The organism is uncultured Cyclobacterium sp. (assembly GCF_963977555.1).
Taxonomy (GTDB): domain Bacteria; phylum Bacteroidota; class Bacteroidia; order Cytophagales; family Cyclobacteriaceae; genus Cyclobacterium.
Map to the genome: position 1 here is coordinate 1 of NZ_CAXBPD010000017.1, position 57671 is coordinate 57671.

A 57671-nucleotide genomic window follows, 5' to 3' on the forward strand; every position below is an offset into this window, starting at 1 on the left:
ACCATAGGGTAACGGGTACGTAATGCCTAATCCCTCAGCTCCACTCAGGAACCGGCAAGGGTTTTCCCGAATCCAACTCAGGAATCGGTTTCAATATTCCCGGCCGTTGAGCGGAGTCGAAACCATAGGGTAACGGGTACGTAATGCCTAATCCCTCAGCTCCACTCAGGAACCGGCAAGGGTTTTCCCGAATCCAACTCAGGAATCGGTTTCAATATTCCCGGCCGTTGAGCGGAGTCGAAACCATAGGGTAACGGGTACGTAATGCCTAATCCCTCAGCTCCACTCAGGAACCGGAAGTAGCATACATATGGTTACGTGTCCATAAAACCGACCGGGATGAGAGATTTAGGGATGGGATTCCCCTTTACCTACTTGACTGGCAGTATTTAATTTATTCCAGAGATTAAATTCTGCATTATCAGTACAAGACATTGATTCCATTACATTTTCAAAATTGAAGCCTTCATACTTTGATACAATTTCGTATACTTCGTCATATCCTTGAGCTCCTTGAGGAATTAAGCATCCATCATTTTCGCTAATTAACGCTAACCATACATCAGGAAGCCAAGGGCCTGAATCTGTATTTATAAGTTTAATCTCCTTTATGTTATTCCATTCTACTTGTTCTGTTTTCCTTTTAGGATGTTCAATTTTAACTGAATCCTCAGTAATTGAAACCTTGAAATCGTCTTCAGGTTGCTTTTTATTAAATAGTCGAGAGAAGAATTCCATATCTAAAGTGATTTTAGTTCTTGTTGAAGATTCAATTTAGCTTGTGCCTCATATTGATAATAGAATTCATCAGTCTTAAATATCTTTTCCATCGACAGGAAATGATTGACTACTTTCTTTCGACCTTTCTTGTAAACGAAATTAGGGTAGATAAAATATTCTTTTCTGATGTTTGAGCAATAGATTTTGTAATTGGTTGGTGTTCTACCTAAAATTGATAAGTCTGCATCTGTAAAGTAGTTTGTGTCTGAATCAGAATTTTCATTATGGCCTTTAGTTGCAATAATTTGTTCATGGCATAGTTTGACATAACTTTCCTTTACACCTATTTCATTCATTCTTTTTGATGCCAATTCAGCACTTTTTTCTTCGTTATCTTTTTTGGTCGATTTATAAATTATATCGTGATAGTAAAGTGCAAATAGAACAACTTCCCAATTATTGATTTTGTCTTTTACATTCTTTAATTCACTAAGTAGGTCTTCTAAGTGATTTAGATTGTGATAGTGCCGATTCTTTTTAGAGTAGTTCGTATTGACTTCACTCCATAGTCTTTCTGCTGAGCTTGAATCAACTCCGTAATTTTCAAGTAATTCTAGGTAGTTCGATCTTATCAATTTTAATATTTTTTATTATGCATAACTTTCAGTATAAGAGCAGTAGCGGATTAAAACGTCACTTCCTTTCGGTTATCAATATACTTAAATAAACACAAAGCGGTTCGAGTTTGTACCCGAACCGCTATTGCTTTTATACATTGTGTGTGCCTTTAAAGGTGAATATAGGTTAAAAAGTTGTCGGTTTCAACAGGTGAAAAGCCTGTGCCGAGTTTTATCGGTAAATAAATCGCCGTATACGAGACTCTCGGTCGACCGGGATGGTGTGAGAAGCGCACTCCCGAAGGATCGGTACAGGCTGTTGGCTTTTGGCTTACGACCGTCTACTCGACCAACTATCATTTTTCTTAATGACGATAGGTATAAATCCTTATAAAATAAGTTGTACCATATAAACCATAACATCCATCATGTGTTTGCCTACCGTTTCTTCAAGTGAATTAGCGGAATAGTAGGCATGGTGTATATCATGTTGCCTTTCATTAATGGGGTCAGAAAGTCATGGTTTCAATTTTCAATGGAGCTGCTATTTCTTTATCGGTTATTTTCGAAACAGATTCTTTATTTTTATTATTCATCTAAATATTGTTTACATAATAAATAAACTTAGTTTTTGTTTTTTCCTGTCAAATTAAGGATTTGGGACAAGAATTCGTTTAGGGAGAGCCTATTTTCGTTGGAATGAGCCTACTGGTGTTTGTATTCCTCCTTGGTAGAGGGGCAGCGACGCCCTGTAAAAACTATGGGTAGAAAGTAAGGATCAAGTAGCATTGTTTAACTATCCCAAAAAGTTAAAAACAACCTGAAATTATCTTTAAAACTTTGAAAAGTTGGCGTCCATTTTTTAAATACTGTCGATTAAGGATTTTATAGGGGCTTCATAACTTAATTGTTGTTCTATTGCATTTTATAGGTTGATCTATTACTTCGCTACAAAAGCACTTTCATTGATTTCCTTTTCGGGGATGGTTCTTACTTCTTTGATGGAAACCTTTCCATCATATCCCCAGCACAAGGCGGTTGTGTTGACAGTTCCATAGTAGTCTTCCACTCTTATAAATTCCGAGGAAATTGTTTTTTCCATTTCTATTGGTATACCTGTATCCGGGAGGGAGGCTAGTGGAGCTTTCTCTGTGGATTGCAATAATTTTGATAATTCGTTTACGGTTGGGTTTTTCTCTTCTATTGCCTTTTTTAGGGCTTCCTTCGCTGAAATAACTTTTGGCCAGGGGGTGTTTAGAAAAGCATTGGAAAGCCCGTGGATACCCGCAGGCACTTGTTGGATGCCACCTCCATAGTTTGAAAATACCAACAATTCATCCTTTTCGGCTACTAAGAGATTGAAGCCATTGTAATCTCCTTGGGATTTTTCAATTTCAACCAAATACTCCTGAGGTGAATGATTGCCATTTAAAAATCCGGTAACCAGCTCACCCCTGGTTTTGCTCAGTGGCCTATCATTTTTAGGGTCTCGGAAATTGGTGAGTGCTGCGAATTTTCCGCTGGGATGAAAACCCATCCAAGTGCCTCCTCCCTTTAAATCCTTTCCGGCATAAATTCCATTTTCCCATTGATGCAGCCCTTTGGTGGGTCGATCAAAATATTCATCTCGGTTGGCAACCATGATAAGTTTGTATTCGTGATGCTGGTTCCAGCTGAATGTTAATAAGCACATGTTCCAAAATTAGTCAGCTCCCCTCGGAAAGGGAAAAGCAATTAAATTTATTTTCACAATTATTTAATTACGATATAAATCGTATATAATTTGTAATTACGAAATCTGTCGTATATATTTGATACGAAATAAATCGTATAACAATAATATGGACAAACCCACAGCAGCAGAATTAGAAATATTGACCATTCTTTGGCAAAAAAAGGAAGCAAGTGTTCGACAGGTGCACGAAGAATTGTCTTTGACCAAAGAAACCGGCTATACGACAACATTAAAAACCATGCAAAACATGCATGCCAAGAAGTTGCTGGCTAGAGATGAGGAGAAAAGAAGTCATATTTATAGCGCTTTGATCTCCCAGGAAGATACCCAGCAGTCTCTAGTCAAAAATTTTATTGGAAAAGCATTTGGAGGATCAGCAAAGAAACTGGTCATGCAAGCCCTAGGTCAGAGTGAGCCCTCTAAGGAGGAGATCAAAGAGATTCGTGCGTTTTTAGATAAAATAGAAAATGATTCACAATGAATACCGAATGGATTGTATCGCGCTTGGCTGAAGCTTTGGGTTGGACCCTGGCTCATTCAGTTTGGCAGCTGCTCGTTGTAGCAGGAGGGATGTGGTTGCTATTTAGGTTTAAAGCCTTCAATAACCCGCAAAAAAAATACCTGCTCGGTTTGTTTGGTTTGACTTTGATGTGCTGTTTTTTTGTTGGGACATTCTTAATAGAGTTGCAGTCGGGTTATAGTGTAGGGCAAGAAGGTCTGAATGTCAGCAGTCAATTACAGGTGAATGCTCAACCTGTAGCACCTGAAGTGCTGTGGTCGGCTTATTTTAGCGAAAAAATAGAATATGCGCTGCCTTACCTGGTTTATTTTTGGGTGATTGGCGTAGTATTTTATTTTTTAAGGCATATGGGGAATTTTGTTGCTTTGAAGCAATTAAAGGCTCGTTCCAATAATAATGTCCCCCAAAATATCCTTCAGTCGGTCCAAAAAATAAAAGCCCGGTTTGCCCTAAGTTTCCCAGTTGATTTCAGGCTTAGTTCGGAAATCAGTGTGCCCATAACTTATGGACTGTTCAAGCCCATTGTATTGCTTCCTCTAAGTTTGCTCACGCAATTGTCTCCTGTACAGTTAGAAGCCATAATTGCCCATGAGTTGGCGCATATCCGCAGGTATGATTTTGCTGTCAACCTGATGCAATCGGTTTTAGAAATCTTGTTTTTTTACCATCCGGCCTTCTGGTGGGTCAATGGACTGGTAAAAGAAGCAAGGGAGCATATTGCAGATGATATCGCTATCCAGGCGGGGGTGAAAGCAATCGATTTGGCCAATGCCTTGGCTATAGTTGCCAATGATGCGGTCGATGAATCCCCTGAGTTGGCCATGGCAGCACATTCCTCAAATTTCCCATTACTCAATAGAATAAAAAGGATACTGGGCAGCGAGCCTGCCCGCTTTTCCAATTCACCTTTAATCACTAAAACAATGATACTTACCTTAATATTTAGCGCCATTCTATTTATGGGCAATGCCAATGAAGGAAAAACATCTCATGATCGTTGGATTTCTACAACCTTGGAATCAAAATTTGACAGGGATATTTACTTGTTGATGGATACCTTGCCTCAGTCCGTTACCGTGGAAGATACTGTGATTGTGATCAATAAGAATGTACCTATAGATGTTGATCATATAGTTAATGAAGAGGTAGAAGTGGTCATTCATTCAAATAATGGTGTGACCAAGAGCATTCGCTCCGTGGTTACAGATAGTTTGCCCTTGCCACAACAACCACCGGTATTGAACCTAAGTCCCGCCCCGATGGCTAATTTTAGTCTTCCGGTGTTTAATGATAGCTTGATTCATTATACCCAAAATATCATGAGAGACTTTGGAGACAGCATTCAGTTTTTTGCCAGGAATTTGGTGACCCTTCAAGGGGATACCTCGGTTTTATCCCAGGAACAAAAGAAAAACTTAGCGCAAAAAATGGAGCAGCTGCAATTGAAAATGGCTAAATCTCAAAAGGAATTGGAGTTTAAGATGAAAGCATGGGAAAAAGAGTTTGAGCCTCAAATGAAGGAATTTGAGAAAAAAATGGAAGCCTGGCAGAAGGAAAATGAGCCAAAATTAAAGGAATTTGAAAAGAAAATGGAGTCCTGGGCCAAAGCGCAAGCAGAAAAATTTGAAGCTTTGGAGAAAGAATTTGAGTTGAAGTCCAAAGAGTATATAGAAAAGGAACCCTAAATTGGTCGTAGGTTAACATGCATTTCCCAATCTTAAGCGCTATTCTTAGGGTTGGGAATTATTTTTTTGCGGCATTATTCAGAATAAAGGCAGGATAGCTGCAGCAGTTTTCTGTGGTCATTCGCGGATGGATTGGTATATTTCTAGCGATTTCAAGAAGGCTACTTGCTGTAGGGAAGCCTGAAATTTCCAAAGCAAAGGAATAAAAGCTTGAAGCTTCAATTTTGATTTCTGTATATTCTATTTGAATTTTTTGTGGGGGATTTGTTTGCTCGGAAACCACATTAAATGCCATGTCTAAATTTACCAGCCTTCGCTGCTTTAAAATGGGCAAACCGGTTAATTTACTTTCAGCTTCAGGTAATTTTTCCAGAGACCATTTGCCCCAGGCTTCAAATTTTCCGGGCAAAGGTTGGGATTCAAGGAGGGCGAGTGTCCATTCACTCCTTCGTTTAATTTCGTAATTATCATCCCTGATCTTCAGTCCCAGGTCTGGTCTATCTGCAATAGGGAAATAAATATCTGTTCGGGTTTCCGGTTCATTTTTGAATGAAAGTTCCGTTACAAAATTCATTAGTTCTTTAATAGGAGAATTGAAGAACCATCGGATTTCGATGGAAGTATAAAGGGGTTTTTCTTGAACAAGCGCTGGTATATCCATGGGATAATTTGATTGCTTTTAGTGTTTTAGGATTTTCTTACAAGTAAATTTTAAGGCTAATAAAGAATTTGATTGAAATTCAGTCGTTTCACTTGAGAGGCAATTCATTTTGTTTTTCTGATTTTGATAGAGAAAGCCTTTGAAGGGTTTGTGCTTAATAACAACTGGATCTCTTCATCTATAAAGCCTTGTGCTTTCAAAGCAGGGATAAGGTTGCTGAATATATTGGTGTAGCCCTTTATGCTCTGCTGGTCTTTTTGGGGATCGTACCATCCTGCATCATGGGAAATCAAAAGGCGGTCCAAAAAACCATTCTCTTTGGCAAAAACTATTTTTTCTACATGTTTCTCTAAGTCCCATCCCAAGCCATCAAGACTAATCCAACATCCCGTTGTGGCTGCTTTCAGGTAGGCTTCGGAATTGGTCTCTGACTGTGCATGCACCCATATAAAGGCCTCAGGAGATACTTTCAATGTCTTAAGTATCGCCAATTGAGGCCATATACCTTTGGCTGCTCCAGTATGGGAGGCTATCGTTAATCCTGTTTCTAAGTGAGTCAAGGCCGCAGCACGCACAAGCTTTCTATGCATAGGGCTTAAAGGGTCAGCATTGTCAACGCCTATTTAAATGAATCCGGGTCGGATGGAGCTGCCGGCTATACCGTCTGTAAATTCCTTTACCCACATGTTTGACAATTCTTTTGCCGTCATTCTTTTGGCATAGTCAGGGATAAATTCATTGTCCCTTGCCCCGTACAAACCGGTATTGGTAAGGATCTTCAAACCGGTTTTTTTGGCAATCTTCTCCAGTAACAATACATCTCTACCTAGATAGTTGGGGGTTGCGTCCACAAAGTAGCTGACATTGTATGGTTTCAACTCTTCCAGGTAAGGTAAAATTTCATCCATCACTAGCGTGTGATTCCAGTGACTTGAATCAATACTTTCTGCTCCTATAAAGTCCACAAGTATATGTTCGTGGGAAAGCCAAATTTTATCAAGGTCTACCTTATGCTTTCCTGTCAGGTCCTGAATAAAAGGTTTTTTTGAGGGCAAGGAACAACCGCTACTTAATGAAAACAATAAAATTATAAAATACATTTTAAGAAAGCTGGTCATGGGTTAGCTTTTTAGTTGAATTGAATCCTAACAAATTTATTGATTTTTATTTTAGAATATTTAGGTGTTTATTTAATATGATGGCTACCTGAAATTTTCAGAAAAATTTTACTAAGTGTTTGTATTTGAGAGCGTAATAAAACCATTTTATGATCCATCTTCATGAACAATGAATGCTTGCTTGCAAATTTTTCAAAAAACATGGGTATTAATAACTGAGAATTATGGGAAGTGTGGTAATTTTAATTGATAATTAAAAATAATGTAAATAAATGTCTAATTTGTTGCCGTAATTTTAATTTATTAATCTTTTTATTACCTTTGAAATATCAAACAAAGACAAAAGGTCTTTGGGTAATGAAAGGAATATTTATTACCGATATATACTGTAGGATGATGAAACTGGCAGACATGCCCTCCTGTCTCGGGGGTGGGGATCACAGGACAAAGAAAATAGCGAGCTCGTATTTTTCCTAACTGCTCCGTGGAGGTTCGACTCCTTCTCCTACAGCAGGTTATTTTGGGTTTATTGTTAATTGACTAAAGCTATGAGATTTTATTTCATAGCTTTTTTTGTTTTACAGTCCTCTAGGTGATTTTGTCAGTATTGTTGCAGAAAAAAAGTGCAACAATACCGCCAAAATCAGGATGTGCTTTTTCTTATTCACCGAGGGATGACTCCCTCGGCTACAAAAATACCACTCCTACGGAGTTGGGGTTTTTTAGGTAAATTGAATCAAAGGGTTTAAATTTTTTCCGGAAAGATTTTGGTGGCGTTATTAGCGAAAATCCAACAATGCCGCCAAAATCCGGCTTTACTTTTTTTTATTCATCGAGGGATGACTTCCTCGGATACAGATATGCCACTACTACGGGGTTTGGAGTGGTGTAAGTCGGTGCTTCCTCAATTGTATTTATATAAATGTTTGGTTATAAGCATTTTAATAAGGAATCATTCTGGAATTAGGGTTTTAATCCCTAGGGGGATTTGCTGAATACTGTAGTAATAAAGACTTTCGTTTTAGTCCTTTGCCAATTTTTTAATCCAAGGGTTTATAAAGGTGTTCTAATTATGGGAAATATAATAAAAAACGATAAATGTTAAAACAAATATAAAAAAGTATAATTTATATTGCCGTAATTTTAATTTATTAATCTTTTTATTACCTTTGAAATATCAAACAAAGACAAAAGGTCTTTGGGTAATGAAAGGAATATTTATTACCGATATATACTGTAGGATGATGAAACTGGCAGACATGCCCTCCTGTCTCGGGGGTGGGGATCACAGGACAAAGAAAATAGCGAGCTCGTATTTTTCCTAACTGCTCCGTGGAGGTTCGACTCCTTCTCCTACAGCAGGTTATTTTGGGTTTATTGTTAATTGACTAAAGCTATGAGATTTTATTTCATAGCTTTTTTTGTTTTACAGTCCTCTAGGTGATTTTGTCAGTATTGTTGCAGAAAAAAAGTGCAACAATACCGCCAAAATCAGGATGTGCTTTTTCTTATTCACCGAGGGATGACTCCCTCGGCTACAAAAATACCACTCCTATGGAGTTGGGTTTTTTTAGGCAAATTGAATCAAAGGGCTTAAATTTTTTGCGGAAAGATTTTGGTGGCGTTGTTACCGAAAAAAAGCAACAATGCCGTCAAAATCAGGATGTGCTTTTATTTATTCACCGAGGGATGACTTCCTCGGCTACAGATATGCCACTACTACGGGGTTTGGAGTGGTGGAAGTGGGTGGTTCCTCAATTGTATTCCTATAAATGTTTGGTTATAAACATTTTAATAAGACATCTTTCTGGAATTAGGGCTTTAATTCCTAGGGGGATTTGCTGAATACTGTAGTAATAAAGACTTTCGTTTTAGTCCTTTGCCAATTTTTTAATCCAAGGGTTTATAAAGGTGTTCTAATTATGGGAAATATAATAAAAAACGATAAATGTTAAAACAAATATAAAAAAGTATAATTTATATTGCCGTAATTTTAATTTATTAATCTTTTTATTACCTTTGAAATATCAAACAAAGACAAAAGGTCTTTGGGTAATGAAAGGAATATTTATTACCGATATATACTGTAGGATGATGAAACTGGCAGACATGCCCTCCTGTCTCGGGGGTGGGGATCACAGGACAAAGAAAATAGCGAGCTCGTATTTTTCCTAACTGCTCCGTGGAGGTTCGACTCCTTCTCCTACAGCAGGTTATTTTGGGTTTATTGTTAATTGACTAAAGCTATGAGATTTTATTTCATAGCTTTTTTTGTTTTACAGTCCTCTAGGTGATTTTGTCAGTATTGTTGCAGAAAAAAAGTGCAACAATACCGCCAAAATCAGGATGTGCTTTTTCTTATTCACCGAGGGATGACTCCCTCGGCTACAAAAATACCACTCCTATGGAGTTGGGTTTTTTTAGGCAAATTGAATCAAAGGACTTAAATTTTTTGCGGAAAGATTTTGGTGACGTTGTTACCGAAAAAAAGCAACAATGCCGCCAAAATCCGAATATTTGTTTTTCGGTAACCGCGGGCTGTAAGCCCACGGCTACAAAAGTATCACTCCTCCGGAGTTTAGGTTTTGTAGTTGAATTTAAATTTAAATCCAAGGATGTGATTTTTCTTTGATACCAGGGGCCCACTCCCTCGGCTATCATATTGTCATCCCTTTGGTCTTTAGGGTTGTAGCGAAATTATTATTAAGGCTTTTCATTTTGTTTTCGGCATGATTTGTGGAACTCGCTAAGGATGAAAATCTAGGATATGTTTGAATTTAGCGATATACCGAAATTCTTTCTGGCTTTTTTTCTGGTGTTGCCTATCATTTCCATTTTACATGAAGGAGGGCATGTATTTTTTGCATGGTTAATGGGAGGTAAAAACATTAGGTTGAGTGTGGGTTCAGGAAGACCCATTTTCAATTGGGGGATGGTAGAAATACGCAAATACTATTTCTGGTATGGGTTGTGTACCTTCGAGAATTTAAAGAAAAACAAAAAATGGAGCAGTATCCTGATTTTTGGGGGAGGTAGTATTTTTAATATGCTGGGGATAATTGCCATATTTTATCTAATAGAGCAAGAATTCATAGCGGAAAACATGTTCACCTATCAATTTACCTATTTCTCATTTTATTACATCTTCTTTGCCCTTCTTCCTATGGCTTATCCCGATGGTAATTACAGTGATGGAAAGGTAATTTACGATCTTTTACGGGATAGATCCACTGTGATTAATGAGAAAACCTTCACAGTTAGGTGGGATGTACGAGAAAATCACTGGCAAGTTTTAAATCATGTTGATGATCTTGTTCAAACATTCGTCAATGAAAATGAAGCTTACGATAAAGCACGAGAATTAGCTAGGCTTTCCAAGCCAAGTAGAATAGTATATTTGAAAGAAGGGGAAGAAAAGGAAATCCACAATTTCCCCAAAATCCCCTTATGAACTATTTGGTCACCCATAAGGGTACGCCGTAATTTGCATTAAATAGTTCTTCTGTTACCGTTCCAATTGCAAAAGGGGAGAAGGTGTTTCCTCCTTTATCAGCTACTACCAGCATGTCTGCCTTTGATTTTTTGATATTGTCTATGATTTTTTGTGCTACACCAGATTCCCTTCCGTGAAAAATAAGTGGTTCAATGGCTTCAGGGTAATTGATTTTCTTTATAAACTTTTCGATTTTATCTTTTATGTGTTTTTCTACTTTTGGAGCCATAAATTCAGGTGAAACATACGGGGAGAATTGTACAGGTACACTGTAAATATGAACTAATTTGAGCGAAGTTTTTCCGTTTTGTCGCAGTGCATCTGTTACTTGAAAAACTTTCTGTGAATCAGCAGAAAAATCTGTTCCAGCCCAAATGGTTTCGATTTGAGGTCTTGCAATTCTTGGTACAGCTAATACATCGCATCTTAGCAGTTTTAATAATTTACCGCTTACCAATCCAGTTCCTTTTTCATGCTTCTTATTCCCTACAATGGCCAGTTGAATGACATATTTATCAACTACATATTTGATCAAAGACTCACTGTAGGGATCTTCAGAAATAAGTACTTCCCAAGCTATGTCTGCTTTAAAATTTTCCTGAACTTTTTCATTGAGTTCATCTCCTATTAATTCATCAAGATTTACCTCTTTAAGCTGTTCCTCAAAAAGTTCTGAAATGGCATATTTTTTAATATTGTGCACAAAATATACTTTCTCAGCCTTTAGCTTTTCAGCAAGAAAAGAGGCGTATTTGATTAGTATCTCATCTAAATCTGAAAGATCCAGGGCCACGAGTAAATTCTTATATTCTTTTTTCATAACCGATTCTTTATTGATTAGGATTTGTTTTTTCTGAACTGCGTTTCTTAATAATATCTGCTACCCTTTCCTCATAGCTTTCCCATTCTTTTTGGGTTTTCCGCTCTTCAGCTTGTTGGTATTCGCTTTTTAGTGCGGTATAAAGGGAGTAGCACATAAACAAGAGAATAAAAGCAAATGGCAGTCCTGTAGCGATAGACGCTGTTTGTAAGGCTTGTAATCCACCTCCAATGAGAAGAACTGCTGCTACAGCACCTTCAGTAACGGCCCAGAAAATTCTTTGTCCTACAGGAGCATCGATTTTACCTCCTGAGGTAAGGCTGTCTACTACTAAAGAGCCTGAATCTGAAGAGGTAATGAAAAATCCAGCAATTAGGATAACACCTATAATGTTCAGCACTATCGCAAAGGGGTAATCTTCCAGAAATACAAAAAGAGCCGTAGCGACGTTTTCATCAACTGCATTTAAGATGGTATTGTCTCCCAAAAGCGCTTGATGGATGGATGTACTTCCAAAAGCTGTGATCCAGAAGAAGGTAATCAAGGAAGGTACAAATAGTACGCCCAAAATGAATTCTTTAATGCTGCGCCCTTTGCTAATTCGTGCTATAAACATTCCTACAAATGGAGACCAGGCGATCCACCAACCCCAATAAAATACCGTCCATGCATTTTGCCAGTCATTGCCTGTATAGCTTTCTGTCCAGGTAGAGATTTGCAGGAAGCTGTAAAAGTAGTTACCCGTATTTTGTACAAATGACTTAAAGATAAAAATTGTAGGTCCTAATAGGACTACCAGGACTAGCAATAACACCGCTATTCTCATGTTCCATTCGCTTAAAAACTTTACGCCTTTATCCACACCCAAGACCACTGAAATTGTTGCTACAAGTGTGATCCCTACAATAAGAGAGACCTGTGTTACAATCCCGCTGCTAATTCCAAAAACATGAGCAAGGCCTGCCGCAATTTGTTGTACCCCTAGGCCCAGGGAAGTTGCAAGCCCAAAGAGGGTGGCAAGGACCGCAAAGATGTCAATAAGATCTCCCCATTTTCCATAAATTTTGTTCCCCATAATTGGGTAAAAAACCGATCGAATAGTCAATGGAAGTCCGTGAGAATAGGTGAAATAAGCAAGGGATAATCCCACTAGCGCATATACACCCCAAGCATGAAAACCCCAATGCAGAAATGTGAAATTCATGGCCTCCTGTGCGGCCATAGCGGTACCCCCTTCGGTAAGAGGTGGAGACATAAAATGGTTAATAGGCTCTGCTATACTCCAAAACAATAAGCCTATACCCATTCCCGCACTGAAGAGCATGGCAAACCAGGAAATCGTTTTGAATTCAGGCCTCGCATCTTTTCCGCCTATCCTGATATTGCCGTATTTGCTAAAGGCGATATAGATTACGAAAATTAAAAATACATTTACACATAATATAAAGAACCAGCCTACAGTATTGGAAATAAAGTTTTGGATCTCATTGAAATAGAACTCTGCCTGCTCTCTGAAAATGAGCGTAAGTGATATGCTTATAATAATGAAAATGGAAGAGGTAAAGAATACCGGTCCATTAACATCCAACCCCATGATTGATTTTTTTTCATCGCTTCTTAGTATCTTCTTAGCCATATAGTAGTTTTTATTTCCTAATTATATTTATCTAATTCTAAAAGTAATAGCCAATATTTACGTTGAATCTCGCCTCCCAATCTGCGCCGGGTGTCCCGCGACTAAAATCATCAATATAATTTCCTCCCAGCCAGGAATGATTTAGCCCGGCAGCATAATCAAGATAAGTATAAATATTTCCAGCTGTAATTAAAACTCCGGTCACATTCATAATGGAATCATCAAAATCCTCCCTTTTCTTTTGCATATACCCGAAATCATTGTAAAACCTTAAAGAAGTTATCGGATCCCATTCGACGGGAATGTTTCGGGCAACAGTGAAAGTGTACATATTGAAATCGGACGCCACACTATAGGCGGCGCCATAGGCAGCCATTGAAATTTCGTCCCGTGAAACACCTGGAGCATTTGCAGGATTGTTAGAAATATTCATTGCCTCAGCTTTAAAGTTCCAATTTTTATACGTGATTTCATAATGTAGGGCAAGACCATAATGATTTCCTATTTCTTCAGTGTCTAAATTATAAAGACTTCCATACTGTGCCGAGACGCCGGCCCTATGCTTTAGGTTTTTACCGTACTTATAAATGAATTTCCCATTGAATTGATTAAACTCTTTGTTTCTTCCCGCTACATCATAGGAGTACCTATTATGGGTGATCTCGGTGTTATTTCCAAAACGGGTTTCCTCGGCATTTTTAAAAAATGCCACTTGGTATTCCACATTTTCGCCCGTATGAATAAATTTTATCCCCATGTCATGGTCGTCTTCCAGTCCTACATAATAGGACAAGTTGAAAAACCAATTGTTTGAGTTGTATTGCTGAATTCCAAAGGGTACCTGCGTTAATCCCAATTGAATTTCATTGGTTTCGCTAAAATGGTACCCGAACCATCCCTGTTTAAGCATTCCGCCTCCAAAAGCATTTGAATACAACCTATATTCTGCATTTAAGTCAATTCCTTTGTAGGCTGCCTTTGCATTAATCCTGAACAGATCATATCCGAAATCTCCTCCTCTTTTTTTCTGTGAAGGTTTCCAAGAGGAAAGGTTGTAATTAAATCGTAAGGCTCCACCTATTTCTAATTCAGGAACTTCTTGTGCAATGGCGCCATTTATTAAGGCTACTTCCATAATCAGGAAGGGTAAAAGAAAAAAATAATTACATTTTATACGCATATTGTCAATTCGATTCTTGCAAAATGGATCAGCTCTATTGGAAAGTTTTTTCCTTTATATTGGTAGGATAGCGCAATGTTCCCACTTTCCTTTTTATGAATAATCAAAATTGGCTTTCACATTAAACCCATTATTTTTTTGGGAAATATGAAAGCATGTAATGAAGATCTTGGTAATGGACGGCTTTAAGCGGTTGGTGATGAACCAGCTAATTGTCTTAAAAAGTTTCTCCCTTACTTTATGGTTTATGATAATAGATTTTCGTTTAGGTTAATTTCCTAACTATTTGCTATTTATATTATTTTAGGCAACAATTTCCTTGCCATTAACCGAAATGGCAAACAAAATAGCAGAAATAGTCTTTTTTTATGCTTGGTTTTAGGGTTTACCAGTCTCAGAACAGATAGGTATTGTGACTTTTCTGCTGTAGTGTTCATGAGTGTTCCTGCTGCTCTTTATGTGCGATAAACCCTCTAATTCGTGCTGATCCGCCGCAGCGGACAAAATCAGCACTTCGTCCATTTTTCAATTTTACCCTAGTGATGCGAGGGTGAAATCTCCATACATCCTGACTTTCTTGCGTTTCAACCTTTCCCCTAAACACAGGGTAGGCTTCAGCATCTTTTTGCATAATCCGGGTTAATAGTTATTGGTAGGAGTATGGAAACAGCGCTGCTCATTAAAGGTGAAAAAGAAAAAACCCCAAATACAGAAAGTAAATGGGGTTTTTTGTGGCCTCGGCAAGAATCGAACTTGCATCTAAAGTTTAGGAAACTTCTATTCTATCCATTGAACTACGAGGCCAATTGCCGTATGGTTCAGAATAACAGCTCTTTAAGCTATTTAGGACTTGTTTTGGGGATCTTTTTCCTCCAAAAGAATCGCAATTTAAACTATAATTTTGCTATTACGCAAATAAAATATAGTCTTATTGTTCTTTTAGATATTATTAGCTTATCTTTGCAGTCCAAAAAATAACGATGGACGGGTTCCATCAATTAACTAAAAGTCAATATAATATGGCAGTAAAAATCAGATTAGCACGTAGAGGTCGTAAAAAAATGGCCATCTATGATGTAGTAATTGCTGATGCTAGGGCTCCACGTGATGGACGCTTTATCGAGAAGATCGGGTCTTACAACCCAAATACTGACCCCGCATCCATTAACATCAACAACGACCGAGCGTTGAAATGGTTGATGAATGGTGCACAACCAACCGATACTGTGAAAGCGATGCTTTCCTATCGTGGAGTCATGTTGAAGAAACACCTTCAAATTGGTGTGGTAAAAGGTGCTATCACTCAAGAGCAAGCGGATGAAAAATTCCAGACTTGGTTGGATGGCAAAGAGAAAACTATTTCTGAAAAAGTAGAGAAAATACAATCTGCTAAGGATAGTGTTAAAAAGACAGCATTGGAAGCAGAAACTGCTAAAAACCAAGCTCGTCTTGACGCAATCAAGGAAAGAGAAGATGCTGCAAAAGCTGCTGCTGACGCTGAAGCTAAGGCTGCTGAAGCTGCTGCTGCACCGAAAGCACCTGAGTCTGAAGCTGTAGAAGAAGCACCTGAGGCAACTGAAGCTCCTGTAGCTGAGGCTCCAGCTGAAGGAGAAGCTCCTGCTGCTGATGATAAAGCTCCTGAAGACAAAGCTTAAAACGGATCAATAACCATGAACAAAGACAATTGTTACCAATTGGGCCATATTGCCAAAGTTCATGGGTTACATGGAGAGGTTATGCTGGTTCTTGATGTTGATTATCCTGAGGACTACGAAGGTTTAGCACATGTTTTTGTGGAAAATGGCAACCGTTTGGTTCCATTTATATTGGAGCACATGGTGTCCCAACCCAATAATAGGTTTCTAGCCAAGTTTGAGGAATTTGATCATATTGACCAGGTAAAACCAATGGTTGGTTCAGCTTTATACTTGCCATCAACAGCGCTTCCGAAGCTTAAAGACGATCAGTATTACTTTCACGATTTAGTGGGTTTTATGGTAGTCGATGAGGTGTTAGGAGAATTGGGTCAGGTTGCGGTTATCTATGATATGGAAACCCAAGACTTGATCGGTATGGAATACAGGGATAGAGAAGTACTCATTCCCATCAAAGATGGGATCATACAAAAAGTGGATAAGACAGATAAAAAAGTTTTCTGTCGCTTGCCTGAAGGCTTGATTGACATTTACCTGGAGGATTAATTTTGATGCACATTGATATCATAACTGTTTTGCCCGGTCTCCTTGAAGGTCCCTTTTCTCATTCAATTTTGAAGAGGGCCGAAGAAAAAGGGTTGGCCAAGGTGGAAATTCATGATCTAAGAGATTATGGTATCGGTAAGCAAAAAACTGTAGATGGTTATGCTTTTGGAGGTGGTGCTGGAATGGTCATGATGATCGAGCCCATAGCCAATTGTATCGATTTCTTAAAAAAATTGAGGGAATACGATGAAGTCATATACATGACACCTGATGGTAAAACGTTCGATCAGTCAACAGCCAATGCCTTGTCGTTGAAACAAAATCTTATCATTCTCTGTGGCCATTACAAGGGCGTAGATGAAAGGGTGAGACAGAAGTTTATTACAAGGGAAATTAGTATTGGCGATTTTGTGCTTTCTGGAGGTGAACTTCCTGCGGCACTTGTTACCGATGCGATCATTAGGCTGCTTCCAGGAGTTTTGAATGATGAGACTTCTGCATTGACAGATTCTTTTCAGGATGGTCTTTTGGCTCCTCCTGTATTTACCAGACCTGCAGATTATGCTGGGCTGAAAGTACCAGAGGTTTTGCTATCAGGACATGCTGCTAAGATAGCGTCATGGAGGTTTGAACAATCGGTACGTCGTACTCATGAAAGAAGGCCAGATTTAATGAATGGCGATTTTATTAAAGAGAAGGACGATAATATTTAGAACAAAACGATAATTAAGGGTGCTTTTTAAGTATCCATAAAAGCGATAAGCAAAATAGTAAAGCAATGAGCGAACTACTTATTAAATTCGTAGAACAGGAATACAAAGATGCGCGATCTAAGTTCCCGTCTTTTAAGGCTGGTGATACCATCAACGTTCACGTAAAAATTACTGAAGGTGCGAAAGAAAGAATTCAGCAGTTTCAGGGAACCGTGATCCAAAGGAAAAATAAGAATACCAATGGCGAAACTTTTACCGTAAGGAAAATTTCAAATGGTATTGGTGTAGAAAGAATTTTCCCAATCATCTCCCCAAGCATAGAGAAAATCGAAGTTTTGAGAGAAGGTAAAGTAAGAAGAGCAAGATTGTTCTACTTAAGAGGAAGACATGGTAAATCTGCTAAGATTAAAGAAAAAATCAGGGTAAAAAAATAATAGCCTTGCATTTAAATATAGCATTAAGGGAGCCAATGGCTCCCTTTTTTTTGTCCTGAATGTTAATTTCCGTTTATTTTATGTATTTACTTTTTTACAGGATTTAGTAATTATAAAACGAGATGCCCCTTATATAAAGTTTTAGAAAAGCAGGATAGTGCAGGACAGTGATTCGGTTTATTTTGGGTTAATTTCAATAATGTTGATTTTATTCAATTATTCAAACTAACCAAAATAATCATGAGAAAATGTTACGATTCGGTACAAATTAAGCTCCGAATGTTGATAACTGTATTGCTGATAATGGTAGCCATGGTCGGGTACGCCCGTCAAGCCAGCCAAATTTCAGGAAAAGTTGTTAGTGTGGAGGATAACGAACCTCTTCCAGGGGTGTCTATCCTTGTTAAAGGCACTAGTCGTGGAACAGTTACCAATATGGATGGGGAGTTTTCAGTTCAGGCGTCCACCGGTGATATCCTTACTGTAAGCTTTATTGGCTTTACCACCCAGGAAGTAAATGTCAATGGAGGACAAACCAATTATGAAATCCTTTTGGAATCCTCTATGGGTGATTTAGGAGAGGTAGTAGTCGTTGGGTATGGCTCTCAGCGAAAAGCCGACATTACTTCAGCGGTTTCCGTTATCAATATGGACAATATGGGTGAAATCCCTACCACCAATGTTTCCCGTTTGCTTCAGGGCCAAGCCGCCGGTGTGCAGGTAAGGCAAAAATCAGGAAGACCTGGTGAAGAAATGGAAGTGACCATCCGAGGAATTGGTTCATTGGGTGCAGGTAGTCAGCCCTTATATGTGGTAGATGGGTTCCCTATAGGTACCTCCTTGGGACAAACACTTAATCCTTCGGATATAGAAAGCATGACTGTTTTGAAGGATGCGGCTTCTACGGCAATTTATGGAGCTAGAGGTTCCAACGGTGTAATTCTTATCACCACCAAATCTGCAAAAGAAGGTACTGTAAACCTTGATTTTGTGGTCAATCAGGGCATACAGAATGTACCTGATGGCAGAAGGACTAAGATGATGAATGGGACAGAATTTGCACAGTTTAAAAATGACAGTTTTGTAGACAGGATCAGGTATTATGAAAATAGAGAGCCTGCCATTGAGGAGATTCCTCTAGAATTTCGCTATCCTGAGCAAAACACCATTTCAACGGATTGGTTTGATGAAATACTTAATCAGAACGCCCAATTCCAAAATTATAATGTTACCCTTTCTTCAGGCAAAGGTGGCATTCGATCTCTGGTATCGGTGGGATATGTCAACGAAGAAGGAGCAGTTATCGAAACAGGCTTTGAAAGATTCAATGTTAGGGCAAATATTGGCGGCAAAGTTAATGATTTTATCACCATGGGCTGGAACATAGCAGCTTCCCGCTCTAATGAAGATTATGCCTCTACTAACGGAAGAAGTGCATTGATAGGGAAGGCTTTGTGGGCTGACCCCCGCTACCCCGTTTACAATGAGGATGGTAGTTTCAATGATTATATTGGAGGAACAAATGGAGTATTCGGTACTGGTAATGTAGTGCAAGAATTGCACGAAATGGAGCGTACGTTGTCAGAAAACAATGTATTGACTAACGGTTTTCTGGAGTTTACCTTTTTGAAAAATTTTAAATTCAGGACCTCAGTAAATGCTACACTAGCCAATACAGAACAAAAAGAATTCAGGCCATCTACTTTGGCTGGTACAGGATTCAACCAAGCTCCCCCTAGAGAAGCCACCTTGTTACAGCGGAGAGATGAGACACTGAATATTGCTGCAGATCAATTATTGTCCTACAGTAAAATTTTAGGAGACCACAGAGTTGATGCTTTGCTTGGATTTTCGGCTCAGGAAGAGACCTTTAAACGTTTGCAAGGCAATGGAAATGAATTTCCAAATGACCAAGTAAGGTATTTGAGTGCTGCCATCAGACAAACCTCCACTTCTGAAGAAGCAGATTGGAGTTTGATGGCTTACTTCGCCAGGGCCAATTATTCTTTTAATGACAGGTACCTCTTTTCTGCCTCCTTCAGAAGAGAAGGAAGCTCACGTTTTGGAGCCAACAACAAATGGGGTAATTTCCCTGCTTTTTCAGCTGGATGGAGAATTTCTGAAGAATCCTTTATGCCTGAAACGCGCTGGATTACGGACATGAAATTAAGGGCTAGTTTTGGTGTGACCGGAAACAATGCCATTGGTAACTATTCCAGTTTGTCTAATATGGGTATTTCAAATTACGTTTTAGGAAATGCTATAGCGAACGGACAAATCCTTTCCAATTTTGCCAACGCTAATTTGGGTTGGGAACAATCTCAACAGACGGATATAGGTCTGGATTGGGCCATGTTTGATAATAGACTTGTTTTAACGGCTGAGTACTATAACCGATTGACCAATAATATGTTGCTTTCGGTAGAGATGCCTGTCATTTCAGGATTTACCCAATCGCTGGACAATGTAGGGAAAGTACGAAACCGAGGACTTGAACTGGCATTGGATTACAGGACCAAGTTCAATCAGGTGAATATCCGATCAAACGTAAACCTAACCATCAATAGAAACGAAGTATTGGAGATAAGAGGAGAAAATGATGAAATCTGGGCAGGAGGATTTTACAGTACCTATAGTGTATCTCAAGTAGGCAGGCCTTTGGCAATGTTTCATGGCTTCAAAATGGTAGGGATATTTGATACGGATGCTGAGATCGAGGCCTGGCCAGATCAAGATGGAGCGGTTCCCGGAACCTATAAGTATTTTGATGCCAATGGTGATGGCGTTATCTCCTATGACCAACAGGACATGATCGAAATCGGTAACCCACATCCAGATTTGGTTTTGGGATATACCTTAGGTGGTGATTTCAAGAATTTTGATTTTAACTTAATGTTTACTGGTGCTTTTAACTACGATGTGTTCCGACAAATTGAAGGTTCTACCATGAATATGGACGGTGTATTTAATATCCTTCAATCTGGGGTCAATCGTTGGAGATCTCCAGAGAATCCTGGGGATGGCAGAGGAGCTACTTCCAATACCTGGAAATGGCAACGTGAATCAAACTCAAGGTATGTGTATGATGCCACACATGTTTGGTTAAGAAATATTACGCTAGGATATACCATTCCAAAGAACCCTATAGTTCCCAACGCAAGGGTGTTTTTCAGTGCTGAGAATCCATTCCTATTCACCTCTTACGTAGGTACCAACCCAGATGCTAAAACCAGAGGCGGAATCAATATAGGCGTGGATGATGAGTCCTATCCAATGCCCAGGACCTTTACATTAGGTGCAACTTTAAGATTCTAATCTATAAATTGAATATAGTTATGAAAAAATATTTGAATATAACGATCCTTTGCATAGGCGTTTTGCTATTTGGCACCGCCTGCGATGAAGAATTTTTAAATAAAACTGATCCTACTGTTTTGGTGTCAGATAATTTCTATCAGACAGAAAAACAAGTAATCCAGGCTGTAAATGGAGTCTATGGACAGTTAAGGCCCTGGCACTTGAATCAATGGCAGTACACAGAATTTATTTCTGACAATACTACGCTTCATTTTAATCAAGGAGACAGGGGAGCAGGACCAAGTCTTGAAGCCCTGGAGTTTTGGCAGTACAATCCGTCTACTTCTAACATCACCAATTTGTACAACAGTACTTACGGTATAATGGTGAATGTCAACACAACCCTAAGTAAGCTACCGGATTCCAATGCTACTGATGCCATTAAGATGAGATCAGAAGGTGAGCTTAAAATGATCAGGGCTTACCTATATTTTCAATTGGTGCAGCATTTTGGGGATTTAATTATCATCACTGAGCCAGTGAATTCTCCAGCTGAAGCATTTGAGTACAACAGGTCACCTGTAGAAACGGTTTACGAGCAAATTCTATCCGATTTGAACTTTTCAGTGGGCGCTTTACCTGCAAGTTATGGATCAGATGATATTGGGAGGGTGACAAAAGGTGCCGCTTTAAGCTTGCTAGGCAAGGTTCACTTGACAAGGAAAAATTACTCGGCTGCGATAGAAGCCTTGAATCAAGTGACTTCTTTGGGTTATGATTTGCTTGATGATTATGCGGATGTTTTTGATCCACAAAACAAGAATCACCAGGAATCTATATGGGATATTCAGTATCAGGGAGACAATCAGTATGGAGTGAATAGTAATTTCATCTATACCTTTGCTCCAAGAGAATCTGTAGGTGCCGTTATTGATTTCCCTGGCCAAGACGGTGGAGGTTGGAACACACCCACCAATGAGATCATTGCATTATACGAAGAGGGGGATTTAAGAAAAGAAGTTTCTTTAAGGGAAGGTTATACCAGTCTACAAGGAGAATATGTTGGAGTTCCTTATATAAACAAATTCAATCATCCGCATACTATCAGAGGAGTAACCAACGACAATTGGCCAGTGATAAGGTATGCAGATGTGCTATTAATGCTTGCTGAGGCGATCAATGAAGTTGATGGTCCTACGGGAACCGCAGTTGCGTACCTGAATGAGATCAGAGATAGAGCAGGTTTGGATCCTGTAAATGGCTTGGGGAAAGATGCCTTTAGAGAAGTTCTATTAAATGAAAGAAGAATTGAACTGGCATTTGAGAACCATCGCTGGTTTGATTTGAAACGAACCAAAACGGCAAGCGAATTGGTGAGTATGTTAAATGCATATGGACTAAGAGAACGTGCCGACCCTACGACTTCCAGGGAAGGTATTCCATTTTCCAATAATGACTTTGTTTTCGAAGCATTTGAAATACTATTTCCTATTCCACAGGATCAAATGAGGATAAATGCTTCATTGATACAAAATCCTGGATATTAATTTTTCCTATAAAGCCCTCCAAAATGCGACAGTCTTCTGGAGGGCTTTCTTTTAATTTAATACTGTCAGAATAAAATTCATCCTTTTGATTTTTTTCGGCATTGTGCTAATGAAGTATTCTTTATTTTTTTATTATTCAAAATTTAATACTGTTTATTTCTCCTAATTTATCAAAATCACTCTTTACCCACCTGATTTGTAGGAGAAAACGTTGGGGATTCTTTCAGCACAGTACAGGACAGTTATGGCGAAAATAAAGCCTTTATTGGGATTAAGTTCACCAGAATTGAGGTGAAAGAGTCAATTTCCCAAATCAATTTAACCTATTAATTATGAAAAAAAATTGTTACCAATATTTGGATAGCAAGCAGCTGTTTACCCTTTTGGCTGCGATGTTATTGAGTTTCGCTTCCTATGCGCAAAGCACCGTTTCTGGTGTTGTTCGCTCTGAAGGCGATAACGAAACAATACCGGGAGTGTCGGTATTGGTAAAAGGAACGACACGAGGAACTGTTACAGACCTTGATGGTAAATTTCAGGTAGAAGCTGCCGCAGGAGAAGTCCTTTCGATTAGCTATATCGGTTATTCCACTAAGGAAATTACTGTTCAAGGTGGTCAAACGCAATATGACGTTAATCTTGCCTCTTCTATGAGTGACCTTTCTGAGGTAGTCGTAGTAGGATATGGTAGCCAGTTGAAAAAAGAAATCACTGGCTCTGTTCAAACAATTTCAGGCGAGGATTTGGCAGATATGCCAGTTTCACAGATGGCCCAAAAATTACAAGGTCAATTGGCAGGTGTGCAAATCAATCAAACCACAGGTAGACCAGGTCAGGGAATGAACGTCCGTATCAGAGGTCAGTTATCTGTTTCAGCAGGAAGCTCCCCACTATATGTAGTGGATGGATTTCCTATCACTGGTGATATTGGTACTTTAAACCCTGACGAAATTCAGGACATCACCATATTGAAAGATGCTGCTTCTACCTCACTTTATGGTTCAAGGGCTGCTAACGGAGTTGTGCTAATCACTACCAAAAGAGGTAAAGCCGGACAATCAAGCGTTTCTCTAAACGTTTACACTGGTCTTCAAAACGTTCCCCATTACAACCGTTTGGAGATGATGGATGCCGTTGAGTTTGCCCAGTTTAAGAAAGAATACTTTGAGGATGCTGGCAGAGATGTGCCGGAGATGTTCCAAGATCCTTCTCAATACGTTGGTCAAACACAAGATTGGTATGATGCATTATTAGAAACGGCACCAATTACCAATTATAACCTTACCATTAATTCCAATACAGAGAAAATGAGTACCTCTGTAGTGGCAGGTTATTTTGACCAAGAAGGTGTAGTATTGAATACAGACTACGAGCGTTTTTCCTTGAGAATCAATTCTGACTATACAGCTTCGGATAAGGTAAAGATTGGATTCAATCTTGCTCCACAATACATTCGGGACAATACCCCAAGAACAGATGGGTCCAGAGGTACAGGGATTTTGTTTAATGCCCTACATGCTTGGCCAAATATGCCAATATATAATGATGAGGGTGAATTGACATCGTTTAACAGGTTTCCTAGTGAGACAGGGAATATTTTCGCTTATCCTAATTATGTTCGATCAGCGCTGGAAATCACGAATGAAACCAAGGAAACCAATTTGCTTTCTAATGCCTATGTTCAGTATGAGCCAATTGAAGGTTTAGTCGTAAAATCTAGCATTAATGCAGAGATAAGGAACAGTAAATATTTTAATTTCACTCCCTCAACAGTTACCGCCGGAATAAACATAGCACTCCCTGCAGTAGCATCATCCATCAGGGATCATTATAATGACTTTAGCTGGTTGAATGAAAATACTGCTACCTATACGAAGTCTATTAATGACCATAATTTCCAGTTATTGGGTGGTTTTACGAACCAAAAATTCAGAAGAGAGAGAACCAGGGTTGCAGCTGATACCTACGCTGATGATAGGCTACCTACTATTCAGGGAGCGATTAATATCAACAGAGGTGGAACAATTTCAGATGTGCAAGAATGGTCACTGACTTCCTTCCTTTCGAGATTGACTTATAATTTCCAAGGCAAGTACTTAATGACAGCAGCCATCAGAGCTGATGGATCATCCAGGTTTGGAGCTGAAAATCGCTGGGGTGTATTCCCATCGTTCTCTGCCGGTTGGGTATTGTCCGATGAAGGATTCTTGAATACCAGTGACAAGCTTTCTTTCGCCAAGATTAGAGGTAGTTATGGTGTTACAGGTAACAACAACATAGGTAATTATACCCAATATGCTTTGGTTAACAATACTGTGAATCATGTGTTTGACAACACAGTAGTTCCAGGGGCTGCAATTACTTCCTTGTCCAATCCTTTTCTTGGGTGGGAAACGACTAAGCAGTTTGATATAGGACTGGATTTAGGCTTATTGGATGACCGAATTACCTTTATCTATGATTTTTATTCTAAAAATACTACCAATCTTTTGTACAATGTACAGATTCCTCAGGAAGCAGGTTTTGGTAGCTTCACGGATAATATAGGAGAGATCAAATTCTGGGGTCATGAGTTTTCTATTGCCTCTAGAAATACTGAAGGAAGATTGTTATGGACAACTAGCGCCAATATCTCCTTCAATAGAAATAGAGTAGAAGCTTTGGCTGATGGGATTGACAGGGTTTATGGTTCCTATCATATCACTCAGGTAGGTCAGCCTTTTGGACAATTTTACGGTCTTAACAAACTGGGCAACTACATGAATCAAGAAGACTTGGATAACTCCCCGAAAGTTCCTGGAAGGTCCACTGTAGGGTCTATTAAATTGGAAGATGTCAATGGTGATGGAATCATCACACAAGGTGGAGACAATGATGACCGTACCATTATTGGTAACCCATTTCCTGATTTCACCTATGGTATCACCAATAACTTTAAATATGGAAAATGGGATTTGAATATCATTGCTTCCGGATCACAAGGCAATCAGCTTTACATGAGGCATTTGTACAGTACGGCTAATTTGGATGGTGTGTTTAATATGGTAGCAAAAGCTACTGATCGATTCCGATCTCCTGCGGATCCGGGTGAAGGAATTTTCGGAACCACAGTAGGTGGTGGAAATGTGACTGGTATTGAAAGAGATTGGGCAAATAGTAATTTTGTTTATGATGCCTCCTTCTTCTCTATTAAAAACATTACCCTAGGATATAATATCGGAAAAATTGCCAATGTTGTAAAATCAGCCAGATTGTATGCCTCAGTTCAGAATGTTTACATCTTCACTCCTTATTGGGGAGGTCCTAATCCAGAGGTTAGCCAAGACAATGGTAGCGGAGATGGCGGAAACCTAAGCCCAGGGGTAGATCTTACTGGTTATCCAATTCCACGTACTTTTACTGTGGGCGCTAACATTACATTCTAATCAGGCTTTTTATCTTAATTTGATTAAAAATGAAAAAAATAAATATATTCATTGTGCTTTTGGGTATGGTGTTGTCAAGCTGCGAAGAATTCTTGACCCTCACTCCCGAGACGGCACTAAGTTCTGCTACTTTCTACAAGACAGAAGCGGATTTTGAACAAGCTGTTAATGCGACTTATGCGCCACTGCGATCTATAGCTGATGATCGTTCTTGGTTATTGAGCGAAATGCGCTCGGACAATACCATCTATGCTAGAAATATCAACTTTGGAGCTACAGAGCAGCAGGAAGATATCTCTGACCATGCCTTGCCTGAAGCCCTGGGGATTACTTCAAATACCCATGTACTTAACCAGTACCGTCAGGACTATCTTATCATTGCCAGAGCCAATCAAATTCTTTCGGTAATCGATGAGGTTGAATTTGACGAGACGAGTAAAGCCAACCTGAAAGGGCAAGCTCTTTTCTTGAGAGGTTACGCCTATTATGAATTGGCAAGGTATTTTGGTGGAGTACCCCTTCACCTGACTCCTGTAACTACTCGTGAAGAAGCTGCGCTTCCGATCACTCCGGAAGAAGGAATTTACAACCAGCTGATAAGTGATATTCAAACTTCAATATCATTGCTTCCTGTTCGCTCCAATCAGGGTGTTGGAAGGGCTTCAAAAGGAGCTGCTCAGATGTTATTAGCGGATGTTTACATTACACAGAAAAAATGGGCTGAAGCGGAAACACTACTTAAAGCAATTGTAAACAGTGGAGAGTATGAGCTAATTGCTAACTATGAAGATGTATTTTCTGAAAGTGTAGGCAATAAAAACAATATGGAATCTTTATTTGAGGTTCAGTATTTGGAAGGTCCAGAAGGTTTGAATGGTAACTTTCTATACAGTTTTATGCCGAGACCGATTACCCCTGATGAATTGCAACCCATTACAGGGACCTCAAATACCCAGGGACTTGATGGTGAAGGCAATAATATTCCTACTCCTGATATTATCGCTGCTTATGAAGATGGTGACAAAAGGTTGGATGCTTCAATTGCGTATGTAGAGATCTCAGGGAGTGACCGTGACTATAAAGTTTATCCGTACATTAAGAAATATGCTAAACACCATGAGTTAAATGGTAACCATGGCATCAACTGGCCAATTTATCGCTATGCTGAAGTTTTACTTTTCTTGGCAGAGGCATTGAACGAACAAGGAAAAACTTCAGAAGCTGCTGCCCTACTCAATGAAATCAGAGATAGAGCAGGTTTGGATGCTACTGCGGCTTCTAGTCAAGCAGAAATGCGTGAGGCTATCTTTAAGGAAAGAAGAGTGGAATTGGCATTCGAAAACAAAAGATGGTTTGACATCACTAGGGCTGACAGGGTTCAGGAAATTATTGGTGCTTTTGGGCAAAGGGCCTTGGCAAATCCAATTGATTATTACTATCCTGCTGGAGCGACATTTAGGTCAAACGCTTTCACTAATATCACTAAATATTATGCCTTGCCGGCATCCGAAGCAGAGATTACACCTCACTTCTAATTAGATATGAGCATGTTATAACCTTTTGAAGGGTTTAATCCGAATTATACAATAGAATTCATAGTGAGTGCTTTCATCACGTAATAGAATGTCCGTTGCAGATTTCGGGTTTAAGGTACAACGGAAAGTTTCACTGCTTTCCGTTGTTTTTTGGGTTTTTATGACCAAAGGTTTTATTTCAACACTATTGGTTATCATAAGCTGCGAATTTGGGTTAAATTTAAAATTGGTTTCAAGCATGTAGTAACCTATTGAGAGTAGAAAGTTGAATTAACAATAAACTTATGTATAAAAATAAAATTATGAAGAACTGGCTAATGGCTGGATTGCTCCTGCTTGTGATGGGATCATGTGGCCAAAGCGGTGGTGAGCAAAAGGAGGTTAATCCTAAGGTCGCCAAATTAAAATTACCCACGGGCTTCGAAGCGGAACACCTCTACAGCCCCGGCGAAAATGACCAGGGATCCTGGGTTGGAATGACCTTCGATGATAAAAATAGGCTTCTGACAGTGGATCAATATGGCGCCATATATCGTCTGGAAGTGCCAGCTATAGGGTCAGATTCTCTGGCTCCTTCGGTAGAAAAACTAAAAATTGGAGCCAATGGAGACAACAAAATAGGAATGGGCTATGCTCAGGGACTTTTGTATGCCTTTAATAGCTTATACGTGATGGTGAACCATCGTGCCAATGAGGATTTTGACAAAAGTACAGGAATGTACAGATTGCAAGACACCAATGGTGATGATCAGTTTGATAAAATCACTACAATAAAAGAATTTACAGGTAGTCCTGGAGAACATGGTCCACACAGTATGGTCGTTTCTCCTGATGGTAAATCTATTTATATCGTTGTGGGTAACCACATAGACGTACCTGAAATGGATAGTTACAGGATTCCACGCGTCTGGGAAAATGATAATTTGATTCCAGAAATCAAAGATCCAAGGGGTCATGCCAACAGTAGAGGAGCGCCAGGGGGATGGGTGGCTAAAATTGATCCTGAAGGAAAAGAATGGGAGCTAATCAGTGTGGGTTATAGAAACCCATTTGATGTAGCCTTCAATGAAGTTGGAGATTTGTTTACCTATGATTCTGATATGGAATGGGACTTTGGCATGCCATGGTACCGACCTACGCGTATCAATCATGTAACAAGTGGTAGTGAATATGGTTGGAGAACAGGTAATATGAAATGGTCACCTGATTATACAGACAACCTTCCTGCAGTACTGAATATTGGTCAGGGTTCTCCTACGAATGTTTTTTATGGTAGCAATGCCAAATTTCCTGAAGAATATCGCAATGCCTTGTATGCTTTCGATTGGAGTTTTGGGATCATGTACAAAATTAACCTTACACCAAATGGAGGGTCTTATTCCGCTACTGGGGAGGAATTTATCTCAGGTTCGCCGCTACCATTAACTGATGGTGTGATCGGACCAGATGGTGCTTTGTATTTTATGACTGGTGGACGACGCCTTGAATCTGATGTATATAGGGTTCATTATACAGGAGATTTGAATGGAGATAGCAAAGGTGGACTAACGGAAGCTGCTCTTCCTGAAGAACACAAAATCAGAAGAAGTCTTGAAGAATATCATACTGGCGCAAAATCCGGTGCGATTGATTTTGCTTGGCCACACCTAAGCCATAGCGATAGATTTGTGCAATACGCAGCAAGGATAGCTGTAGAACATCAACCACTTTCAGAGTGGCAAAGTAAAGCATTGAATGAAACCAACCCAAGAGCCTTGACACAAGCCATTATTGCCTTGGCAAGACATGGAAATGCCTCTCAAAGAAATGAAATGGTTCAATCTTTAATGAGATTGGATTTTGAAACTTTAAGTGAAGAGGATCAAATGAACTTGTCCAGAGCCTTTGAAGTAGTCATCGCTAGACATGGTAATCCTACAGGTTCTGTTAGGGATCAATTAGTAGGTTATTTGGATGCTCAGTTTCCTGCTGGAACCAATGAAATCAATAGGGTAATGGGCAAAGTATTGGTGAAATTGGAAGCACCTACTGCCGTGCCTAAATTGTTGGGTATGTTGGAAGGTGCGAAAGACGATCCTAACTTCCAGAAAACACTTACTGCTTCCTCTGACTTGATCATGAGGAACCCTCAGTATGGACTTGATATCGCCAACATGCTTGCCAATGTCCCTCCTGCTCAGCAAACTTACCTGGCAACAGTGCTTGGTGGAGCCAAAGCAGGATGGGATGAAACTTCCTACGAAGAATATTTCACCTGGACCAATAATGCTTTCCAGTATAAAGGGGGTAGAAGTTATGTAGGCTTTATTGACAGGGCTAGAAAAATGGCCCTCAGTACCGTTCCAAAAGCTAAGTTTGACCATTATGACGAGCTTTCAGGTGGGAAAAGATTATCAGGTTCTGGAAATGAAATCGTAGAAACGACAGTTCAGCCTGAAGGCCCTGGTAAAAGATGGACAGTAGAAGAAGCTGCTCCTTTGGTAGCCGACCTTAAAGGTAGAGACTTGGAGAAAGGCAAGGCGATGTTTGGAGCGACCCTTTGTATTTCTTGCCACGCCATGGGTGGAGAAGGTGGATCTGTTGGTCCAGACCTTACGCAACTTGGTACCAGGTTCAGCCCTAAAGATATTCTTGAAGCTACAATCAATCCAAATGATGTAATCTCTGATCAATATGCAGCTATGGTATTTGTAATGGGAGACAAATCGTCAGTTGTAGGAAGACTTTTAAGAGAAGATGAGACTACTTATTATATTTCACAAAATCCTTTTTCTCCGGACATGATTGTGGAGATTCCAAAGGACAAAGTGACAAGTACAAAGGAGTCTGAAGTATCGGTGATGCTTCCAGGTTTGGTTAATCGACTCAATGAAGAAGAGTTGAAAGATTTGATGGCCTACCTTGTATCAGGCGGCAACCCAGATCACGAAGTTTATAAATAATAAGAACGAATAAATAATGATTTTCAGGCCAGACAAATTTTGTTTGGCCTGAAAACTTTCACCCTAAATCAGCACCAAATGAAAAATATATTTAAAATAACTTCACTGGTTGCCATTTCTTCGCTGACTTTTTCCTGTGGTTCAGGTCAGCAAAAGGATGAGGCGGCTACAGGTCATGAAGAAGTTGCCGCTGCAGTGGATTCAAATGATGGTTTTGAAAAGATTTTTGATGGAGAAACACTCAATGGCTGGGATGGAGATGCGACTTACTGGAGAGTAGAGAACGGTACTATAGTAGGTGAGATCACCGAAGCTACCAAATTGGAAAGAAACCATTTTATAATTTATCAGGGAGGCCAGCCTGCTGATTTCGAATTTAAAGCGGAGTTCAAAATTACTGAGGCAGGTAACTCAGGTGTTAACTATCGAAGCGATGCAGTGGAAGGGCTAGATCATGCCTTGAAAGGATATCAAGCAGATATTGATGGGAAAAACAATTACACTGGCCAAAATTACGAAGAAAGAAAAAGAACTACGCTTGCCTATATAGGTCAAGAAACCAAAATCAATCCGCAGGAAAAAGAAGGGGACCTAAGAGCCAATGTAGAAAAGAATGCCTGGCTGGGACTTGAAGTAGTAAAAGAATTAGGAGATCGTGACGAGATGAAAAAAGTCGTGAAATCAAATGATTGGAACGAAATACGTATTGTAGCAAAAGGAAATCGTTTGCAACATTATATCAACGGAACCTTGATGAGTGATGTGACAGATGAAGATCCGGCTAACAGCACTTCTAAAGGTTACTTGGGAATGCAGGTACATGTAGGGCCACCAATGCAGGTAGCTTACCGCAATATCTATTTGAAAAATCTTTAATTTGCTTCCGTTTCTGATAGGACTATTTTGTCCTTGGTCTACGCTGAAAAAAACAGGTCAGTATGACATTCAGGAACAACTATCTTAAAGGAATTAAGCTTGCAAAACTATGAATGCAAAAAATCAGCGCTGGAGAGGGAAAGTAGGTAATGTGCGACAAATTGGAGGTATTGAAACATCAATATTGGACAATGGGACTGGAAAAGGGGTCAGGATCGCCAATATCGATACGGGTGCAGGTTTTCGCTACCAATTGGTTTTGGACAGGGCCATGGACATTTCCTCCGCCCAATTTGCTGGGCATGGATTGTCTTGGATCAGCCATGTAGGCATTACTCCTCCAGCACCATTTACTACTGATGGAATAGATTGGCTGAGTACTTTTGGTGGTGGATTACTTACTACTTGTGGACTTTCGCATGTAGGTGGACCAGAAAATGATGCCCAAGGAAAACGCGGGTTACATGGCCGAATTTCCAATAGTCCTGCAGAAATCATTGCCATAAAGCAACCGGATATTCAAACCGGCGACCTAGAAATGCACATTACCGGATTAATCAGAGAGTGTAGTGTTTTCGGACCTAACCTCTTATTGAAAAGGACCATTTCTGGAATTTTAGGGCAACCCTATCTCAAAATATCAGATGAAGTCACCAATATTTCCAATGTTGAAGCACCTCATATGCTTTTGTACCATGTGAATTTTGGATGGCCACTGGTCGATGAAGGAACGCAAATATTATGGAATGGAACATGGGAAGAGCGCCATGGCGATTCCAATAATAGAATTTTTAATAAAGACAATGATTTTAAATCCTGTCCAGCACCCATGCAAGAGCACAGTGGTTTTGGAGAGGATGTGGCTTTTATCAAACCAAGGCCTGAGTCCGATGACAGGTGTAGGGCCGGATTATACAATCCCTCCTTGGGGTTTGCATTTAGGATGACTTTTGATAAGAAGCAATTGCCTTGGCTGATTAACTGGCAACATTGGGGTGAGAATGAATATGTAACAGCACTGGAACCAGGCACCAACCCTCCAAATGGCCAGGCTCAAGCCAGAGAAGATGGTACCCTTATACTACTGAAGCCTGGAGAAAAAAGACAATACGATTTGGTATTTGATATCTTGACTAACAAGAAGAAAATACAGTCATTTGTAGATATTAACAAGTAATAAATTAACAATAAATCAAAATAGAACCTATGAGTTTGGCAAAAAAAGCATTAGAAGAAGGACAGGGGATTTTGCGTCTGGCCCCTACTTGGGTGCCTAGATCTTTTTGTGTACCCGGAAGAAGAATAAAACTTCATCCTGATGATTATTATGTTTTGGGTGGTGAAAGAGGAGGTATCGATGAAAGGTGGTTTTCATCTACCTGCCCTGCCGAAAACGGTCCACTTACTGGTGAGCACGAAGGCTTGAGTAAAGTGGTCTTGGGAGAAGATGGAAAAGAGGAGCAAATTTTACTGAAAGATGTTATTGATGAGTTGAAAGGCGAAATCATTGGCGATAGAATTTGGGATGAATACCAAAGCTGGCCAATGTATTCCAAGTTTTTTGACAATATGGGGCCATTGCCTCACCACATTCATCACAATGATGAGCATGCTGCCAAAATTGGCATGAAAGGCAAGCCAGAAGCTTATTATTTCCCACCTCAATTGAATAACCATGGTGGTGATTTCCCATATACCTTTTTTGGTATAGCACCGGGTACTTCCAAAGAACAAATCAAGGAGTGTCTTAAGAACTTCAACAAAGGAGACAATAAAATAACTAGTTTCTCTCAGGCTTTTAAACTTGATCCTGGAACTGGTTGGGATGTTCCTCCAGGAATGCTTCACGCACCAGGAAGTATGTGTACTTATGAGCCTCAGAAAGCATCTGATGTTTTTGCCATGTACCAGTCTTTGGTTAATGAAGCCATCATTCCTGAAGAGTTACTCTGGAAGGGAACTCCTAAAGAAAGGATTGGTGATTATGACCAATTGATGGAAGTGATCGATTGGGATTTAAATGTGGATCCAAATATTTTGGAAACCCGATTTATGGCTCCTGTTCCTGTTTTTGATGCAGCTGAAATGGAAGCTGCTGGATACGTAGAGAACTGGATATGTTACCGTTCAGAAGCATTTAGTGCCAAAGAATTGACTGTTCTTCCTGGACAAACTGTCGTCATTAAAGACAGTGCAGCTTATGGCATGATCATGATGCAAGGTCATGGTACCATGGGTGCCTGGGACATAGAAACGCCATCTTTGATTCGTTACGGTCAATTGACCCATGATGAATACTTTGTCACTGAAAAGGCAGCAAAAGAAGGCGTGAAAATCACCAATCAGTCAAAAACTGATCCTATAGTGATGCTGAAACATTTCGGCCCTAAAAATCCTGATTTGAAGATGTAAAAGTAAAAAGATAACTATTGGAAACCACCTTAGAATGGGATTCCAATAGTTATTTATTAAATTGAGGTGAAAATATAAAAGGTTAAACTTTAAGTTTAATTTTCATCTTGAGGTTTTAATTTTTTATTGTGATTTAAATTAATTATTCATTGCTAACCATATAAAATTATGTCCCAAAATAATTTTCCAAAGTTACATAATGCAACATGGCCTGGAATAGTAGGGAAAGGTCCTGATTCTGAGCCAATCATTTCTTTTGATGAGATGTTACAAAACACCGCAAATGCCGAAGTAAATGGTGTGAAGTTTGACGGTGTAGATATAGGACTTTTTGATCCTCATGTCGACCTGGACATGAATGACGATGGTGTTAAAAAATTAGCGGACAAGGTTTCATCCCTTGGATTAGAAATAGGAAGTGTGGTAGCACCTATCTGGGGTGGCCCCATTCTGGGAACCAAAGAAGACAGGGTGGTTTACCTGGACATGCTTGAAAAATCCTGTAAGCTTGCCAAAAAATTAAGAGAGATAGGGGTAAGACCAAATGGAATCGTCAGAATAGACACCGCAAGTAGTCCGGAAGTATGGGCAAAAGATCCAAAAGGTAGCCAAAAAATAATAGTGGAAACGCTAAAGGAAGCCGCTAAAATTGCTGAAGGTTATGGGGAAAAACTTGCTGCAGAAGGAGAGATTTGCTGGGGTGGCATGCAAAGTTGGAAGACCATGCTTGAAACACTTGAATCGGTGAATAGTCCTTATCTTGGTTTTCAGGCAGACATGGCCCACACCTTATTGTATACATTGGGATACAATTACCCAGAACATAGAATGCTTCCTGAAGGATACGATTGGAAAGACAAATCTGTCTGGAAGGCAGCCCTAAAGGAAATGACTGACGCATTGAGACCATGGACGATTGATTTCCATGTTGCTCAAAATGACGCTACAGTATTTGGAGCAGGGTCCCACGACAAAACAGGTAGACATTGCCTGGCTGATGATCCTAATGGAAAATTGGATATCGCTGAAGATGCCGGTTATTGGTTACGTGATGAAAAAGGCGAATTAACCAAAGCTTTCAAACACATGTGTTGGGATGGTTGTATGTTTCCAAATGCAGTGATGAAGAAAGAAGATACCTGGAACAATATTCTTGCAGCAATGATCGCTGTTAGAGAAAAACATGGATGGAAAGAGTAGTGCAAAGCCACTCGATTCATTAGCAATTGATTAGCACCCAAAATATTTAAACATGTCAGAAAAAAAGCAAATAAGAATAGGATTGATTGGTACTGGCCTAATGGGTAGGATCCATACCAACGGATATAAAAGATTGGGAGATTTTTTCCCTGAATATGAGTACCGTCCGGTTTTACAAGCAGCTTGTTCCAGAAGGGAAGACAAGATCAAGGAGTTTGCCGAGCAATGGGGTTATGCTTCTTATGAAACAGATTGGAAAAAAATGATTGAAAGGGATGATATTGATGCCATTGATATCTGTACCCCGAACAATACCCATGCTGAAATAGCCATAGCTGCTGCAAAAGCTGGGAAAATGATTCTTTGTGAAAAACCACTTTCCAGAACCATTGAAGAAGCGGAAGAAATGGTGAAAGTTATCGAGGAGACTGGCGTAAAAAATACTGTATGGTACAATTACAGAAGAGTGCCTGCGGTAACCTTGGCAAAACAAATAATCGACTCTGGGAAATTAGGTCAAATCTTCCATTATAGAGCCAACTTTCTTCAGGATTGGACAATAAGTCCTGATTTGCCTCAAGGTGGAGATGCCCTTTGGAGATTGGATGCTGCCGCAGCTGGGTCAGGAGTGACAGGTGATCTTTTGGCACACTGTATCGACACAGCTATGTGGCTAAATGGAGGCATCAAAGATGTTTCTGGTATGACTGAGACCTTTATCAAGGAAAGGGTGCACCAGGGAAGCGGTGAAAAACAGAAAGTAGAAATTGATGATGCCTGTGCATTTCACTGCCATTTTTCCAATGGTTCATTAGGTCTTTTTGAAGCTACCCGATATGCTAGAGGACATAAAGCCCTTTATACATTTGAAATCAATGGTGAACATGCCTCTATTCGATGGGATCTTCATGACTTGAACCGATTGGAATACTTTGATCACAATGACGAACCTGAAGTAAGAGGTTGGCGTTCCATTCACGTTACAGAAGGCGATCAACCTTATATGGATCGTTGGTGGATACCTGGAACAAGCATCGGGTATGAACATTCATTTATTCATCAGGTAGCTGACTTCTTCAAGAGCCTTGAAGGAGATGAGCCTTGTCGCCCAACATTTAGAGATGCCTATGAAACCCAGAAAGTCTGTGAGGCTGTTCTAGATTCTGCAAGAACAAGAAGCTGGAAAGATACAGGCGTGGATTGGAAAGGATAATCCGGAAAAAATTTATATAAGGCATTAAAAAAAGCCAAGTCATTCAGTATTGAAATGGCTTGGCTTTTTTTGCTGCGATGGATAATTAGTACTCCCTTTTAAAACCAAGGTTCTTAGAGATAGCCAAAATGGCCTCTGGAACCAATATTCCTTTTTGCTATTGAAAATGTGTCCTACTAAGTGAGCATATCCAACAAAATTGATTTCTCGGAAAGATAAAGATCCTGTTTTACTTTATGATTGTTCTCATGTTCAAAAAACAGGAATGATATAAATGTTATATTTGTAAATAACAAAAAGCCGAAAAGTATGAAAAGCATTTCATCCACCATAGTATTTCTAAAAACAAAGTTAGAGACGACTGCTGCTTCAGAGAGCATGGATTGGTTGGAACTTCAGGTAGGCAAGATTAAAGCGGATAAAGGTTCAATGAAGCTTTTTTTATCCTTTAGTCAAGCATCCAGACATTTTACCAAAAATCCCTTAAAACTCACCAATCAAGACCTCTTAGAGGCGGGAGAAATTAGAACAGGTTTTTCTCCGCAAAATTGGACCTGCTTGCAAACGGCAAGGGTGTTGTTGGTGCTGGAAGCATTGTCTGAAGACAATGAAAAATGGCTAGGCGATATTGAAAAGCTTTTTGAATCAGCGGACATTCACGAACAAGAAGCTTTGTACGCAGCCTTGCCTATTTTTCCTTTTCAAGAAAAATTTGTCAAGCGGGCAGCCGAAGGGCTTCGAAGCAATATGACTTCAGTTTTTGATGCAATAGCCTTAAATAATCCCTACCCGGCTGATTATTTAGTGGAACAAGCTTGGAATCAGATGGTGTTGAAGGCCATTTTTATGCAACGTCCCCTCTATCCGATTATTGGAATTGACCAACGGCTCAATAGTAACTTGGCCAAAACTTTGGTTGATTATGTTCATGAACGTTGGTCCGCCAACAGGAATGTGATTCCTGAATTGTGGCGATTTGTTACGCCATTTGTAGAGGATGAAATAGTGGGCCTCTTGAAGAAAGTATTGGAAAAAGGGGATGATCTGGAAAAATCTGCGGTAGGATTGACTTGCTATCAGAGTGAAAATCCAGCTGCCAAAGCGCTTTTGGAAAACCATCCGGAAATACGAAATCAAATAGAGAAAGGGGAGATAAATTGGGAGCAAATAGGCAAAGAGGATGAAGCAAAAAACTAATTCATTGCAATAGTTTGCCGTTTTCACTTGAAATTCTCCGTTCATTTGTAATCGTTATGATTTGCATTTAATTTAACATAGGTTAGCATATAAATTTGAAGCGTTATGATGTACATAGATCCACATATACATGTTACTTCCAGGACTACTGATGATTATGAAGCCATGCAGAAAGCTGGTATCGTAGCGGTCATTGAGCCTGCATTTTGGTTAGGGCAAGCAAGGACTAAAATTGGAAGTTTTCAGGATTATTTTAGTAGCCTTGTTGGATGGGAACGTTTTCGTGCCAAGCAATTTGGGATAGTGCACTATTGCACTATGGGACTCAACTCACGAGAAGCCAATAATGTAGCTTTGGCTGAGGAAGTAATGGAACTTCTTCCGCTATATGTAAGCAAAGAAGGCGTTGTGGCCATCGGTGAGATTGGTTATGATGATCAAACTGAAGCTGAAGACAGGTTTTATCGGTTGCAACTTGAACTGGCAAAAGAAGTAGACTTGCCAGTAATGATTCATACCCCACATAGGGACAAAAAGAAAGGCACCATCCGAAGTATGGATGTGAGTGAAGAGCACGGTTTAGCTCCTGGGATGGTCATTGTAGACCATAACAATGAGGAGACTGTGAAAGACGTGCTTGACAGAGGTTATTGGGCAGCCTTCACAATTTATCCCCATACCAAAATGGGTAGCGAGCGAATGGTAGACATCGTCCGTCAATATGGTCCAGAACGAATCATTGTAGACAGTGCAGCTGACTGGGGCATAAGTGATCCCCTGGCCGTACCCAAAACCGCGAACCTGATGCGTGAAAAAGGAATTCCTGAAGAGCATATCATGATGACTTGTTATGGAAATGCCCTTAAAGCCTATGGGCAAAGCGGACAGATGGATGAGAAGGATTGGCTAGAAAAAGAGCCTATCGATCAAACCAAAAAAATGGGGGGAAACACTGTATTGAGAGGTGGACAAAACCCTCGTATAGAAAATGATTCCTCCAACATTATAGAGAATTAAATAAACAGATGTCATCTATTATTGCGCACATTAGGCTAACCAGACCTGCCAATATTGTCACCGCGATAGCGGACATTTTAGCGGGTGCGGCCATATCAGGAGCAGTTTATTTCCTATTAGAAGAAATGGATGTCACAATGTTGAAATCCATCGGTTGGCTGGTGCTTGCTACCATTGGGTTATATGGTGGAGGGGTGGCCTTTAATGATGTTTTTGATGCTGAGTTGGATAGGGTTGAAAGGCCTGAAAGGCCCATACCCAGTGGGCTTGCATCTGTCAAGAGTGCGGGACTTATGGCCTTCTTATTGCTTTTAATAGGCGTGTTAGCAGCTTGGCAAGTGAGTGGTTTTTCTGCCGTTATTGCTATATCCGTTGCCTTCCTAGCAGTTTTATACGACGCTTGGGGGAAACACCAAAATATTTTTGGCCCTATAAATATGGGACTTTGCCGAGCTGGAAACTTGCTGCTAGGGATGAGTTTGATAGAAGGGGCCGTAGAGACCTATTGGTACATTGGGCTTATACCTTTGCTCTATGTTTCAGCCATTACGATGGTGAGTCGTGGAGAAGTCCATGGAAAGAATACTACAGCGTTAAAAGCAGGTTTGGTGATCTATGGAGTTATTGTAGTATCCATTTTTCTATTGGCTTATATGAACATTGAAAATTGGTGGGAAAGCCTGCCATTTTTGGCCTTACTAAGCTATTTTATTTTTCCGCCATTGGTCAAAGCGCTGAAATTCAAGGAGCCTTCATTAATCGGAAGGTCTGTTAAGGCAGCAGTTTTAGCCTTAATTATTGTAAATGCGACAATGGCAGCCGCTTTCGCGGGCTGGATAGTAGGTTTGGTTATTTTACTATTATTACCATTATCTTTGCAACTGGCCAAGGGTTTTGCGGTTACTTAGTGAACCAAAAAACGGTTAGAATCCTTATAGAATATGTAGTAAATGGTTCCTCGGGACAATCATGAATAAAATGAATAAAGTGGCACATAAATCAATTGAACAAGTTTTCAGTGTTCCTTTCAGTTATCAGGTGTTTTTTACAAAAGGATTGTTTTCATTGAATAACAATCTTTTTGCAGACTTGGTAAGTGGACATAAAATCCCCAAGGTTTATTTTGTTTTGGATGAGGGAGTGGTAAACACCCACCCTGATCTGATTACAGAAATAAAAAGCTATTCTGATAAAAATAGGGAAGTTTTTACCCTATGTGCAGCCCCATTGGTAATTCCAGGTGGAGAGCAGGTAAAAAACAACCAACAGTACTTTCAGGATATACTTAAAGCTACGAATGAGTATGGAATTGACAGACACTCTTACATTGTTGGCCTTGGTGGTGGTGCTTTGTTGGATATGGTTGGTTTTGCAGCCACCGTTGCACATAGAGGAATCAGACATATTAGAATCCCAACTACTGTCCTTTCCCAGAATGATTCAGGTATAGGGGTTAAAAATGGCATCAATGCCTATGGTAAAAAGAATTACCTGGGTACATTTTCGCCGCCTTATTCGGTTATCAATGACAGTGATTTCTTACAAACACTGGCGCCCAGGGATTGGAGATCAGGGATTTCTGAAGCCTTAAAAGTGGCACTCATCAAAGATGCTTCTTTCTTCGTTTGGATAGAAGGACAGGTAGCTGACCTTTTGGACAGGGAAAATTCTGCAATGGATGATTTGATTTATCGTTGCGCATTAATGCACATGGATCATATTGCTTCAGGAGATGCCTTTGAAAGTGGATCTTCCAGGCCATTGGACTTTGGCCATTGGGCGGCACATAAGCTAGAGCACCTTACTGACTATAGGGTTCGACATGGGGAGGCTGTGGCCATAGGAATAGCATTGGATACGACCTATTCTTATTTATCGGGTATGCTTTCTGAAAATGAATTGAACCGCGTATTGAAAGTAATTATTCATTTGGGGTTTGATTTATACCTTCCAGAACTTTCTGGAGAGGTCTTGCTTAAAGGACTTGAAGAGTTTAGAGAACATTTAGGTGGAGAGCTGACCATCACGCTTTTAGATAAGATTGGACATGGTGTTGAAGTACATGAGATGGACTTATCTCTAATCATAGAAGCAGTAGAAAAACTAAAAAATTTACAACTTGAACACCAAAAGGCCTGATTAGGCCTTTTGGATAAATAGCCCATCCAGCATATGCGAGTAGCCGATTTTCATTTAACATATTGTACCAATATTCATCCGGGAGAAAGTTGGGAAGCTACCTTTGCTAACCTTAAAGAATACATCCCGAAAATAAAAGGAGAATTGTATGTCGACAAGGCTTTCGCCATAGGCTTGAGAGTTTCGGATGAGGCAAGTAGAGAATTAATCAAACCGGATAAATTAGCTGAACTAAAATCCTGGCTAGAGGCAAATAACTGTTATATTTTTACTTTCAATGGATTTCCTTTTGGCGGTTTCCACAGGCAGGTCGTAAAGGATGAAGTTCATTTTCCTGATTGGAGTACCCCAGCCAGGAAGGAATACACCCTTAGGTTATTTGCCATTTTGGCGGCTATAATGCCTACTGACATGGATGGTGGTATCTCCACCTCTCCACTAAGCTATAAATATTGGCACAAGACATCAACAGACATGAAGGAGTTGATGGAGCTATCTTGTTCGCATATTATGGAGGTAGTAGAATACCTGTATCAGCTAAAACTGGATCAGAATTTAGACCTTCACCTGGACATAGAACCAGAGCCCGATGGTGTAATTGAAGACTCTAAAGGAATGATAGGTTTTTACAATGATTGGCTGATTCCTATGGGCAGACCTATCTTGGTTGAAAAATTTGGTGTTTCAGCGGAGGTTGCCGAATCTTTAATCAAAGAGCATGTTAGGGTTTGTTATGACGTTTGCCATTTTGCGGTGGGTTATGAGGACCATGAAGAAGTGCTGGATGTTTTTAAAAAAGAAGGCATTAAGATTGGGAAGTTTCAACTGAGTGCTGCTTTAAAAGCCAATATTCCGGTGGAAGTAAACCAAAGAAAACCTGTGGAAAAAGCATTGTTACCATTTGTTGAGTCTACGTACCTTCATCAGGTGATTGGTAAGTTCGGAGACAATACTTTGCATGCTTACCCAGATCTTCCAGATGCGCTTTTGGATTTGGCTTCTACCGAAGAAGTTGAATGGCGTGTTCATTTTCATGTACCTTTGTTTTTGGCTACCTATGGACATTTGCAATCTACACAAGAAGATATCTTGACAGTATTAAAATTGAATGGAGCGCGAAAATTGACAAGTCACCTAGAAGTAGAAACCTATACATGGGAGGTTTTACCTGAGGAAATACATTTGTCGTTGGATCAATCTATTGCAAGAGAATTGAATTGGGTAAAAAACCATATTGAATGAAAAAGACGGTTGTATTGGATATAGTGGCCCTTTCTCAAAGGGTGATAGGAGAACATACACCATTTTTAAAAAAGTGGAGCGAAAAACGACAAACATCAGCCATTCAACCTGTATTACCGGCAGTAACTTGTTCTTCTCAGTCAGCATACCTTACTGGAAAATGGCCTGAGGATAATGGGATCGTTGGCAATGGCTGGTATTTTAAAGATGAATGTGAAGTAAAATTCTGGAGACAATCCAATCACCTTGTTCAGTCTTCCAAAATTTGGGATGCATTAAAGGCGGAAAATCCTGAATTCACTTGTTCCAATATGTTTTGGTGGTACAACATGTACTCTTCAGTAGACTACGCTGTAACGCCCAGGCCATTGTACCCTTCTGACGGTAGGAAGTTACCAGATATCCACAGTCAACCAATGGGTCTAAGAGACCGCCTACAAAAGGAACTAGGACAATTCCCCTTATTTTCCTTCTGGGGACCAAATGCCAACATCGCTTCAAGCAAATGGATAGCAGAAGCTTCCATGAAAGTAGACGAATGGCATGATCCAACTTTGACTTTGATCTACCTTCCCCACCTGGATTATGCTTTGCAGAAATATGGGATAGATTTTGATAAAATAAGTAAAAGTCTGAATGAAGTAGATGCTTTATGTGAACGCCTGATTACTTATTATGAAGACAAGGGGGCAGAAGTGATCCTATTGTCTGAATATGGTATTACTTCTGTGAACCGACCCATTCATATTAATAGGGCCTTGAGAAAAGCTGGATTTATTGAAGTGAAGGATGAGCTTGGATTGGAAACCATGGACGCAGGCACCAGCCGTGCTTTTGCAGTTGTGGATCACCAGCTGGCGCACCTTTACGTCAAAGATGCCAAGGATATAGCTGAAGTGAAAGCGATAGTAGCTACTTTACCCGGTGTGGAAAAGGTGCTCGACAAGGCGGGCCAAGATGATTTCAAATTGAATCACGAAAGGGCTGGAGATTTGGTAGTGGTGGCAGATAAAGACTCTTGGTTTACTTATTATTATTGGTTAGATGATAAAGTAGCGCCAGATTATGCCAGAACAGTGGACATACACCGCAAGCCTGGGTATGATCCTGTAGAGATGTTTGCTAATCCAGATATTAAATTTCTAAAAGGAAAGTTAGGGTGGACCCTGCTGAAGAAGAAGTTGGGTTTTAGGTACTTGATGGATGTTATTCCTCTGCAGGCTGATTTGGTCAAAGGCTCACATGGGAGAATTCCTGAAAGTGAAAAAGATTGGCCTGTTTTAATCAGGTCAAAAAAGGATAAAGGGATAGAACAGGTTGATCCAACAGCTATTTATTCCATAATTTATGATGTTGTCAATAGAAAATGACCCCTAGCTGTTATTGTCTATTTATAAATGTTAATTTAGAACTGCTATGAGTAAATTCTGGAAATATTTTTTTGGAAGCTGGTCACTATTATTTCTGCTATTCGGTTACTGGCAGATCAATGATTTAGACCCCCAGTGGTGGGTTCCCATTTACTTGATAGCAGCTATTGCTGCTGGATTTGCTTCTTTTGGGAAATTTAATGTAAACTTATTGGTTATTCTTACCTTTACTTACTTGATAGGTGCCCTCTTTTTTTGGCCTGAAAATATCTTTGGATGGGTGGGACAAGAATGGCAACAAAAAGACCTTTCAATGAAAACCAGTGCAATGGAGATTAACAGGGAGTTTTTTGGTTTGTTCCTTTGCGCTATACTGTTTGCCTTAGAAGCTGTCATAGGGAGAAATCTGAAATTAGCGGAGTAAGATTGTTCAATTATTATTCTAATGGTCATTTTCTGGCCGAAACAATAGTTTATTCAACATGGAGAAAAAGTATGATGTTACGGGCATAGGAAATGCCTTGGTAGATATAGAGTTTGAAGTAAGTGATGCCTTTTTGGAGAAGTATGGCATCGAAAAAGGCCTGATGACCTTGGTAGATGAAGACCGTCAGGGGGAGTTGATGTCGGCGATAAACACCAAAACTTCAAAATTACAATGTGGAGGCTCAGCCGCAAATTCCATAATTGCAGTTAGTCAATTTGGTGGAAAGTCTTACTATTGTTGCAAGGTTGCCAATGACGAATTGGGAAAATTTTTTACAGATGACTTAAGAGAATCTGGAGTCAATCACAACCTGGACCCCTTTAAGTTAGAAGAGGGAATCACAGGAAAGTGTCTCGTGATGGTGACCTCGGACGCAGAACGTACTATGAACACCTTTCTTGGGATCACTGAGAAGTTTTCTACTGCCCAACTGAATGAGGAAGCGATAAAATCATCTAAGTTTTTATACATTGAAGGATACCTTATCACTTCTCCTGCTGCCAGAGAAGCCATGTTAGCGGCCAAAAAAGTAGCTGAAGAAAATGATGTGAAAGTAGCCCTTACTTTTTCTGACCCAGCCATGGTCAAGTATTTTGGTGACAGTTTTAAAGAAGTAATCGGATCAGGAGTCGACATGCTTTTTGCAAATGAGGAAGAAGCCATGCTCTATACTGGCAAAGACAACTTGTCTGAAGCCAGTGAAGCCATGAAGAAATTGGCCAGGCACTTCGTAATCACCCAAGGGAACAATGGGGCCTTGATATTTGATGGGGAAACTTTCATAGACATAGCACCTTACCCTACTGTAGCTGTGGATACTAATGGCGCTGGAGACATGTTTGCGGGAGCCTTTATGTACGGCATTACCAATGGGCATTCTTATGCCTCAAGTGGGAAGTTGGCCAGTATGGCATCTTCAAAGATCGTTAGTCAATTTGGACCTCGGCTTACTTGGGAGGAAGCAAAGGATGTTTTGAAAAGGCTTAAGCCTTAAAAAAATGTATCGAAAGCATTTAGAAATCTTGGGTTCCAAGGGTTTTAGATGCTTTCTTTTATGTTTTCAATCATCCAGTCCGTAATTTTTTCGTAATCGTAACTGGGGTTGGCTTTTCCCCATTGTTCACAAGAATAGATACCTTGGTAACCGCTCGTTTCAAAAATGCGGATGCATTTCTGAAAGTCATAGGGCATGTGCTCCATTTGATCTGAGAAATCCTTCGTTTTTGCCGACACCAACCTGGTGAAAGGCGCAATGTGTTTTAGGGAATCAAACATGACCGGATTGGAAGAGTAATTTCCAAAATCGGCTAAAAGGCCTAAATTGTCTGAAGGCACTTCTTTAATGATATTTGTATGGTTCTTATAGTCTGAAAACAAATCATTATGGTTCTCAATTAATATGGCGACCCCTTTAGATTTGGCATATTTAGTGATTTCATTGAGGGATAGCACAGCCTTGGAGTAGGATTTTTTCATGGCTTTCACCCGTACGGCCTCACATTGTAGTGATTTGGCGATATCTACCCAGTTTTTAACCTCTTTTACTGCTTTTAGTCTATTTTTTTCCAGTGGATCGGAGGGATCAAATTTCCCTTCAGATTGCAGGTTTATTAACTTACATCGCTCCTTAATTAGAGACCTCTTTAGCTCATTCAAATAATTTTTGCTGGTTGATTCAAAATGAGGGGTCCACATTTCTACATGATGGACATTGAACCGATCTACAAAATATTCAGGAATCCTTAATAGGGTCAATTCATCTTCCAAGACTTGATTTTTAGGTTTGGTTGATTCAAAACGATTACGAAAGACAACCGTGGTTAAGCCAATACGATCCATCTTATCTCTTTGTGGCTTTGCAAGGCTAGGATAGGACAAGCCTGCCATAGCAGCTGCTGAAAATGTTGCGTGGATAATAAAGTTTCTTCTTTTCATGGTCGAAATTAGTAAGCGATAATTAGATACATTTTTTATAACAAGAAATAATGTTGTTCTACTAAGTTGATTTTCCGGCTTTGCTCAGGCAGTGAACTGAAGCTATTTAATTAGCAAATTTCTAAACAACCAGGGTTTGGAATCTGTAGCGTATTTATCCTCTCCCACAATGTCTAAATCGCCATCCCCATCCATATCTGCTATTGCCCCTGAGTAAATGCCTTTCCCTTCTTCAACTAAAATGGATTCTTTAAACGCACCATTTTCATTGATAAATATCCTGATCTCCCTATTGTCCCAAGCCATAGCAGAAATAATATCCAAATCCCCATCATTGTCCATATCCGCAAGTTTTGCACAATGGGCTTTGTTATAATCTGATTTGACCACATGTTTTTTCCATTCGGTTACTGCTTCTGGATTTTTCGGACACTCGTACCAGGCAAGATCGTAGTTGTCACCCCCGTATTTTTTGAAATGTTCAGCAGGAGACAATAAGACATCGGGCCTGCCATCATTATTAATGTCGCCAACTTCTTCCTTTGTGGCCTTATTCACTTCCTTAAAACCTGCTTCTATATCAAACCTTATAAATTCGGCATTTTTAGGGTCTTTAGGTGCCTTAAACCAATGTCCAGTCATGGTGATGTCAGGCATTCCATCTGAGTTAATGTCGCCAACAGCAAGTCCTTCACCTGCCTGTCCTTCATAAATGGTCTTCGTATGCCAGTTTTCTTTTCCATCCTGAAAAATGATCTTTAAAGATTCCGGATTTTTATGACGTATTACCACATCTTTTTTGCCATTAAGGTCCATATCTGCCAACCGCATGTCATTGGCATGGAAACCCTCAATGCTTGAGATCAGAGAATGCTCCCATTGTTTATGCACTTTTCTTCTCCCTGGGTTCTTTAGAAAGTAAACATTTATAGGGCCTGTAGCATGGCCATCATTACTAAAGACCAAATCAATATCACCATCATTGTCCATGTCTGCACATCGGGCAGAGCCAATGAAATCATCGAATTTCACAGGAATATTGAAATCATGTTTTTCCCATTCCCCTTTTTTAGTTTGTTCAAACCAAGCCAGTGTAAAGCGACCCTCGGCATGAACACCTCCTTCTAGCACGACTACATCCATTCGTCCATCTCCATTTATATCGCCAACATCCAAGGCACTTACACCAGAAACTGAGCCGGTACTGAGGTCAATTGGATTAGCAAAGTGGGTTGATTGTGCACTGACTGATAAAATTGGGAGAAAAAGTAAAATGGTGCTTGCCTGGATTAGTAGAATATTTTTCATTTTAATTGGTTTTTCATACTAGTAAATGTTCAATTAAACAGCATGTTAAGACAGAAAACGATAATGCAACATATAGCTCCTAATAGGTCAACAATTCTTTTCTCATGACTGAGGTTAACAGGGGATTTTATTAACACCATTACCTAGGTAGGATTCTTTTTGAGCAAGGGGTTCCCACCTTTGGTAAAAACAAAGCACACCATGTGATTTTTAGGGTACTGCTAATTATTCTTGCAACAATAATATTACAATTTGCAAACCGCTGACTAGCTACAGAACCCACTTCTGTACGTTTCAGATTTGGCTATAGCTTATAAAGGCCGACTAATATTAATCAATTTGATTAATAAAACGAAAATTGAATCATTATAATCTTCCTGGTTATTAATTGTAAACGACATATTCAAAAGTATAGGATGAGTTGATCAAGCTGTCGTTCTTGGAAGGGATATAGTCGAAGTTGAAATTTATAATTTTAAGATCAAGTGCGTTGTAAACGACTACTTGAAGAATGTCCTCCCCTATAGGGGTAAGCACATAGTCGGGAGACTCAGGTATCGTTGTTTTGATTGTGCCGCTGAATGGAATTGGAAAGCTTAATTTCAGGTAGTATTTGTCCTCAAAGAGAAAGGAATCACTTATCTCCGGATAAAGGTGATTATAAACCTGCTTACCATTGAGTGCCAAACGCTCAAAGTGGCGTTTACCATCCACATATATGCGGTGGATGCTGCTGTCTCCTTTTACTAGGGTGTGGAAGCCTTCTGCTGGATCGTCAGGTGCTACAATGGTTGAAGTGTTTGGTTGTGATCCGTCTAAGGTACCATCGTTTATAGGGGGAACTTGTTCCCCCTTTTGCTTGCACCCAAAGAAAGAAATAAAAAATAAAAAAAATAATACGGGCTTGATTGCTCGGGTTATTTGCTTTTTTTCCATGCCCTGGTCATTTCTTTCTTTCCCAAGGGGCCAGGAACCTCGTCCAAGCTCAGGTTAAGTGTCCCCAGGTTTTTTTTGAGGTTGGCAGCGGCGCAATAAGTCACGAAAGCTGCGGATGGATTCATGCTTTTTTCAATTTTTTCTAAAACCTTCATTTCCCATAATTCAGGTTGTTTTTTTGGCGAAAAAGCATCAAAAAACACCAAATCTGTAGGGTAAAGCTGTACCTCTTGCAGGGTAGTTTTTTCTTTTTTAATATTGAAATAGTCCGTCATTGGCATTCCCTTGTCCCAGTCCATTTGGTGAAGACGCTTAAAATAGCCATTAAAATGGGTTAGCGTTTCATCCATTTGGATGAAATTTAATGCTTCATAAATGTCTTTTTCAAGCGGGTAAGGTTCTATGGTATGGTAAAGTACTGGTACCTGATTTTGCTCGGCCCAGATTAGTGTCAGCCAAGCATTAAGTCCAGTGCCAAAGCCTACTTCAAAGATCCTGATGGGGAATTTTCCTCGATTTCTGGCATACCAAGCCTCCAAGCCATACAATAAATACACATGGATGGATTCTTTGAAAGCGCCATCTGAAGAATGGTAACTTTCATTGATTTCAGGAAGATAAACGGAGTGAGATCCGTCTTCTGTAGTTATTATTTTGGGGGCTTGTTTTTCCATGGTTAGACAGATATTATGAGTGAATAAGGGCTACACAATAAGCAGACACCCCTTCTTCACGGCCTACAAATCCTAAGCGTTCAGTGGTTGTGGCCTTTAAAGACAAATTGTTTTCCTCTATTTGCATCACTTCAGCAAGACAGGTTTTCATGGCAGGAATGTGCGGGTTAATTTTAGGTTGTTGCAGGCAGATGGTAACGTCCAGGTTTCCTATCTGAAAGCCATTTTCTCGAATTAAATCCATTACCTGTTTTAACAATATTTTACTGTCAATCCCTTTGAATTGAGGGTCCTGATCAGAAAAATGATAGCCTATATCCCTTAAGTTGGCAGCTCCTAAAAGGGCATCACAAATGACATGTATTAGCACATCAGCATCAGAATGTCCTACAGCTCCCTTGCTATGGGGGATTATTATACCACCTAACCAAAATTCTTCACCTTCTTTTAACTGGTGAACATCATATCCGAATCCTATGCGAAATCCGCTCATACTTTATTGTGTTAATTTTTTATCCATTAAATGGCTCCTTTTTTAGGTGAGCATTTATAATAAATTACTGAAGCAAGGTCCTGGTTGAGATAAGTGCTTGTAGCCTGCTGGATTTCCTCTACAGAAATAGCCATTTTTCGCTCGAACTCCTTTTTCATCAATTGTGTATCTCCCAGGTAGGCATAGTATGCCAGTTTCATTGCTCTTCCTAATAAGGAGACTGATTCGTAGGTTTGCATTGCTTCAGCTTGGTTTTTTATTTTCTGAAGGTTTCGCTGTGCTATTGGGACTTCTTTAAAGATTTCCAAGGTGGTATCCAACTCTGCTTCTGCTTCCTCTGCCGTAATTCCTTTTTCCATTTTCCCTGTAATGACCAATAGTCCGGGATCTATATTGCCCAGCACATAAGCCTGGCAATTCGCAAACAGAGCGGAGTTTTTAATCAGTTTTTGTTCCAGATAGGCTGATCTTCCAAAACCCAAAACATCTGAAATTAGGTCGCAGGTCAGGTAATTGTTTTCCAGCCTGCCTGGTATTTTGTATACCTTATACAATGCCTCTGTAGGGACATTAGAAAATACTTGTTTGCGCCTTATGGCATCTTGGATTGGCTCAGCAATAATTGATTTTTCTTTAAGTTTTCCTTTAGGGATTTCATCGAACCAATGATGTACCCTGGCTTTGACTTCTTCGAAGTTTACTTTGCCAGCTATACAGAGTACGGCATTATTTGGAGCGTAATTCTGCTCATAGAATGCCAATAATTCCTCCCTGTCAAATTGCTCAATGTCCTCAATTTTCTCACCGATGGTTGGCCAGCGGTAAGGGTGTTGGGTAAAAGCCAATTGCCTGACATGATTCATGGCATCTCCATAGGGCTGATTCAGGTAACGTTGTTTGAATTCTTCAATGACGACCTGTTTCTGGGTATTTATTGGTTTTTCCTTCAGGTTGAGGAACTGCATTCTGTCCGCTTCCAGCCAAAGTGCCGTATCCAGATTGATTGCAGGTAGCGTGATATAAAAGTTGGTGATGTCGGTATTGGTAAAGGCATTGCACTCGCCTCCCACCCGCTCTATTGCACTGTCAAATTCAGGGATGTGCTTAGTACCCGAAAACATAAGGTGTTCGAAATAATGGGCGAGCCCCGTTTTACCGGCAACCTCATTTCTTGAACCCACCTTGTACAAGAGATTGACAACAGCCATTTCTGAAGAATGGTCCTCATGGACCATAACTTGAAGTCCATTGTCCAGAATAAAAGATTTGTGTTTAATCATAGAATTGAGGCAAAAGTAACAAATTTTCTACCTATCCTGCCTTCTTTCTATTAAATAGATTCTCCCTTATAGCCGGATTTTTCTAGTGCAGCCATTATTTCTGCAACGCCTGTTTCTCCTTCTACGGTCAATATTCTGTCGGGTGACTTTAAGTCTACCTCCCAATGCTTCGCATTTAAATCGTTCATTGCCGGAGTGATGGCCGATACACATGCACCACATTTTACATTTGTTTTAAGCTCGATTTTTTGTGTCATTTCTTATTGAGTTAATTTTATATGTATTATCTAATGGATAACAAGCCGATGCACTTATTTATTGCCAACATTTTCTGTCTAGGTAATTGGCCTAAGTAATTTCTTACGTTTTCTATAGTTCTAGGTGTATTTTAATCTGAGACTATTTCCAACTACTGAAAGGGAGCTCAAAGCCATCGCTGAACCGGCGATCATTGGGTTTAACAAAAAGCCAGACAGGGGATACAATATACCTGCTGCTATAGGGATGCCAATGATATTGTAAATAAAGGCCCAAAAGAGGTTTTGTCGAATAGTGGCTACTGTGTTTTTGCTTAATTTTAATAAATCCGGTATAGCCATTAGATCTGAATGCATCAGAGTAACCTGGGCTGTTTCCATGGCAATGTCTGTTCCCGCTCCCATGGCAATACCCAAATCAGCTAAGACAAGCGCTTCGCTATCATTGATTCCATCACCTGTCATGGCAACCTTATGCCCATTCAGTTGTAAATCTTTTATGTAATTCCCTTTGTCCTGAGGTAGCATCCCACTTTGGAAATGGCTAATGCCTACTTTTTCTGCAATAGCTGCAGCTGTTTTCTCCTGGTCTCCTGTGAGCATGTGCACCGAAATACCAATTTTTTGTAATTTCGCTATGGCCATTTTGGAGGTTTCTCTGACTTTATCCGCTATGCCAATAATCCCTACAAGCTGTTTTTCTTCCGCTAGATAAACCACAATGTCTCCATTTTCTAGCATTTTGTCTGCGGCTTGAGACAAGGATTCATCGATTGCGATGTCCATTGATCGGAGCCATTTTAAATTCCCGATAGCGTATTGTTTTCCATCGTATTTACCCCTAACCCCTTTTCCTGTAAGGCTTTCAAAGTCTATTAATTCAACAGGTGATTTCTCTTGTTCAAAATGTTCCGTTATTGCTGCTGCCAAAGGATGCTCACTCTTTTCTTCCAAAGAACAGAATACAGCAACCATTGGTTTATAATCCATGTAAGATTTCCATAGTACTTTTTTAACACCAGGTTTTCCTTCGGTGATTGTACCGGTTTTGTCCAAAATCAGGGTGTTGATCTTTTTGCCTATTTCCAGGCTTTCGGCATCTTTTATTAGGATTCCTTTTGATGCAGCCTTGCCTATCCCTACCATAATCGCCGTAGGCGTGGCAAGGCCCAGGGCACAAGGACATGCGATGACCAATACGGTAATGGCAGAAAGCATTCCTCTTAAAATGGCATCATCTGTTCCACTTATAGCCCAAACTATAAAAGTAACCAAAGCAATGGCCAAAACTGCAGGCACAAAGATAGCCGTCACTTTATCTACCGATTTTTGTATAGGTGCTTTAGATCCCTGAGCTTGTTTTACCCGTGTAATGATGCTTGAAAGTAATGTTTCTGACTTGCTTTTATCTGATTTAAATTGAAAACTTCCTGCCTGATTGATGGTGCCTGCGTAAACCGTGTCTCCAATGCTTTTCTCTACGGCTATTGGTTCTCCTGTAAGCATGCTTTCGTCCACAAAAGACTGTCCCAGGCTGAGTGTGCCATCTAGGGGTATTTTCTGACCGGGCTTCACGAGAATTGTCTCGCCGGGCAGCACATCGGTAACAGCCATTTTGAAGGATTCTCCATCTCGAATTACTGTTAGGTCTGTGGGTTGAAGTCCTATTAGATTTTTTAAGGCTTCTGAGGTGCCTGCTTTAGCCCTGGATTCCATTAATCTGCCCAGTAGAATAAAGAAAATGATAACTGCAGCAGCTTCAAAATATACATGTGGTGCAATTCCTCTGGATTCAAGCCAATGGGGGAAGAAAGTGTTGAAAGTACTGTACACATAAGCCACACCTGTACTCAAGGCTACCAAGGTGTCCATGTTTGCTTTCCCGATCTTAGTTTGTTTGTAGGCATTAATAAAAAAGGCCCTTCCAAATATTGCTAGAATGGGTGTAGTCAGTGCCCACATGATGACATTGGCATAGGGGATATTCATCCAGATCATCCCAATTAGAAATACAGGCAAAGCCAAAAGCCCTGAAAATAAAGTGTTCTTTTTCAATTGAGCCAACTCGGCTGCTTTGACAGCGTCCAGGTCTTCCTGATTATTTATAGCTATCAATAAATCGTATCCGATAGATTGAATATTTTTTTTAGCTTCCCTAAGATCCGTTCCTTCTTTTTCAAGAGTGATAAGAGCCGACTGGCTTGCATAGTTGACACTGGCAGATTGGATACCTTTGGTTTCCTTAAGCATGGATTCCACACTTACGGCACATGCTGCACAGCTCATTCCTGAAATTGGTACTTCGATAGATTTGCTCATGGTAGTATGCTTGATTATTCATCAAAATTACGAACTGAATGGGGGATTGTTGTTACAGAATTATTGAAAAAATGTATAACTTGTTCCCTGATTTGTAGGTAGAATTGTTGAACTTTACCTTCTGTTTAGCCGTTTTAATGCATTCAATAGCTGCCTTAACAACAATGAAATTTCACCTTTTATGTTAAAATCCACATTAGACCCAGACTGTACTGGCCTGTTTTCATCACTTTTTTTAGACTATATTCATAACAAGGAATCAGTAAAGCAGTTCTATCAGGATTTCCCAAATTTGGAGAATTTTAAACAAGCTATAGCGAATAAAACTTTTGACCAAGAGAAAAGAGATACGCTGGTCAATGTTCTGCAGCAACAATATGAAGACTTTGAAGGTGTCGAAGTCATGGCAAACGTCCAAAAGCTTAAACAAGCTACTACTTTTACCGTCACCACTGGTCACCAGCTTAACTTAATGACAGGGCCTTCTTATTTTATTTATAAGATTGTATCTACCATTGCCTTGGCAGAAAAGCTTCAGAAGGAAAATCCTGAATACCAATTTGTCCCTGTCTACTGGATGGCAAGTGAAGACCATGATTTTGAAGAAATCAATCATTTTTATTTCGAGGGCAAGAATTACCAATGGGATACTGATCAAACGGGTGCGGTAGGAGAGTTTGTATTGGATAAATCTTTGAAAAAGTTGCTTGACGAGATGCCTTTTTTACCTGACTTTTTCAAAACAGCCTATACCAAAAGCAAGCTTTTAAAGGAAGCCGTTAGGAAATATGTCCATCATTTGTTTGCTGACAAAGGCCTTGTAATATTAGACGCGAATGAAAAAGCCCTTAAGCAAATCTTTGCTCCAGTGATCAAAGATGACCTCTTTGCCTCAACGGCCAATAACTTGGTGAAAGATTGCAATGGTGCTTTGGAGGAAGCAGGCTATACGACTCAAATCTTCCCTAGAGAAATTAATTTCTTTTACATGGAAAGCGGAAGAAGGGAAAGATTGATTTGTGAAGACGGTTTGTTTAAAACCCATGATGGACAGAATGAGTGGACGGAAAAAGAAATGGCAACTCTGATTGAGGAGAAGCCTGAAAATTTCAGTCCCAATGTTGTCTTGCGTCCTCTGTATCAAGAAGTGATCCTGCCGAACCTGGCTTACTTGGGTGGCCCTGCAGAGGTAGCCTATTGGTTTCAATTGAAAAGTGTGTTCAACCATTATTCAGTAGATTATCCCTTCTTACTTCCTAGAAATTTCGCGATGGTTTTATCTGTACCTGTTCAGCGAAAAATGGAAAAACTAGGATTGAAAGAGGAGGAGCTCTTTTTGTCTAACGATGATTTACGAATCAATTATGTAAAGGAACATGCCGGTCAAGACCTGGAGTTGAAGGACGAAAGAGATAAATTGGTTGCTATTTTTAAAGGGCTGGAAGAAAAATCTTTGTCAATGGACGCTACATTAGGCTATGCTGTTAGAGCGGCACAAAAACGTAATGAGAAAATTTTAGATCAGGTGGCGACTAAATTTCGAAAAGCTGAGGAAAGGAAAAACAAAACCGCGATCCGCCAATTGCATGACATCAAAGCCACGCTTTTTCCTAAAGGCACCTTGCAAGAGAGAAAAATTAATTTTCTCGAATTCTATTTAGGCAACCCTGATTTTTTACAGGGGCTTTTTGATACCTTTGACCCGTTGGACTTTAGTTTTATCCTATTAAAGGAGAATGGTAGCGAAAGAAATACTAAGAAATCAACTCAAAAATGAGCGTAAAGCATTAGGGGCTGAAGAAAGAGCACAGTACTCAGAAATGATCATGGTCCATTGTCTGGAATACCTGAAACAATTGCCTCATGTAAAGCATGTTCACCTTTTTTTACCCATAAAAAGACTGAAGGAGATAAATACGGTACCATTATTGCGAGCCCTTTTTCGACTAGATTATCAAGTTTACAGTTCTATAACTGTTCACAGTTCCCGAAAAATGGCCACTGTCAGGTTGACTGCTGACACAGTTTATGTTAAGGATAAAATGGGAATACCTGTGCCAGTTCCAGCAGATTTGGTAACGGAAACAGATTTGATTGATTTGGTATTCGTTCCATTATTGGGGATTGATACTGCTGGAAACCGATTGGGCTACGGTCTGGGTTTTTACGATGAATATTTCAAGGAAATCGGAGACCGGGTGTTGAAAATTGGATTGTCTTTTAAGGCACCATTGGAGACCGAAATCCCCCATGAATCTCACGATGTCCCATTGGATGGTTGTATATATCCGGAGGGAATGGTCGTTCTAAATAAAAAATAATTAAACAACTATTACAATGATGAAAAAAGTAATGTTTGCCGCAATGGCAATGATCCTGATTATTTCGATTTCGAATGAAAGTAAAGCCCAAGATTACAATACAGCAGTTGGTTTGCGTCTTGGTTCAAGTAGTGGGTTAAGTGTAAGACATTTTATCAAAGAAGATGTAGCCCTTGAGGGTATAGTACATACTCGATGGAGAGGTTTGTTGATTACTGGCCTTTATGAGATCCACAGAGACATTGAGGATGTAAGTGGTTTGGGATGGTTTTATGGTGGTGGTGCACACATAGGAAGCTTTAACAGTGGTTTGGGAAATCCCTATTGGGCAAATAACGATTACAAAGGGTCAACTGTTATCGGGATTGATGGAATTATAGGTTTGGACTATGTTTTAGAGGACCTGCCTATCAATTTTTCATTGGACTTTAAACCAGCAATTAACCTTATCAATGGTGGTGGATTCTGGGGTGACGATTTCGCGCTTTCTGTCCGTTATATATTTTAATGATTTTAGGCTAATTGCTGTGAAATGCAGCAATTAGCTTAATTTTTTTTTATGAGAAATACAATCAAAATAACACCATTTTCTTATGATTGGGTAATTGAAATGGCTGTCTGAATTTTTTAATGGGTAATGGAAGTAAGCAACTTCAGGATGTAACTTCTACACCGATTCCCACTTAAGAAAGCCCTCTGTTTCGAAAATCAAAAATAAGGTTTGGATTAAAATTCCGAAGAACTTAACTTCTACTTAATAGACTGGTTTAAAACGAGTTATTATGTATTTAGGGCAATAATTTATCTGCCTCTGAAAACCTAAAACAGGTGTTTTCCAGGAATTTTTTCACCAATCGACATAAAAGAAGGGTTATAAAGCAAAATAACGTATACTATATTTTTCCTACTACAATATTTGGTTTTTATATAATGAAAAGAATTTTGTGTCATTTCATCGGTTGTTTTTGCATATAAATACTTTTTTACCCTTTATAAGTTCTTTACATTTATGTCTGAAAACCAACAGATAATAAATATTCAACCCTCTTAAAAGGAGCTTTCGCCGACATTTTTCCCTCGTTGATCGAATAATTCCCTAAGTGCACTTAAAAAGGAGGACCTTTGAATCATTATTATTTAAGTGATTAAAAATCACACTATTTTTTTGGATTACAGCAAACAGCATAAACGATGAAAAACAGCAAAAAAATTAGATTACGAATCTTGACATTAATTTTCCCCACGATGGTATTGTTCTCCTCCTGTATAAAAGAGGAATTGGAAGACAATACGAAGTTGATCACCGATGATGTAGAATCCATTGATGATCTGGTCGTGTCAGAATTTTTCGATTGGAAAACGACAAAGGAAATTACAGTAAGTATCAAAGGGTTGACCATGGATGTAGGTGTGGATCAAAAGCTTACTTTATTGACAGGTGATGGGGATGAATTTTTTGGAGGCTCCCATAAAATGCATGAGGATTTTGAAATGGCCTTTGACCTGCCTGCCGGAATCGATGCAATAGTTATGAAGTATGGTGCTACTGAGAAGTCAGCTGAAGTTACAAATCAAGTAGCCTCTTTTACTTTTGAAACCGAAAGAGAAGCGGATGCACTAAATGTAGAATTCGCTGAACTAAGCGCTGAATAAATCACTCAAATTTTTAAACTATTAAGGTAATGAGAAAAATATTATTTTGTTATTTATTGGTATTGCTTAGTTTTCAGTCTTTTGGAAAGTCAGAATACTTAGTGAATGATGGTGAAATCGGTAATATAAATGATTACTATTCTGCCTGTTGGGATTTTTATAATTTTTCATTGACTGATAAGTCAGATTATGTTACTGAAGGAAAGTACAGCTTTTTAACCAAAGGAAGTAAAGAGGGATATCGGTCTGATATAAAATCTCCGTGGATAAAATTTGAACATGGTAAAGTTGACATGGATGTGACGCCATATTCAGGTGTCGATGAAGCAAAAATTTATGCCTTCTTTATACCTTTTGACGCTGAGAACAAGAAAAATGGTGAAAGCTCAGATTATGAATACCTAGGTTATCATAATGTAAACCATGGGAGTAAGAATAAGGATAAAACTAAAAAAGCCGATTTTAACATCTCCAAAGATATGGAAGGGGAGTTAGGAAAAATTCATTTGGTATTTGTGGTTTATGGGGATGATGTTCTATTGGGAGTGGATAATATTGAGATTCCTGGAGCTTATTATTCAGACCCTTCTTCTAATTGCTTTCCAAAGGGAGAGAAAAAAGATTCAGACGGTGACGGTGTAGTTGATGATGAAGATGATTACCCAGATGATAAATACAAAGCGTATAATAATTACTTGACTCAAGGGCCTGCCACATTGATGTTTGAGGATTTATGGCCAGCTAAAGGAGATTATGATTTCAATGACCTGGTATTGGATTACGAGATCAATAGAGTAACCGATGCAGGAGGAGACGTTGTAGAAGTACTGATCGATATTTTACCAAGGGCTGCAGGGGCTGGATATTCCAATGGTTTTGGAATTGAGTTTACAGGAATTTCTCCTTCTAGGATAGATAAGGTTGAGGGTTTAAAAATCAGTTCCAATTCTATTCATGAATTTATGAGCAATGGGCTTGAAGAAGGCAATGAACACGCTACCATTATAGCATTCGACAAAGTGAATAATGTGCTTACACATCCGGGAGGTGGAGCTGTAGGTAT

47 protein-coding genes, 1 tRNA gene and 1 pseudogene (1 of these 49 running past the window's edge) are annotated in these 57671 nt (G+C 39.6%); 31 read left to right on the forward strand and 18 right to left on the reverse strand.

Annotated elements, in window-relative coordinates; all coding sequences use genetic code 11:
* Nucleotides 1-348 precede the first annotated feature (348 nt).
* From AAC073_RS18590 to AAC073_RS18600, 3 genes are all read right to left on the reverse strand, one after another.
* On the reverse strand, nt 349-738 hold the full coding sequence (locus AAC073_RS18590; RefSeq protein ID WP_339925310.1) for a hypothetical protein: 390 nt from the start codon (nt 736-738) through the stop codon (nt 349-351).
* Between the two features lie 2 nt (nt 739-740).
* Nucleotides 741-1355 (reverse strand): hypothetical protein, encoded by a 615-nt coding sequence (locus AAC073_RS18595; protein WP_339925311.1) that lies wholly within the window; start codon nt 1353-1355, stop codon nt 741-743.
* 922 nt (nt 1356-2277) lie between these two features.
* On the reverse strand, nt 2278-3030 hold the full coding sequence (locus AAC073_RS18600; RefSeq protein ID WP_339925312.1) for an NRDE family protein: 753 nt from the start codon (nt 3028-3030) through the stop codon (nt 2278-2280).
* A gap of 148 nt (nt 3031-3178) precedes the next feature.
* Here AAC073_RS18600 and AAC073_RS18605 point away from each other — a divergent pair, with 148 nt between their 5' ends.
* Both AAC073_RS18605 and AAC073_RS18610 read left to right on the forward strand, forming a co-directional pair.
* Nucleotides 3179-3553 carry a BlaI/MecI/CopY family transcriptional regulator gene (locus AAC073_RS18605; protein ID WP_339925313.1) on the forward strand — a complete coding sequence of 125 codons (375 nt, stop codon included), beginning with the start codon at nt 3179-3181 and terminating at the stop codon, nt 3551-3553.
* Nucleotides 3550-5277: a M56 family metallopeptidase gene (locus AAC073_RS18610; protein ID WP_339925314.1), complete on the forward strand. Its 1728-nt coding sequence runs from the start codon at nt 3550-3552 to the stop codon at nt 5275-5277. The genes AAC073_RS18605 and AAC073_RS18610 overlap by 4 nt, the downstream gene beginning before the upstream one ends.
* 58 nt (nt 5278-5335) lie before the next feature.
* On the opposite strand, the gene AAC073_RS18615 is transcribed toward AAC073_RS18610, so the two are convergent.
* Both AAC073_RS18615 and AAC073_RS18620 read right to left on the reverse strand, forming a co-directional pair.
* The gene (locus AAC073_RS18615) at nt 5336-5938 is read right to left on the reverse strand and encodes a hypothetical protein (RefSeq protein WP_339925315.1); all 603 of its coding nucleotides are present in this window, start codon (nt 5936-5938) and stop codon (nt 5336-5338) included.
* Nucleotides 5939-6042: 104 nt separating this feature from the next.
* Nucleotides 6043-7056: pseudogene (locus AAC073_RS18620) on the reverse strand (phosphotriesterase).
* 1646 nt (nt 7057-8702) lie between these two features.
* Between AAC073_RS18620 and AAC073_RS18625 the strand changes: the two are divergent.
* Nucleotides 8703-8828: a hypothetical protein gene (locus AAC073_RS18625; RefSeq protein ID WP_339925316.1), complete on the forward strand. Its 126-nt coding sequence runs from the start codon at nt 8703-8705 to the stop codon at nt 8826-8828.
* A 995-nt stretch (nt 8829-9823) separates the two neighbouring features.
* On the forward strand, nt 9824-10507 hold the full coding sequence (locus AAC073_RS18630; RefSeq protein ID WP_339925317.1) for a site-2 protease family protein: 684 nt from the start codon (nt 9824-9826) through the stop codon (nt 10505-10507).
* A gap of 1 nt (nt 10508) precedes the next feature.
* Here AAC073_RS18630 and AAC073_RS18635 read toward each other — a convergent pair whose 3' ends face one another.
* The 5 genes from AAC073_RS18635 to AAC073_RS18655 form a co-directional block, all read right to left on the reverse strand.
* Nucleotides 10509-11369: a universal stress protein gene (locus tag AAC073_RS18635; RefSeq protein ID WP_339925318.1), complete on the reverse strand. Its 861-nt coding sequence runs from the start codon at nt 11367-11369 to the stop codon at nt 10509-10511.
* A gap of 10 nt (nt 11370-11379) precedes the next feature.
* Complete coding sequence (locus tag AAC073_RS18640; protein ID WP_339925319.1) at nt 11380-13005, reverse strand: BCCT family transporter; 1626 nt, start codon at nt 13003-13005, stop codon at nt 11380-11382.
* A 37-nt stretch (nt 13006-13042) separates the two neighbouring features.
* Nucleotides 13043-14140, reverse strand: coding sequence for a hypothetical protein (locus AAC073_RS18645; RefSeq protein ID WP_339925320.1), 1098 nt, complete (start codon nt 14138-14140; stop codon nt 13043-13045).
* Nucleotides 14141-14618: 478 nt separating this feature from the next.
* Nucleotides 14619-14816 (reverse strand): hypothetical protein, encoded by a 198-nt coding sequence (locus tag AAC073_RS18650; protein ID WP_339925321.1) that lies wholly within the window; start codon nt 14814-14816, stop codon nt 14619-14621.
* Nucleotides 14817-14917: 101 nt separating this feature from the next.
* Nucleotides 14918-14989: transfer RNA gene (locus AAC073_RS18655), tRNA-Arg, on the reverse strand.
* 215 nt (nt 14990-15204) lie between these two features.
* Between AAC073_RS18655 and AAC073_RS18660 the strand changes: the two genes are divergently transcribed.
* The 22 genes from AAC073_RS18660 to AAC073_RS18765 all read left to right on the forward strand — a co-directional run bounded on the left by AAC073_RS18660 (nt 15205) and on the right by AAC073_RS18765 (nt 44426).
* Nucleotides 15205-15840 carry a 30S ribosomal protein S16 gene (locus AAC073_RS18660; protein ID WP_339925322.1) on the forward strand — a complete coding sequence of 212 codons (636 nt, stop codon included), beginning with the start codon at nt 15205-15207 and terminating at the stop codon, nt 15838-15840.
* Between the two features lie 15 nt (nt 15841-15855).
* Complete coding sequence (rimM, locus tag AAC073_RS18665; RefSeq protein ID WP_339925323.1) at nt 15856-16386, forward strand: ribosome maturation factor RimM; 531 nt, start codon at nt 15856-15858, stop codon at nt 16384-16386.
* A 5-nt stretch (nt 16387-16391) separates the two neighbouring features.
* Nucleotides 16392-17099, forward strand: coding sequence for a tRNA (guanosine(37)-N1)-methyltransferase TrmD (trmD, locus tag AAC073_RS18670; protein WP_339925324.1), 708 nt, complete (start codon nt 16392-16394; stop codon nt 17097-17099).
* 65 nt (nt 17100-17164) lie between these two features.
* A complete protein-coding gene (gene rplS / locus AAC073_RS18675; RefSeq protein ID WP_339925325.1) occupies nt 17165-17533 on the forward strand; it encodes a 50S ribosomal protein L19 in 369 nt (122 codons plus the stop codon).
* Between the two features lie 240 nt (nt 17534-17773).
* Nucleotides 17774-20848 carry a TonB-dependent receptor gene (locus tag AAC073_RS18680; protein WP_339925326.1) on the forward strand — a complete coding sequence of 1025 codons (3075 nt, stop codon included), beginning with the start codon at nt 17774-17776 and terminating at the stop codon, nt 20846-20848.
* A gap of 20 nt (nt 20849-20868) precedes the next feature.
* Nucleotides 20869-22377, forward strand: a complete 1509-nt coding sequence (locus AAC073_RS18685; RefSeq protein ID WP_339925327.1) for a RagB/SusD family nutrient uptake outer membrane protein — start codon at nt 20869-20871, stop codon at nt 22375-22377.
* A gap of 332 nt (nt 22378-22709) precedes the next feature.
* On the forward strand, nt 22710-25802 hold the full coding sequence (locus AAC073_RS18690; RefSeq protein WP_339925328.1) for a TonB-dependent receptor: 3093 nt from the start codon (nt 22710-22712) through the stop codon (nt 25800-25802).
* Between the two features lie 29 nt (nt 25803-25831).
* Nucleotides 25832-27337, forward strand: a complete 1506-nt coding sequence (locus AAC073_RS18695) for a RagB/SusD family nutrient uptake outer membrane protein (RefSeq protein ID WP_339925329.1) — start codon at nt 25832-25834, stop codon at nt 27335-27337.
* 302 nt (nt 27338-27639) lie between these two features.
* Complete coding sequence (locus AAC073_RS18700) at nt 27640-30279, forward strand: c-type cytochrome (protein ID WP_339925330.1); 2640 nt, start codon at nt 27640-27642, stop codon at nt 30277-30279.
* 78 nt (nt 30280-30357) lie between these two features.
* Nucleotides 30358-31155 (forward strand): DUF1080 domain-containing protein, encoded by a 798-nt coding sequence (locus tag AAC073_RS18705; RefSeq protein ID WP_339925331.1) that lies wholly within the window; start codon nt 30358-30360, stop codon nt 31153-31155.
* Between the two features lie 109 nt (nt 31156-31264).
* Nucleotides 31265-32332 (forward strand): aldose 1-epimerase family protein, encoded by a 1068-nt coding sequence (locus AAC073_RS18710; RefSeq protein WP_339925332.1) that lies wholly within the window; start codon nt 31265-31267, stop codon nt 32330-32332.
* Between the two features lie 29 nt (nt 32333-32361).
* Nucleotides 32362-33567 carry a hypothetical protein gene (locus AAC073_RS18715; protein WP_339925333.1) on the forward strand — a complete coding sequence of 402 codons (1206 nt, stop codon included), beginning with the start codon at nt 32362-32364 and terminating at the stop codon, nt 33565-33567.
* A 168-nt stretch (nt 33568-33735) separates the two neighbouring features.
* Nucleotides 33736-34767: a TIM barrel protein gene (locus tag AAC073_RS18720; RefSeq protein WP_339925334.1), complete on the forward strand. Its 1032-nt coding sequence runs from the start codon at nt 33736-33738 to the stop codon at nt 34765-34767.
* Nucleotides 34768-34819: 52 nt separating this feature from the next.
* Nucleotides 34820-35980, forward strand: a complete 1161-nt coding sequence (locus AAC073_RS18725) for a Gfo/Idh/MocA family oxidoreductase (protein WP_339925335.1) — start codon at nt 34820-34822, stop codon at nt 35978-35980.
* A gap of 309 nt (nt 35981-36289) precedes the next feature.
* Nucleotides 36290-37177, forward strand: coding sequence for an EboA domain-containing protein (locus tag AAC073_RS18730; protein WP_339925336.1), 888 nt, complete (start codon nt 36290-36292; stop codon nt 37175-37177).
* A 105-nt stretch (nt 37178-37282) separates the two neighbouring features.
* Entirely contained in the window at nt 37283-38194 is a 912-nt protein-coding gene (locus AAC073_RS18735) for a TatD family hydrolase (RefSeq protein ID WP_339925337.1), read from the forward strand.
* An 8-nt stretch (nt 38195-38202) separates the two neighbouring features.
* Nucleotides 38203-39102: a UbiA-like protein EboC gene (gene eboC, locus AAC073_RS18740; RefSeq protein ID WP_339925338.1), complete on the forward strand. Its 900-nt coding sequence runs from the start codon at nt 38203-38205 to the stop codon at nt 39100-39102.
* A gap of 70 nt (nt 39103-39172) precedes the next feature.
* Nucleotides 39173-40333 carry a 3-dehydroquinate synthase gene (locus tag AAC073_RS18745; protein WP_339925339.1) on the forward strand — a complete coding sequence of 387 codons (1161 nt, stop codon included), beginning with the start codon at nt 39173-39175 and terminating at the stop codon, nt 40331-40333.
* A 33-nt stretch (nt 40334-40366) separates the two neighbouring features.
* Nucleotides 40367-41575 carry a metabolite traffic protein EboE gene (gene eboE, locus AAC073_RS18750; RefSeq protein WP_339925340.1) on the forward strand — a complete coding sequence of 403 codons (1209 nt, stop codon included), beginning with the start codon at nt 40367-40369 and terminating at the stop codon, nt 41573-41575.
* Nucleotides 41572-42945 (forward strand): nucleotide pyrophosphatase/phosphodiesterase family protein, encoded by a 1374-nt coding sequence (locus AAC073_RS18755; RefSeq protein ID WP_339925341.1) that lies wholly within the window; start codon nt 41572-41574, stop codon nt 42943-42945. Before eboE ends, AAC073_RS18755 begins: the two co-directional genes overlap by 4 nt.
* A 46-nt stretch (nt 42946-42991) precedes the next feature.
* Nucleotides 42992-43369, forward strand: coding sequence for a transmembrane 220 family protein (locus tag AAC073_RS18760; RefSeq protein ID WP_339925342.1), 378 nt, complete (start codon nt 42992-42994; stop codon nt 43367-43369).
* Nucleotides 43370-43427: 58 nt separating this feature from the next.
* Entirely contained in the window at nt 43428-44426 is a 999-nt protein-coding gene (locus AAC073_RS18765) for an adenosine kinase (RefSeq protein WP_339925343.1), read from the forward strand.
* 44 nt (nt 44427-44470) lie between these two features.
* Here AAC073_RS18765 and AAC073_RS18770 read toward each other — a convergent pair whose 3' ends face one another.
* The 8 genes from AAC073_RS18770 to AAC073_RS18805 form a co-directional block, all read right to left on the reverse strand.
* The gene (locus AAC073_RS18770; protein ID WP_339925344.1) at nt 44471-45367 is read right to left on the reverse strand and encodes a sugar phosphate isomerase/epimerase family protein; all 897 of its coding nucleotides are present in this window, start codon (nt 45365-45367) and stop codon (nt 44471-44473) included.
* A 102-nt stretch (nt 45368-45469) separates the two neighbouring features.
* Nucleotides 45470-46675, reverse strand: a complete 1206-nt coding sequence (locus tag AAC073_RS18775) for a VCBS repeat-containing protein (RefSeq protein ID WP_339925345.1) — start codon at nt 46673-46675, stop codon at nt 45470-45472.
* Nucleotides 46676-47059: 384 nt separating this feature from the next.
* Nucleotides 47060-47611: a hypothetical protein gene (locus tag AAC073_RS18780; protein WP_339925346.1), complete on the reverse strand. Its 552-nt coding sequence runs from the start codon at nt 47609-47611 to the stop codon at nt 47060-47062.
* Nucleotides 47593-48285, reverse strand: coding sequence for a tRNA (5-methylaminomethyl-2-thiouridine)(34)-methyltransferase MnmD (mnmD, locus tag AAC073_RS18785; protein WP_339925347.1), 693 nt, complete (start codon nt 48283-48285; stop codon nt 47593-47595). Before mnmD ends, AAC073_RS18780 begins: the two co-directional genes overlap by 19 nt.
* 13 nt (nt 48286-48298) lie before the next feature.
* Nucleotides 48299-48778 carry a 2-C-methyl-D-erythritol 2,4-cyclodiphosphate synthase gene (ispF, locus tag AAC073_RS18790; RefSeq protein WP_339925348.1) on the reverse strand — a complete coding sequence of 160 codons (480 nt, stop codon included), beginning with the start codon at nt 48776-48778 and terminating at the stop codon, nt 48299-48301.
* Nucleotides 48779-48804: 26 nt separating this feature from the next.
* Nucleotides 48805-50058, reverse strand: a complete 1254-nt coding sequence (locus AAC073_RS18795) for a pitrilysin family protein (protein ID WP_339925349.1) — start codon at nt 50056-50058, stop codon at nt 48805-48807.
* 50 nt (nt 50059-50108) lie between these two features.
* Nucleotides 50109-50315, reverse strand: coding sequence for a heavy metal transport/detoxification protein (locus AAC073_RS18800; RefSeq protein WP_339925350.1), 207 nt, complete (start codon nt 50313-50315; stop codon nt 50109-50111).
* Nucleotides 50316-50435: 120 nt separating this feature from the next.
* On the reverse strand, nt 50436-52634 hold the full coding sequence (locus tag AAC073_RS18805; protein WP_339925351.1) for a heavy metal translocating P-type ATPase: 2199 nt from the start codon (nt 52632-52634) through the stop codon (nt 50436-50438).
* Nucleotides 52635-52815: 181 nt separating this feature from the next.
* On the opposite strand from AAC073_RS18805, the gene bshC reads away from it, so the two are divergent.
* From bshC to AAC073_RS18830, 5 genes are all read left to right on the forward strand, one after another.
* The gene (gene bshC / locus AAC073_RS18810) at nt 52816-54411 is read left to right on the forward strand and encodes a bacillithiol biosynthesis cysteine-adding enzyme BshC (RefSeq protein ID WP_339925352.1); all 1596 of its coding nucleotides are present in this window, start codon (nt 52816-52818) and stop codon (nt 54409-54411) included.
* Entirely contained in the window at nt 54371-54955 is a 585-nt protein-coding gene (locus AAC073_RS18815) for a 5-formyltetrahydrofolate cyclo-ligase (protein ID WP_339925353.1), read from the forward strand. Before bshC ends, AAC073_RS18815 begins: the two co-directional genes overlap by 41 nt.
* A gap of 16 nt (nt 54956-54971) precedes the next feature.
* Nucleotides 54972-55463, forward strand: a complete 492-nt coding sequence (locus AAC073_RS18820) for a hypothetical protein (RefSeq protein WP_339925354.1) — start codon at nt 54972-54974, stop codon at nt 55461-55463.
* 683 nt (nt 55464-56146) lie between these two features.
* Entirely contained in the window at nt 56147-56608 is a 462-nt protein-coding gene (locus AAC073_RS18825) for a hypothetical protein (RefSeq protein WP_339925355.1), read from the forward strand.
* 29 nt (nt 56609-56637) lie between these two features.
* Nucleotides 56638-57671: the 5' portion of an LruC domain-containing protein gene (locus tag AAC073_RS18830; RefSeq protein WP_339925356.1), read on the forward strand. 463 nt of this gene lie beyond the right edge of the window; the window shows 1034 of its 1497 coding nt (coding positions 1-1034); its start codon is at nt 56638-56640; its stop codon lies off the right edge, out of view.

Coding starts and splice junctions, on each gene's coding strand:
- AAC073_RS18590 (WP_339925310.1), bottom strand. CDS start 738: ATGGAATTCTTCTCTCGACTATTTAATAAAAAGCAACCTGAAGACGAT.
- AAC073_RS18600 (WP_339925312.1), bottom strand. CDS start 3,030: ATGTGCTTATTAACATTCAGCTGGAACCAGCATCACGAATACAAACTT.
- AAC073_RS18605 (WP_339925313.1), top strand. CDS start 3,179: ATGGACAAACCCACAGCAGCAGAATTAGAAATATTGACCATTCTTTGG.
- AAC073_RS18610 (WP_339925314.1), top strand. CDS start 3,550: ATGAATACCGAATGGATTGTATCGCGCTTGGCTGAAGCTTTGGGTTGG.
- AAC073_RS18615 (WP_339925315.1), bottom strand. CDS start 5,938: ATGGATATACCAGCGCTTGTTCAAGAAAAACCCCTTTATACTTCCATC.
- AAC073_RS18625 (WP_339925316.1), top strand. CDS start 8,703: ATGCCGTCAAAATCAGGATGTGCTTTTATTTATTCACCGAGGGATGAC.
- AAC073_RS18630 (WP_339925317.1), top strand. CDS start 9,824: ATGTTTGAATTTAGCGATATACCGAAATTCTTTCTGGCTTTTTTTCTG.
- AAC073_RS18635 (WP_339925318.1), bottom strand. CDS start 11,369: ATGAAAAAAGAATATAAGAATTTACTCGTGGCCCTGGATCTTTCAGAT.
- AAC073_RS18640 (WP_339925319.1), bottom strand. CDS start 13,005: ATGGCTAAGAAGATACTAAGAAGCGATGAAAAAAAATCAATCATGGGG.
- AAC073_RS18645 (WP_339925320.1), bottom strand. CDS start 14,140: ATGGAAGTAGCCTTAATAAATGGCGCCATTGCACAAGAAGTTCCTGAA.
- AAC073_RS18650 (WP_339925321.1), bottom strand. CDS start 14,816: ATGCAAAAAGATGCTGAAGCCTACCCTGTGTTTAGGGGAAAGGTTGAA.
- AAC073_RS18660 (WP_339925322.1), top strand. CDS start 15,205: ATGGCAGTAAAAATCAGATTAGCACGTAGAGGTCGTAAAAAAATGGCC.
- rimM (WP_339925323.1), top strand. CDS start 15,856: ATGAACAAAGACAATTGTTACCAATTGGGCCATATTGCCAAAGTTCAT.
- trmD (WP_339925324.1), top strand. CDS start 16,392: ATGCACATTGATATCATAACTGTTTTGCCCGGTCTCCTTGAAGGTCCC.
- rplS (WP_339925325.1), top strand. CDS start 17,165: ATGAGCGAACTACTTATTAAATTCGTAGAACAGGAATACAAAGATGCG.
- AAC073_RS18680 (WP_339925326.1), top strand. CDS start 17,774: ATGAGAAAATGTTACGATTCGGTACAAATTAAGCTCCGAATGTTGATA.
- AAC073_RS18685 (WP_339925327.1), top strand. CDS start 20,869: ATGAAAAAATATTTGAATATAACGATCCTTTGCATAGGCGTTTTGCTA.
- AAC073_RS18690 (WP_339925328.1), top strand. CDS start 22,710: ATGAAAAAAAATTGTTACCAATATTTGGATAGCAAGCAGCTGTTTACC.
- AAC073_RS18695 (WP_339925329.1), top strand. CDS start 25,832: ATGAAAAAAATAAATATATTCATTGTGCTTTTGGGTATGGTGTTGTCA.
- AAC073_RS18700 (WP_339925330.1), top strand. CDS start 27,640: ATGAAGAACTGGCTAATGGCTGGATTGCTCCTGCTTGTGATGGGATCA.
- AAC073_RS18705 (WP_339925331.1), top strand. CDS start 30,358: ATGAAAAATATATTTAAAATAACTTCACTGGTTGCCATTTCTTCGCTG.
- AAC073_RS18710 (WP_339925332.1), top strand. CDS start 31,265: ATGAATGCAAAAAATCAGCGCTGGAGAGGGAAAGTAGGTAATGTGCGA.
- AAC073_RS18715 (WP_339925333.1), top strand. CDS start 32,362: ATGAGTTTGGCAAAAAAAGCATTAGAAGAAGGACAGGGGATTTTGCGT.
- AAC073_RS18720 (WP_339925334.1), top strand. CDS start 33,736: ATGTCCCAAAATAATTTTCCAAAGTTACATAATGCAACATGGCCTGGA.
- AAC073_RS18725 (WP_339925335.1), top strand. CDS start 34,820: ATGTCAGAAAAAAAGCAAATAAGAATAGGATTGATTGGTACTGGCCTA.
- AAC073_RS18730 (WP_339925336.1), top strand. CDS start 36,290: ATGAAAAGCATTTCATCCACCATAGTATTTCTAAAAACAAAGTTAGAG.
- AAC073_RS18735 (WP_339925337.1), top strand. CDS start 37,283: ATGATGTACATAGATCCACATATACATGTTACTTCCAGGACTACTGAT.
- eboC (WP_339925338.1), top strand. CDS start 38,203: ATGTCATCTATTATTGCGCACATTAGGCTAACCAGACCTGCCAATATT.
- AAC073_RS18745 (WP_339925339.1), top strand. CDS start 39,173: ATGAATAAAGTGGCACATAAATCAATTGAACAAGTTTTCAGTGTTCCT.
- eboE (WP_339925340.1), top strand. CDS start 40,367: ATGCGAGTAGCCGATTTTCATTTAACATATTGTACCAATATTCATCCG.
- AAC073_RS18755 (WP_339925341.1), top strand. CDS start 41,572: ATGAAAAAGACGGTTGTATTGGATATAGTGGCCCTTTCTCAAAGGGTG.
- AAC073_RS18760 (WP_339925342.1), top strand. CDS start 42,992: ATGAGTAAATTCTGGAAATATTTTTTTGGAAGCTGGTCACTATTATTT.
- AAC073_RS18765 (WP_339925343.1), top strand. CDS start 43,428: ATGGAGAAAAAGTATGATGTTACGGGCATAGGAAATGCCTTGGTAGAT.
- AAC073_RS18770 (WP_339925344.1), bottom strand. CDS start 45,367: ATGAAAAGAAGAAACTTTATTATCCACGCAACATTTTCAGCAGCTGCT.
- AAC073_RS18775 (WP_339925345.1), bottom strand. CDS start 46,675: ATGAAAAATATTCTACTAATCCAGGCAAGCACCATTTTACTTTTTCTC.
- AAC073_RS18780 (WP_339925346.1), bottom strand. CDS start 47,611: ATGGAAAAAAAGCAAATAACCCGAGCAATCAAGCCCGTATTATTTTTT.
- mnmD (WP_339925347.1), bottom strand. CDS start 48,285: ATGGAAAAACAAGCCCCCAAAATAATAACTACAGAAGACGGATCTCAC.
- ispF (WP_339925348.1), bottom strand. CDS start 48,778: ATGAGCGGATTTCGCATAGGATTCGGATATGATGTTCACCAGTTAAAA.
- AAC073_RS18795 (WP_339925349.1), bottom strand. CDS start 50,058: ATGATTAAACACAAATCTTTTATTCTGGACAATGGACTTCAAGTTATG.
- AAC073_RS18800 (WP_339925350.1), bottom strand. CDS start 50,315: ATGACACAAAAAATCGAGCTTAAAACAAATGTAAAATGTGGTGCATGT.
- AAC073_RS18805 (WP_339925351.1), bottom strand. CDS start 52,634: ATGAGCAAATCTATCGAAGTACCAATTTCAGGAATGAGCTGTGCAGCA.
- bshC (WP_339925352.1), top strand. CDS start 52,816: ATGTTAAAATCCACATTAGACCCAGACTGTACTGGCCTGTTTTCATCA.
- AAC073_RS18815 (WP_339925353.1), top strand. CDS start 54,371: ATGGTAGCGAAAGAAATACTAAGAAATCAACTCAAAAATGAGCGTAAA.
- AAC073_RS18820 (WP_339925354.1), top strand. CDS start 54,972: ATGATGAAAAAAGTAATGTTTGCCGCAATGGCAATGATCCTGATTATT.
- AAC073_RS18825 (WP_339925355.1), top strand. CDS start 56,147: ATGAAAAACAGCAAAAAAATTAGATTACGAATCTTGACATTAATTTTC.